This is a genomic window from Lysinibacillus sp. Bpr_S20 (assembly GCF_023337835.1).
GTDB lineage: Bacteria > Bacillota > Bacilli > Bacillales_A > Planococcaceae > Lysinibacillus.
On sequence record NZ_JALNLQ010000006.1, the window covers coordinates 172,251 to 229,921 of the forward strand.

Genomic DNA, 57,671 nt, shown 5'->3' on the forward strand with positions numbered 1-57,671 from the left:
AGATAATTGAGAGGTGGACTGTCAATGCAGCACGTTTTTTACAAAGGAACAGATGAAACAAAACCAACTTTTTTACTGTTACATGGTACGGGTGGAAATGAACAAAGCTTAATTGGTCTTGCGAAGGAAATTGATGAGACAGCAAGCATTTTAAGTGTCCGTGGAAATGTACTCGAAAATGGTATGCCACGCTTTTTCCGTCGTTTAGCGGAAGGTGTTTTTGATATAGAGGATTTAATTTTCCGCACGAAGGAATTAAATGACTTTTTATTAGAGGCAGCACAGCAGTATGGCTTTGACCGTAATCGAGTGGTTGCTATCGGCTATTCTAATGGCGCGAATATTGCTGCTAGCCTATTATTCCATTATGAGGATGCTTTAGCAGGTGCAATACTGCATCATCCGATGGTACCTAGACGTGATATTAAATTGCCTACACTTTCTTCAATCCCTGTCTTTATCGGTGCTGGAACGAATGATCCAATGTGTACTGCTCAGGAATCTGAAGAATTAGAGGGGCTTTTAACGTCAGCTGGGGCCGATGTGACAACTGCATGGTTTAATTACGGTCATCAGCTAACAATGCCTGAGGTAGAAGCTGCAAAAGAATGGTACGAACGTATTTATTCAAAATAAGGGAAAATCCGCAACCTTTGAGTGAAGAGCTCACGGGAGGTTGCGGATTTTTTTATTTTTGCTTCTTCGCGAAGGGAAGCCACCAATTCCAGTCCCCAAAGAGCTTCATAAGACTTGGAACGAGCATGAGACGAATAATCGTTGCGTCAAGGGCGACTGCAATAGCGATACCAACCCCAATTTGCTTCACAGGCATCACATCTGTAAAAGCGAACGCCCCTGTTATTACAATCATAATAAGCGCTGCTGACGTAATGATACGACTTGTAGAGGTTAGACCATCAATCGTAGCACGTGTATTATCCGCGCCTTTTTGATATTCCTCTTGAATGCGTGATATTAAAAAGACTTCATAATCCATACTTAAGCCGAATACAAGACAAAATACAATTACCGGGATAATAAGGACAATGGTACCGGCTTCAATCCCAAAATGTCCGTATTGGAAAATATAGACGAGAATACCGAAAGCAGATGAAAGTCCAATGATATTCATAATAATCGCTTTCAGTGGAATTAAAATAGAGCGGAAAGCGAGCATTAAAATTAAGAAAGTAGAAATGATAATAACGGATACGGCCAAGACAATTTTATTGGCAATTTCATCGAAAATTTCTTGATTGAATTTCGCATGACCTCCGAGAGCAAAGTTGACACCTAAATCCTTATCTTTCCATGTTCGAGCGAATTGTTGAGCAGTACTTGATGAACCAGCTGCATCCAATGTAATTGGGATAAAGAGTTGTTTATCTTTAGAAAATGTATTTAGTATTGGTTTTAATTGTTCTGCCGCTTGAGGGATTTTCAAAGAAGCCGTCAGTTCCTCAGGGGACTTAATGTTAGCCGTCGTATAAATGGTTGATACATGACTCACTAAAGGGTCATCAAGTAATTGTTCTTGAATATTAAAAATAAGCTCTCTTGCCTTACGATCTTCCCAGCCTTCCTTACGTTCTGCTAATAAATATAAAGTTGAGGTATCACCAAGTCCAAACGTTTCGTCTAACTGATCATAAGCAGCACGAGCATCATATTTTGTCGGTAATGAATCCACTTGAGGAATGGTAAGTTTAATATCCTTCAATGGAATCATACCAATACCTAGTAAAAGTAATGCCACAATGACGATGGCAACTGGATGTTTCATGACAAAACCAGCAAAGCCACGCCAACGATTTGCTCCAGCAGGTTTTACACGTAAAACTCGCCATTTATCTAGGCGATCTCCTAATAGCATCATTGTAGCAGGTAGCAATGTTAAACCAGAAAGCACTGCAAGGAATACAACAATTGCGCCTCCTAGAGCGATATTGTGGAAAATTTCGACGTCAATGACAATCATGGCGCCTAAGCCGATCATGACACAAGCAGCAGAAAAGATGATAGAACGGCCAGCTGTCTGTATCGCCGTTTGAATTGCTTGTACAATGGATGTGTGGGCACGTTCTTCGCGATACCGGTTTATAAACAACAAGGCAAAATCAATGCTTAATGCAAGTCCAAGCATGGGCACGATATTTAACACAAAAATTGATAAATTTATATTACCGCTAAATAAAGTCAAAATTCCAAACGCAGTACCAACAGTAACAATGCCGATAATGATAGGTAAGATGGAGGCTACGACAGTACCGAAAGCAAGTAATAGCACTATGATAGCGATTGGTAAGCCTATTGCTTCCGCTGATGCTAAATCCTTTTGACTGGCTGTATTGATGTCTGCTGAAATAACAGGCCCGCCTGTAATGTTCACACCGTCATCCTCTATTAATGAGCGGATGTCTTTCACAACATCAGGTAGACCATCAACATTATTTTTAATATGAACCATTGCATAAGCTATACCATTCTTTTGTAAAGAAGCGTCATTAAGTGGTGACTGGACTGAATGAATCTCCTTAACTTTTTCTAATTTTTTTAATGTATCTTGAATTTTCTTATCGTCAGCTGGATTGAAGACGACCAAAATTGTATCGGAAGGCAAATCAAATGTTTTTGCAAGCTCATTTGTTACATAGGTGTGATCGCCTTTAACAAAAAAACCATCTCCGTGAAGCTTACTTGGGAGTTGTATGGCAAACATAGCCATGGTAATAAAAATGACGAACCATAAGGTTACGATAGCTTTTGCGTGGGTTGTAATAAAAGATGAAAAATTTTTCATAGTAGGTACTATCCTCCTTTTAAAGATAGTGTAAAGGATGTGGCACATTTTGTCGTGTGACAATGCAAAAACTCCTGTCCCAAATAAGGAACAGGAGTCTTAGTATGCGAAGTTAAAAGAATAACGATAATAAAAAGTAAATAATAGCTGCCATAACTGCAGATATTGGCATTGTAATAACCCAAGTAGTGACAATTTTACGGGCCATACCCCAGTTTACACCACGTACACGTTGTGCAGAGCCAACACCCATGATAGAGGAAGAAATAACGTGTGTTGTGGATACTGGTAGGTGAATTAATGTAGCACCGAAGATTACGGATGCAGATGCTAAATCTGCTGCAACTCCGTTTACAGGGCGAATTTTCATGATTTTACCGCCGACTGTTTTAATAATTTTATAGCCTCCGATAGAAGTACCAAGCCCCATTGCAGTTGCTGCTGCAGCTCGTACCCAGAATGGAATTTCATCTCCTGAATGCAAACCACCTGCGATTAACGCCATCGTCATAATTCCCATTGCTTTTTGGGCATCATTAGTACCGTGTGTAAAAGATTGAATGGCGGCAGTGAAAATTTGCATCGTCCGGAAACCTTTATTCGTACGATATAAATTTAAGTTTTTAAACCATAATTTAAACAGTGTCATCATAATAAAGCCAGCGCAAATCGCAAGGATTGGTGAAAGCACTAAGGCCATAATGATTTTAGTGAAACCGCCATAGTTTAGCACTCCGAAGCCAGCAGATGCAATTGCTGCACCAGCGATGGACCCAATCAGAGTGTGGGAAGAACTCGATGGAATACCAAAATACCATGTTAGTAAGTTCCAAATAATAGCGGAGATTAATGCTGCTAAAATAACGACTGAGCCTGTCGTGTCTCCTTCAAAGGCATTTAAAGAGAATGGATCGACAATGTCTTTTGTTAGAGCCTTTGCAACTCCAACGAAGGTAATCGCTCCGATAAAGTTCATCGTTGCAGCCATCATGATAGCTACACGGGGTTTCAATGCTCTAGTGGAAACTGAAGTTGCAATAGCATTTGCTGTATCATGGAAGCCATTGATAAAGTCAAATGTTAGGGCAAAGATAACGACCAGTACGGTTAATATAATGATTGTGTTCATTGTAAGTGCCCATCTCCTAATTACGCGTTACGCATGATAATTGTTTCCATAGTATTTGCAACGTTTTGACAATGATCAGCGATATCTTCAAGTTGTTCATATATATCTTTATATTTAATAAGTCGAATTGGATCTTTTTCATTTAAAAACAGTTGTTTAATGGACGAACGTTGAACTTCATCACATTCACGCTCGTAATCTTTAATAAGAATTGAGTGTGGGCGCATGCCAATTAGATTCTTTTTCTTTAACTCTTCTGTTGCTTTTACAATTTCATCAGCACTTTTTGAAATATAGCCTAAGAAAGTACGCATGGATTCATCAACCTCAGTTAGAGAGAACATTTCAAAATGAGCGATACAATGCTCCGTACCATCTAATACGTCGTCCATACGAATGGCAAATTCTAAAATGTCTTCGCGTTCGATAGGTGTCATAAATGATTTGTTTAGCATCACGATTAGTTCATGAATGAGCTTATCACCAGCTGTTTCGTAATTTTTCATCGTAATGCTAATCTCTTTTAGGTCAGCTACACTGTTAATACGAAAATCATTTGCGTAATGTACGGCCTCTCTCATATTTTCAGCAATTTTATGTAAAGCTATAAAGAAAGGGTCTTGTTTTTTTGAGTTAAGCATGTAAATCGAATCCTCCTGGATATAAATAAATTGGCCTCTAAACTTTACTATCATAACAAAATCTTTAATTTATCTACACAAAATTCTTCAATTCTACAGAAAACTTTACAATCCTGTAATATACAATTTGCTCACAAAATAATAATGGAACCTCTGTGTTTGTTTTTATTAATACAGAAAAATGCTTTAAATATAGGTTTTATAGAGATTTCTACTTTCTGTTTACTACAAAAGAATACTATGGAGACATAAAATTTTGAATAACTTATATGTCAGAATTGTAAAGGGAATGTAAAGGAATCATTTTGCGCATAGTTTTCCCTTTTCTTAAGAATATCTTCATTTTTATCCTTCAACTTTATTAAGAATTCTTTACTACAATGGAGAAAGAATGGCTCATCATCATAAGTTTAGGATGATATTTGTTAAAAACATATCCATATATGGAAGTTGATTGGAGTGGAGACTGGGCGACTCCTTGGGGATTAGCGTCACAGATGAGACCCTGGAGCGAGCAGCGCGAGTGAAGCGGCTCATCGGACGCCCCCAGTCGGAACGGAAATCAACCCACGTTATGGTGATGAATCTAGAGAATGTGAAAGGGGCGTTTATTTAACAATGATTCAAGTCGAAAATTTACAACATACATTTTTAATCGGAAAGAAAGGCAAGGAAAAGCATGTTCCAGTATTAAAAGGTGTCAACTTTGAGGTGAAAAAAGGAGAGATTGTCGCGATTGTAGGTAAAAGTGGCTCCGGTAAATCAACCTTATTACAAATATTAGCTGGATTTATGAAATCTGAACAAGGATCTATTAAGGTAAACGGAATGGAAACAGCGCATCTCACTGAAGCAGAAAGTGCAGCTTTTCGTTTACAACAGTTCGGATTTATCTTTCAAAACTTCCAACTGATGCCAGGCTTAACGGCGTTTGAAAACATTGAACTACCATTGAAGTTACAGGGTATCAGGAAAGCTATGCGTACTGAAAAAGTGAAAAAATTAATGGACAAGGTTGGTTTAACAGATGTAGCAGACCATTACCCAAATGAATTATCGGGTGGTCAGCAACAGCGTGTTAGTATTGCAAGAGCTCTAATTACAAATCCACCTATCTTGTTGGCAGATGAGCCGACAGGAAGTCTTGACTCGGAAACGGAGCAAGATATATTGCTGCTCATTCAAAGCCTAAACCGTGAGCTTGGTTTAACATTTGTCATTATCACGCACGACGAGGAAGTAGCAACAATAGCACATCGACGTTTTCGCATGTACGATGGGGAACTTGTAAAGGAGGAAGCATAGTATGTTATTTAAAGATCAACTAGATTTTGTTACACAGCATATAAAGAAAAATAAATTACGTGTGTTTATGACGGTGCTGGCCGCAACTATGGGCTGTGCATTTTTGATTGTCCTCGCATCAGTTGGGTTTGGGCTTCAGGATTCCATACGCAATGAAATATTATCGGATGAAAAAGTTACGAAAATTCAAGTGCATGGTAATGATCAATTTACAGAGGAACAAATCAATGAAATAAAAAATATAGAACATGTGGAAACAATACTTGAAACGATTACTGTTAATGCATCAGCCCATTCATTTTTTGAGGATCGTGATACAGACTCTGAATTATACGTTGCGAATATGCATAATTTTGAGCAAGTAAACGGCAAGCTTGAGAAAGGGAAGTATCCAACAAAGCCAAACGAAATTATTGTAGGTTATCATTTTGCTCAATCATTAGTAAATGATGCTGAGCGCAAAATTATTGAAGAAAAAAATAAAAAAGCTGAAGCGGAAGGCACTTTTTATAATGGTAGTGAGGAAGGTTATAAGGACTCATTAATTGGTAAAGAGATCGAGTTAGCATTAATGCCACGTATTGATGGGGCAAAAGAAACAAAGAAAACGAAATATACGATTGTCGGTGTGATGAAGAAGCCATCTTATGATTGGATGATTAATAATTCTATTTATATGGACACAGAGCAAAAGCCAATGCTAGCTACAACTTTAGCAGCAACAGATGTTAAAGAGGATGACATGTTTTATTCAGAGTTTAATATTTTTGCTGATAGCATGGAAAATGTAAAACCGATATTAGACAAACTAAAAGACAAAGGCTATAGTGTTTTTTCTGTAACGGAGCAATTGGATCAAATGAATGTATTTTTCCTAGTTTTAAAAATCGGTTTAATATTTGTAGGGACAATTGCTGTCTTGATCGCGTCGATTGGCATTTTCAATACTATGACGATGGCTGTTACAGAGCGTACTCGTGAAATTGGTGTTTTAAAGGCGATTGGAGCGAGTCCGAAACTTATTCAACGCTTGTTCTTAATGGAAAGTACGTTCATTGGTATTATTGGGACTTTGATAGCCGTGGCTATTTCTTATGTTATTAGCTTTGTAGCAAATGCTACATTGCCTTTAATTTTAGAAGCAGCAACAGGTGAAGATGCGTTTAGTAAAAATGACATTATATTTTCACTTATTCCTTGGCAGCTTGTTCTTATTGCATCAGCGATTAGTATTGGTGTAGCGATGATTTCAGGCTATCGTCCAGCACGAAAAGCCACAAAAATCGATGTTATTCAAGCATTACGACAAGAACTGTAATAGAAAGGGTGGTCCAGAAGTATTGGACCACCTTTTTAATTTGATTAAGCAAATTCAGAAATACCCGCGAAAGGAGGGTGAATACCCGCGCTATGCGATGAAATACCCGCGGAAGGAGAGCGAATACCCGCGCAACGCAATGAAATACCCGCGGAAGGAGGGCGAATACCCGCGCAACGCTCACAAATATCGCGGCATTTTATAGGTAAGCTTGTAACTCATTCGCTAAAAATGGCTTGGCATTTAGTAACTTTAAAAACGCATCATAGTTAGAGCGCTGTTCAGAGTTTGGTTTTTTTCCTGTTCGATAGGCTCGTATTAAAATGTTTTTTGGTGTGTTTTCCATATCTATAAACTCTAGCAATTGTGCCTCATAGCCAACAAGTGATAAAATTTCTGCTCTGATGGCATCTGTTGCGAGCGCTGCAAAACGTTCGCGTACGAGACCGTGTTGAAGCATGATATCAAGTGCTGGTGTGTTAAGCTGGCGATTTAGCTCATGCTGGCAACAAGGGACACTTAAAATAACACTTGCTCCCCATTTCACAGCGCGCGCTAATGCCATATCAGTGGCAACATCACAGGCGTGGAGAGTTACCACCATGTCCACGGCAGACTCATCATTATAATCATTAATATCTCCTACTAGAAATTCGAGTTGATCATAGCCTAAATCCTGTGCGATTTGTGAGCATTCCTCAATGACTTCCTTCTTTAAATCCAAACCAGTGACACGAATGTCTAAGCCTTTTTCGATTTTTAAATAATGGTACAAGGCGAATGTTAAATAGGATTTGCCTGAACCGAAATCTAAAATACGAACCTGACGATCCTTTGGTAAGTGGGTTAAAGCATCGTCAATAAATTCAATGAAACGGTTGATTTGCTTAAACTTATCGTATTTTTGTTTTTTTATTTTTCCTTCTTCTGTTTGTACCCCAAGACGAATTAAAAATGGGTAGGGCTTATCCTCAGCCAGTAAATAGTTCTTCTTGCGATTATGAGCTAAATTGACTTGCTTTGGCGTTGAGGATTTATCGGATTTCCACAGTACTTTGTTCTTTTTTGATAGCTGCACTTGTACTTTTTCATCAATGAAATCAACATGAGCTTGACGGTAATCGTTAAAAATTGCTTCTAGCTTCTCAGGGAAACTTTCTAATAGAACATTTTCGTGTTTTAAAATACGTTCAAATTGATATTCAACTTGTATATGGTAAGCATCCTTAAGTAATAAAGGTTTTAGCTTTATACGTTTTACTTCGTTTGATTTCATACGTGGTTGACTGATTGTAGCAGTAACGAGTTGTTGTTGTAAAATCCGCTCCATAAGCTGAGCTTTCATTTCTTCAAATGTCATACATTTCGCCTTCTTTATCGTGTTATAGATGGCACTAGTTTAACACACTTTATGAAGTCCGATGCTATTATAAATTTTAGACATCACTCTTTGAATAATTATAGGTTATCATGTATATTTGTGGTATTTTAATTATAGTGAATTTTTAATAAAAAGACTAAAGGGGAAATAAGGGGGAAAAATATGTCTGCAAACATGTATCAATTACTTGCGATTATTATTTACATGATCGCCATGCTAGGAATCGGTTGGTATGCTTTTGTGAAAACATCAAATTTAACGGATTACATGCTCGGTGGGCGTTCGCTAGGTCCTGCTGTTACAGCACTGAGCGCAGGGGCAGCAGATATGTCTGGTTGGCTGTTAATGGGTTTACCGGGTGCGATTTATTTAGCTGGACTTTCCAAGGCTTGGATCGCCATTGGTTTAACAATTGGTGCCTATTTGAATTGGCTATTAGTAGCACCGAGACTACGTGTCTATACACAAGTTTCTAATGACTCTATTACTATACCGAGTTATTTAGATAATCGTTTACGTGACAGCACAAAGCTAATTAGGATTGCTTCAGGTATTATTATTTTAATCTTCTTTACATTTTATGTTTCTTCAGGAATGGTTGCAGGAGGCAAATTTTTTGATAGTTCCTTTGGCTATGAATACCATACCGGCTTATTAATTGTATCTGCTGTTGTTGTGGCATATACATTGTTTGGGGGATTCTTAGCAGTTAGTTATACAGACTTTTTACAAGGTCTCATTATGTTTATAGCACTTATTGCTGTACCGTTATTTGGATTGTCTTTAACAGGTGGAATTGGAGATACGATAGCATCCATTAAAGCTGTAAATCCTGACCATCTGAACTTATTGTCTTCAAATGCAACTGCTGCAGTCATTATTTCATCACTTGCATGGGGGCTAGGTTATTTTGGACAACCGCATATAATCGTGCGCTTTATGGCTATTAGCTCAGTAAAAGAAACAAAGCAAGCTCGTCGCATCGGTATTGGCTGGATGATGTTGAGTTTATTCGGAGCGATTGGGACAGCTTTAGTAGGTGTGGCTTATTATGAGCAACATGCAGGTGAGCTAAAAGACGCTGAGACAGTATTTATTGTACTTGGTCAAATTTTATTCCACCCATTCATTGCAGGAATAATGCTAGCTGCCATTCTAGCCGCAGTAATGAGTACAATATCATCGCAATTAATTGTTACTTCGTCAGCACTTGTGGAAGATATTTATAAAGCTTTATTTAATAAAACAGCAGATGATAAGCATTATGTCTTTGTAGGCCGTGTCTCTGTTTTAGTTGTAGCTATTATCGCAGGGATTTTAGCATGGAATCCAGATAGTTCTATTCTAGACTTAGTGGGCTTTGCTTGGGCTGGCTTCGGTGCAGCGTTTGGTCCTGTCATATTGCTGTCCCTATATTGGAGAAAATTAACGAATTACGGAGCACTCAGTGGAATGGTAGCTGGTGCTGCAACTGCCTTTGCTTGGGGGAAAATAAAATTCTTAGCTGATACATTATACGAGATTGTTCCAGGCTTCATAGTATGCTTAATCGTTGCGGTTATTGTCAGTATTTTGACATATAAACCGAATAAAGATATTGAAGACGAGTTCAATCGTACTGAAGTATTGCTGAAAGAAGAACGTAGTAAATGAATGAAGTGCGCCTTTTACATAGAAGGCGCATTTTTTACGATATCTATGTTAAACGACACGAATTAGGACATTATATGGTAAGATGAAGAAAATTTGTCGTAGTAGCACCAAAGTGTCGGTGGGAGGTTTGTGGATGGATAGAATTAAAGAAGTAGATATATTGTTGGAAAAAGCTATTTTAGTTGGCGTAAATCTACGGAATGATCAGCATTTTGATTATTCAATGGAGGAGTTAAAGAATTTAGCTGAAGCTTTAAATGTAGAAGTCGTTGGCGTTGTCACACAAAATTTAGAGCGCATTACGCCATCTCATTATGTTGGTACTGGTAAAATTGAAGAAATAAAAAACTTTTATGACGAAGCACAAGCAAATTTAGTGATTTTTAATGATGAATTATCACCTTCGCAAATCCGTAATTTAGAGCGTGATTTAGAGACAAAGGTTATTGATAGAACGATGTTGATTTTAGATATTTTTGGACGTCGTGCTAAAACAAGTGAAGCACAGATGCAAGTTGAGTTAGCGCAATTGCAATATATGCTACCTCGTTTGGTTGGCTTGCATGCTTCTCTTAGTCGTCAAGGTGGCGGTACTGGTGGTGGCTTTAAAAACCGTGGTGCCGGTGAGACAAAGCTTGAGCTAGACCGTCGGAAAATTGAGGATCAAATTGCGAAAATAAAGAAGGACCTAGAGCATGTAAAGGAACAACGAGAGACGCAGCGTAAACAACGACGTAAAAATGCCGTCCCTGTCGTTTCCATTGTTGGCTATACGAACGCTGGTAAGTCAACGATTATGAATCAGCTACTTACGAAAATAGGGCAGGAAGATCATAAACAAGTGTTTGAGAAGGATATGCTTTTTGCCACACTTGAAACATCTGTCCGTCAAATAGAGTTACCTGATAAAAAGACATTTTTATTAACAGATACAGTTGGTTTTGTTAGCAAATTACCGCATCATCTAGTGAAGGCATTCCGCTCAACATTGGAAGAGGCTCGTGATGCCGACTTATTGCTTCATGTTGTAGATGTTTCCAATTCTGAGCACGGCTTTATGATGGACGTAACAAATGAAACGCTTAAAGCAGTTGGTGTTGAAGGGATTCCGACAATTTATGTGTATAATAAAGCGGATATAGCAAACGTTTCATATCCTGTTATTAGCGGTGATAATATTTGGATTTCAGCAAAGGAAGGGACTGGATTAGAGGAATTGTTGCAAATGATACGTCAGCATATTTTCTCTGATTATGTAACTTGTAAAATGCTTATTCCGTACGAACAAGGGAATATCGTCTCTTATTTAAATGAAAATGCCTCTGTCTATGAAACAGCGTATGAAGAACATGGTACGCTTTTAACAATAGAGGTAAAAGATTCGGATTACGCAAAATTCCAACAATATGTAATAAAATAATCAATCACATCATTGTTCTAAAAGCATGCTAGAAGCATTCCTTATTTCTAGCGTGCTTTTTTGTAATGGAAAAAGCGAATTTATATCGTTGTGAATGAAATTATAGATAAAGCTAGCTTATTTGTTAATAAAATAAATAATCTGACTATAAAATATTTTAGAATAATTTTATGGTGGTTTGTAATTTAGTTGATATCAAATAGTGAGAAAAGTTAGGAATATCAACAGGTTTGCTATAATTCTATAAAAATCATTCTGAATTTAAAGAAAAGGTGTAAAATTCCAACATTTTTTAAAACTCTTGAAAAAGTTTTTAAAACACTTTAGTATGATGAAATAAAGTTTTTATCTGTACTATTGGGTAATAATATTATTATTGAATAATGAAATCGGGAGAGGATATTTTTATGTCTACTAAAGATGAAATTGTAAAATCCGTCCCTCAAAATGGCTTTGTTGGACACCCTAAAGGGCTCTTTACATTATTTTTCACAGAATTTTGGGAACGATTCTCATACTACGGTATGCGAGCAATTCTGATTTTCTTTATGTACTATGAATTGCATGAAGGCGGCTTAGGCCTGGATCGTGGAACAGCGAACTCCATTATGGCTATCTACGGATCATTGGTTTACATGTCAGGGATTATCGGTGGTTGGATTGCTGACCGATTATTGGGCACACGTAGAACCATTTTTTATGGTGGCGTGTTCATAATGTTTGGGCATTTCCTGCTAGCGTTACCTGGTGGCGTAGGCATGTTGTTTGCTTCAATGTTCTTCATTGTCATTGGGACAGGTTTATTAAAACCGAACGTTTCAAGTATTGTCGGAGATATGTATGCTGATACAGATAGCCGTCGTGATGCAGGTTTTTCGATTTTCTATATGAGTATTAATATGGGATCATTCCTTGCACCATTAATTGTCGGAACAATTGGACAAAAGTATAATTTCCACCTAGGCTTCGGTATAGCAGGGTTAGGGATGTTTATTGGTTTAATTATTTTTAAATTAACAGGAAAAAAATATTTAGGCTTAGCAGGGTTACAGGTAAACAACCCGTTACTACCTGAAGAACGAAAAAAAGTCTTTACACGATTTGGAATTATAGCGCTACTTATTATTATTGCTGGGGCTATTGGTATCAAAACTGGCGTACTAACAATGAATGTTTTTGGTTTCATTATTACGACGCTAGGTATTGTAATTCCAACGGTGTTCTTTATTTATATGTATCGCAGTGAGAAAACAACAAAGGATGAGAAGTCTCGCGTACTCGCTTACATTCCATTGTTTTTATCGGCAGTAATGTTTTGGGCAATCCAAGAACAAGGGGCAACTATTTTAGCAACGTATGCAGATAGTCGTACACGATTGGATATTGGTAGTTTTCATATTCAATCTTCTTGGTTCCAATCGTTAAACCCTTTATTCGTCGTTACGATGGCTCCATTATTTGCTATGTTATGGATGAAATGGGGAGATAAGCAACCATCTACACCGCGTAAATTCGCTTATGCATTATTCTTTGCGGGATTATCATTCTTAGTGATGATGCTACCAGCGTATTTATCTGGTGGTACAGATTTAGTAAGTCCATGGTGGTTAGTAATATCATTCTTTTTAGTTGTAGTTGGGGAGTTATTATTATCGCCAGTAGGATTGTCAGTTACTACAAAATTGGCTCCGAAGGCTTTTGCTGCGCAAACGATGTCACTTTGGTTTTTAACAAGTGCAGCAGCGCAAGCAATCAACGCACAACTTGTAAAAGTCTATGAAGTTGTAAGCGAATTCACGTACTTCGGTTTCTTAGGCTCATTATCCATTGTTTTCGGGATAATAATATTAGTACTTTCGCCAATTATTTCAAAAGCTATGCGAGGTATTAATTAATCATCAAAAGATGCAAGAACAGTTATTCAACTAACTGTACTTGCATCTTTTTTTGTATGAAGAGATATTTTGTTGGTAGTCTGCTCATCATGTAACATGTGTTTAATTTGCTGAATACGGGACGTTTCTGTGTAGAAAAGTTTTTATTTTCCTTTATAATAATCTTAATAGTATGAAAATTAAAGGGGTTGGATGCTATGAAAGAAACTTTGAGTCGTTTGAGGCCAAGGTTAATGGAGATTTTCACGTATTTGCACACGCATCCAGAAATAAGCTGGCATGAGGTAGAAACAACGAATTATATTGTTGATTTACTTACACGTGAAGGTTTTTCACCAATACGCTTTAAAAACAGTACAGGACTTTATGTTGACGTAGGAAATGGTCATCCTAAAGTTGGCTTGCGTACGGACATTGATGCGCTATGGCAAGAAGTAGATGGTGAATTTCGTGCGAATCATTCCTGTGGTCATGACGGACATATGACGATGGCAATCGGTGCTCTATTACTTTTGAAAGAGCTTGCTCCATCATTTAACGGTACAATTCGTGTGATTTTTCAACCTGCTGAAGAAAAAGGAACAGGTGCTTTATCTGTTTTAAAAGAGGGAATCATTGATGATTTGGACTTTTTATTTGGTGTTCATGTAAGACCTGTCCATGAGCTTGAAGACGGTACATATTGTGCCGCGTTGCACCATGGGGCCTCTCGATTACTTGAGGGGGAAATTATTGGAGAAGATGCCCATGCAGCAAGACCACATCTCGGCGTGAACGCCATTGAAGTAGGAGCAACTATTATCGAAGATTTAAGAACGCTTCATACAGATCCAATGGTTCCTGTATCAATTAAGATGACAAAATTCCATGCAGGAGGAGAATCCGGCAATATTATTCCTGGAAGTGCATCGTTCACCATTGATATACGAGCGCAACGAAACGATGTAATGGATACACTTGCGCAAGGAGTAAAAAGGGTTATTGATTCTTCCAAGGTCTTGCATAAAGTGCAGATTGAATTACGTACTGTTGCCAATGTAGTAGCTGCTGAGGTAGACTCAACTGCTCAATATATTATGGAGCAGGCTATCGTGCAAGCTGCCGGATTGTCGAATTTAAGAAAGCCAGTTCATACACCTGGAGGTGAAGATTTCCATCACTATGCTGTTCAACGTCCACATTTAAAATCTACGATGCTAGGTCTCGGTTGTGGGGTAACACCAGGACTACATCATCCAAAGATGAGATTTAAACAGGCGAGGCTTGTAACAGGGGTTGAAATCCTGACAAGAGCGGTATTGTTAGCATTAGAGTCGGGGAATACAAAGGAGGGATCAGCATAATGTTAGAGAGAGTACGTATTCAAAAAATAATGGCACCTACAGAGATTGCAGAAGTACAAATTTTGAACGAACGTATTTGGGGAAGTCAGGCTATTCCCTCGCATCAATTGTTAGCAGCTGTACAAAATGGTGGTTTAGTTCTTGGGGCATATTTAGACGAAAAGCTGATTGGCTTTAATTACTGCTTTGTTGGGTATCGACATGGAAAAATGTATTTACTCTCGCACATGATTGGAGTGGAGAAAACATATCGTGAACAAGGTGTAGGTGAATTATTAAAGCATGCTCAACAGGAATATGCAAAAGAACATGGGTTTCAGCTTGTGATTTGGTTATTTGATCCGCTAGAAGCGTGTATGGCTAATTTATCATTTTTGAAGCTTAATGCCTTTAGTTTTCAGTATGAAAATAATTATTATGGTCCGCTTAAAGATGATTTTAACGATGGGCTACCTTCAGATCGAATTGTTGCAGAATGGTGGATTGAACAAGATAGAGTAGAAGATTCCTTAGATGAACTGGAAGAAGAAGCTGAAGAAATTGTACCGTGGTCTTTAACGGTAGATGGCTTACCCGTACTTGATATTGACGGTGAATTTCAGCGTGAACAAATATATTATAAGGACGCTTATTTATTGCCTATTCCTCAATATTTACAAAAGATGAAAATAGAGAGTCCTAAGCTTGCGGAGGACTGGCGTTATAAAATTCGTACTATTTTAGCGACATTGTTTGAACAAAATTATGCTATTGTTCGAATGCAAAAGAATAAGGAATATGTGCATAGCTATCTATTAGTCAGACGCTCCTTATTAGCTTTATAATAAGGCTAAGGAGTGAAATCTTGTGAAACTAGAACAGATTACAGTTAGACATATAAAAATGCCTATGAAAGCACCGTTTACAACGAGTTTTGGCACAATTGATGAAAAAGAACTTCTATTAATAGAAGCGATAGATCAATCGGGAACGAAAGGATGGGGAGAAGCTGTTGCCTTTGTAGCGCCTTGGTATACAGAGGAGACATTAAAAACAACATGGCATATGCTTGAAGACTTCTTAATCCCCATCTTGTTACATAAAGAGGTTGAGCATCCAGATGAGATCAGTGTTTTGTTTTCTTCAATTCGTCGTAATTGCATGGCGAAATCCTCTATTGAAGGAGCCGTATGGGATATTTATGCACAACAAACGAAACAATCACTTGCGAAAGCCTTAGGCGGAAATAAGGAGAAAATAGAGGTAGGTGTTAGCGTAGGTATTCAATCTTCTACAGAAGCATTAATTGATTTATTAAAAGGTCATGTAAAAAAAGGCTATAAACGAGTAAAAGTGAAAATTAAGCCTGGCCATGATGTAGAAGTTATTCGAGCTATTCGAGCTGAAATGCCGGACCTGCCATTGATGGTAGATGCTAATTCGGCATATTCATTGAACGATATGGATGTACTGCAGCAACTGGATGCATTTAATCTATTAATGATTGAGCAGCCATTAGCTGTAGATGATATTGTCGATCATGCTAAGCTGCAGCGAAAGTTAAAGACGCCTATTTGCTTAGATGAAAGTATTACCTCCTTTGAAGATGCTCGAAAAGCGATAGAACTTGGAAGTTGTGGTGTTATGAACATAAAAATAGGGCGTGTGGGCGGTTTAACAGAAGCTAGAAGAATTCATGATTTATGCAAGGAAAATAATATTCCTGTTTGGTGTGGTGGTATGTTAGAGGCAGGAATCGGACGAGCGCATAATATTGCATTAACGTCGCTCTCTAATTTTGTGTTGCCTGGGGATACTGCCGGCTCAAGTCATTATTGGTATGAGGACATCATTACACCTGAAGTAATTGTAGAAGATGGTTATATTCATGTGCCACAAAAGGCTGGAATTGGATATACACTTAATATGAAGGTAATTGATAAGTTAACAATCAGCACAAAGGTCTATCAATAATAGGTTCATCAACAATAGTTGAGGATGACTTTTGAGAAAATGTCTACGATGTAAATAAGTTGAATAATAGAATAAATAGGGAGAGAACTGATTGAAAAAAAGTTTGCAAATCGGTGGTGCCTATGTAGGAATTATCGTCGGTGCGGGATTTGCATCAGGACAGGAAATTGTACTATATTTTACGAGCTATGGCTTTCATGGAATTTACGGTGCACTTATTGCTACAGTTGGATTTGCTCTAGTAGGAATGTGCATTGCTCAAATTAGCTCAAGATTGCGTACGACATCGCACAAGGATTTAATTTATCAAATTTCTGGTAATACGGTTGTAGGCTTTGTCATGGATATTTTACTGTCGCTCTTCTTATTCGGTGTTGCAGTAATTATGTTTGCGGGAGCAGGTGCTACGCTTCATCAAATGTTTGGACTACCAGTTTGGCTTGGGAGCATTTGTATGATAGTACTTACTATAGCGACTGTGATGATGGATGTGAAGAGTATCATAAACGTTATTGCTATAGCTACACCCTATCTGCTAGCCATTGTCTCGATAATAGCGATCTATTCATTAGCAACGATGGATTTAACCTTTGTCGAACAAGCTGTTATTGCGCAGCAAGCACAAGTAAGTTCTAAAAGCTGGTGGGTTACTGCGTTACTGTATTTGTCTTTTAATATTGGGGTGTGTTTTTCACTTTTAACGGTTATGTGTGGAGCTATTCGCAATGAAAAAGTGGCAGGAATGGGAGGTATTATCGGTGGGATTTTGCTTGGAGCTTTAATTCTACTTATTAACCTGTCTCTTCTGGCAAAAATGAATGTCATCGTCGGCATAGATATACCCATGCTCGCTTTAGCAAATGAAATTCATCCTTTAATTGGTCTGCTGATGTCTTTTTCCTTATTAGGGATGATTTATAATACAGCGGTGGGGATGTTCTATTCATTTATGGTGAGATTTTTAAAACCTAATAAGGCTAGTTTTAAAGTAACTGCCGTATTTATCGGTGGTCTAGGCTTTTTAGCAAGTCTTGCTGGTTTTACGATGCTTGTAGCCAAGCTATATGCAGTGATGGGCTATGTCGGTTTTATATTAATCGTTTTAATTATTTTCACATGGCTTAAAGGCTTTCGTATAACGTAACTAAAGTAGTGATAGCCTCTAATGAATGTCGCGGCACAATTGATGTAATAAGGTGATTGAGAAAAAATTAGGTTTTTATTCTCAATTACCTTTTTATTTGTGTGAAAAATGGAGAGACATTGAACTTCGGAAGTAACTCTAAACATAGATATTTCGTTGATAATGCTCATTTTTAAGGATTTTCAAATAAAACGAGAATAATTCTCAATTGAAGGTTGACTGAGAATGAAAACGAGCTTATAATGAGAATCGTGAGTAATGATAATCATTTTCAATGAATGTTACGAGCAAAAAATGAATCTACCGGGGATTACAATGAAAAAAAGATATCTTTTAACAGCAACTGTTGTACTGTCTATAGTTTCACTATTTATCGGAGTAGTTGATATCAAACCGAGTGATCTATTAGACTTCGAATCAGAAAAAACTAGACTATTTTTTATTAGTCGTATACCGAGACTTGTAGCAATCTTGTTAGCAGGTGCAGGTATGAGTATTGCTGGTTTAATTATGCAAAGCTTAAGTAGGAATAAGTTCGTATCACCAACGACAGCAGGTACGTTAGATGCTACAAAATTGGGGATACTGATTTCGATGATGTTTTTCACGAATGTCACGTACTTTCAAAAAATTTCTTTCGCTTTCATATTTGCTTTAGCCGGCACATTATTATTTATGCAAATATTAAATCGAATAAAGTTTAAAGATGCGATCTTTATACCGCTTATTGGCTTAATGTTTGGGAATATCCTTTCATCCATTACAACGTTCTTTGCGTATAAGGCGGATATTATCCAAAACATTTCTGCATGGTTACAGGGAGATTTCTCATTAATGATGAAAGGTCGTTATGAGCTTTTATACATAAGTGTACCCGTGCTGATTTTAGCTTACATTTATGCGAATCGCTTCACAGTGGCAGGAATGGGTGAGGATTTTGCGAAAAATCTGGGTCTTTCCTATAAATTCATTGTGAATTTAGGTTTAGTGTTAGTAGCACTTATTTCGACGACAGTGGTGCTAACAGTTGGTGTGATACCGTTCCTTGGTTTAATCATTCCAAATATCATTTCGCTATTCAAAGGGGATAACCTTGCTAAGACATTGCCTCATACAGCATTACTAGGTATGTCGTTCTTATTATTCTGCGACATTATAGGGCGTGTCCTTATTTTCCCTTATGAAATTCCGATTAGTATGACTGTCGGTGTCATCGGAAGTGCGATCTTCCTAATTATGTTGTTTAGGGGGAAGGCATATGCGTAACCGTACAAAAATGTTGATTTTACTAGGTTTGGCAGTAGCATCTATTTTACTGTATGTATTTTATGAACTTAATGGTAACTACCATTATTCGTTCCCACGTCGCCTTACTAAAGTGGTAGCGATGTCGTTAACGGGGATTGCGATTGCTTATTCAACTGTAGTTTTCCAAACGATTACACATAACCGTATTTTAACGCCAAGTGTAATGGGACTTGATGCATTATATATGATGGTTCAAACATTTATTTTTTACTTCTTTGGCTCAATGTCGATATTCGTTATTAATGCGAAATACAATTTCTTGTTAGCTGTTGTAGCTATGATTCTCTTTGCATTAATTTTTTATCGTGTATTGTTCAAAGAAGGGAAACGTCCGATTTATTTCTTACTGCTTGTCGGTATGATTGTCGGAACGTTTTTAGGAAGTGTAACAACATTCTTCCAAGTATTGATAGACCCGAATGAATTTTTAAGCTTACAAAGTAAAATGTTTGCAAGCTTCAACAATGTCAATTCGGATTTAGTATGGCTTGCAGCTGTTGTCATCATCATTACCTTTATTTATGGTTGGCGTCATATAAACCAATTAGACGTAATGTCTCTTGGACGTGATACAGCAATTAACCTAGGGGTACCATATGATAAGCTTGTACAGCGCATGCTCATTGTTTCTTCGGTATTAATTGCCGTGTCTACGGCTCTTGTTGGGCCTATTACGTTCTTTGGCTTAATCGTGGCAAATTTATCGTATCAATTTTTCAAGACGTACAAGCACTCTGTGATCATCGCAGGTTCTTGTGTAATGAGTATTGTAGCTTTAGTCGGTGGACAGTGGATGGTCGAACGTATTTTTAATTTCGATACAACACTTAGCGTTATTATAAACTTCGTAGGTGGCGTGTACTTCATCTACTTATTATTGAAGGAAAGTAGGTCAGCAGGATGATCCAAGTAAAAGAAATCTCCAAGTTTTTTGGGAAAAAACCGGTCATTCAAGATGTCAGTGTCGACGTGGCACCAGGGAAAATTACGTCTTTTATCGGACCGAATGGTGCAGGTAAATCAACATTGCTTTCAATGGTAAGTCGTTTACTTAATGCAGATACTGGAGAAGTATTACTCGATAAGTCAGATGTGAAACGTTGGAAATCAGACGATTTTGCAAAGCGTGTATCAATTTTAAAACAGTCAAACTATATGAATGTACGCCTAACAATTCGTGAGCTTGTTTCATTTGGGCGCTTTCCTTATTCGAAAGGGAATTTAAAGCCTGAGGATGAGCTAAAGGTAGACGAAGCAATTCAATATATGAATTTAGAGGATATTCAGCACAGTTATTTGGATGAACTATCTGGTGGTCAACGTCAACGTGCATTTATCGCAATGGTTATTGCACAGGACACAGACTATATTTTACTAGATGAGCCGCTCAACAATTTGGATATGAAGCACTCTGTGCAGATTATGAAAATTTTGCGTAAGCTCGTTGATGAGCTAGGGAAAACTGTGGTCATCGTGTTGCATGATATTAACTTTGCATCAGTATACTCGGATCATATTGTCGCATTAAAAAATGGACGTGTGGTCAAAGATGGCCCAACAAATGACATCATCAACCCTGATGCGCTTAAGGAAATCTATGATATGGATATTCCTGTTCAAGAACAGAATGGTTGTCGCATTTGTGTGTATTTCAACTCGTGAAAATAACAATAGATGGTACTGCCGTCTAGACTATAAAAATAAATTTTAAAGGAGCAATTTTGCAATGAAAAATTGGAAACTACTTACTGTATTAATGGCGATGATGCTATTAGTATTAGCTGCTTGCGGTTCTAAGGACGAAGCGAAAAAAGAAGAGAAGGATTCTTCAACTGATAACAAGCCTGCTGAGGAGCAAAAAGAAGAAGCTACAGCTTATCCACTTACAATTCCTGCTATCAAAAACGGGGAAAATACATTTAAAGAAGTAACGCTTGATAAAGTTCCTGAAAATATTGTTGTATTTGACTATGGTTTCCTTGATACTTTAGATGCTCTAGGTGTTAAAGTTGCAGGTGTTCCACAAAAATCTGTTCCAAAATATTTAAGCAAATATACTGATTCATCTTACAAAAATGTTGGTGCTTTAAAAGAGCCTGATTTTGATGTAATCTCTAATATGAATCCAGATATTATTTTCATCTCTGGTCGTCAAGCATCAGCTTACGATGAGTTATCTAAAATTGCACCAACTGTATTTGTAGGTGTAGATGATAAAAACTTTATGGAATCATTCAAAGAAAAAACTGAATTAGCTGGTAAGATTTTTGGTAAAGAAAAGGAAGCAGCTGATGCATTTGCTGCATACGAAACAAAAGTAGAGGAAGTTAAAGCTAAAACAGCTTCAGCTAAAGAAAAAGCATTAATCGTTCTAGCTAATGAAGGTTCATTATCTGCATATGGTCCTGGTTCACGTTTCGGTGTGATCCATGATGTGTATGGTGTAAAAGCTGCTGATGAAAAAATTAAAGTTGATACACATGGCGACAATGTAAGCTTTGAATATGTACGTGACACAAACCCAGATGTTTTATTCGTAGTTGACCGTGATGCTGCTGTAAATCCAGAAGGTGAGTCTGGCACAAAAGCTGCAATTGAAAACGAAATCGTTGGGGCTACTAACGCTGCGAAAAACGGAAAAATCGTTTATTTAGATCCACAAGTTTGGTATTTATCTGGTGGCGGTTTAACTTCTGAAACTCAAAAAGTTGACGATGTTTTAAAGGTGTTTAAATAATATGTTTGTACAAATTAAACGTATTGTCGTTACGGAAGGTAATTCCGATAAAGTAGTAGAGCGTTTTGGCGCCAAGATAGATGGTCCAACATTGCTTGAAAAACAACCGGGCTTTATTGATAAACAGGTACTTGTCAAAAAAGTACGACGTGGTGATGAGGAAGTGCTAATTGTGGTTCGTTGGGAATCAGAAGAGGCATGGAAAAATTGGGAGAAGAGTCCTGAACATATCGCTGGTCATAAAGCAAATGCTGGTAAGCCGAAGCCTGACCACATTATCGAAAGCGGACAAGAAGTTTATTATGTAAAAGGTTAATCATTGAAGGTGTCTCAAAGATCATTTGAGACACCTTTTTTCTTATGAGTGGAAGATGAAGGATTCACATTATTCCTTAAAAGGAAGAAGGGAGAGGCACAAATCTATCATAGTGCCATACCCAATCGGTTTTTGTTTTTAGTGTTTAATGGTTGCTTTATTCCAAGCATTAAATGCCGTAGTAATATTGAGGGAAATACCATTTTCGTTAATGGAAACCCCGGAAAAAGTGGTAGTCGATCGTTTGAGTAAGTAATTTATGTCTTTTACAGCATTTCCGATAGATGAAGTGCTAGAGCAATTGCCTCTTGCATTTATAATGCTAAAGTTTGGTGACGTATAGATTATAGGTGAAGAGGTACTTGGACTTACTAAAGGCAATAAAGACTGACTTTCTTCAGAGACTCTTATAATTCCATATGGTTCAATAAAATTGTCTAGCTTTTGCTGAAAAGTTTCCTCAAATCCAGGGATATTGCAAATAAAATTTGAAAATGTTGATTTGCTTTTATACTCAGCTAAAGTTTCTTTATAAGCCTGTTGCTCGGCATCGATAATTAGTTGCTCAATATGTAGCTGTTCTTTCGAAGGTTTTTTTATGGTGATTTCTCCTTTAGACATAGAAATTGTACAGGAGAAATTAGCTGTAAGTATTAAAATGTTTTCTGCATTTACTTCATGTTTCATTTCAATCACTCCCAGTATGTCGAGAATTTCCTTGTAATAGATTTAATTACTTCCTATATAATTTGGCGCATCACGTAACGTAGGGGAATTTATGTCCAAGAAGTCGCGCAACCTTCTTTTCACTAAATGATATACGGTCACGTTTCTATTTCTTATTTTCAGCTATGAACTTTTCGACTTGAATTTATCTTAGCTTATTTAAGCGTATCATCAGTAAGGACGCCATTTCAATGGTGAATTTACGCCAAAAAAATGGCGTGCTTACTATAAATACCGCCATTTTTTGGCGGTATTATCGTTAAATAATTTAATGTAAAATATTCCCTTTCGATTTTGGTGTCTAGTATTATTTCCCATTAATCTGTATACTATTTAATAACATGTTTAGGGGGAGGAGAGGACTATTGCAGGAAATTGACCAACAAATTAATGAATCATTGGACATTCTAATTGAGAACGAGACATTAATAAGCCATGAATTACGGTCCATGCTTAAAGCTTTTAAGGAAGAAAAAAAGGCAGTTGGCTATTCGTTTGGCAAGCTATGTTATTGTCATTATGAAGCATTTGCAGATTGTTGGAATGAGGACATCTATAAAGTTGCCGCTGCTATTGAACTTTTAATTTTATCCTTTGATATTATCGATGACGTGCAGGATAAGGATTCAGATTACAGTTGGTGTAAAACACCTGAATTATCATTAAATGTTGCTTTAGCTATGCTAGTTATGGCTTCCAGAATTATACGTGAGACTTCCTTTGAACACAAAAGTATGGCTATTCAAATACTAGAAGATTATGCAATGCGCAGTATAAACGGTCAGCAACTAGATTTACTCAATACTTGTAGAGATGAGCAATCATATTTACAAATGATTGAACAAAAGTCGGGTTCTTTAACAGCGATGGGTTGCTTAATAGGTGAAGTACTTGCAAAGGGAGAGATATCTTCTGAGGTAGAGGAGTATGGGAAATATATAGGAATTATCCAACAAATTAAAAACGATATTCAAAGTTTAAAAACTTGGGGACCTAAAAATGATTTGCTAAATAAAAGATATTCATTGCCTATTATTTATCTTTTATCACAGAAAAATGATGTTTCAAAATCTGTTATCAACTATTATAATGATGATATAGTTGCATTTTTGGATAATAATGCTACTGAAAACGAGTTGACAAATGGTGGTGCAATACGTTATGCCATTACAATTAAAAATGTTTTCAAGTTAAAAGCATTCAATACTCTTGAAAATGTAGCTATAAATGAAGCAGGTAAAGATTACTTAAAAAAACTAATGAAATGAGGAAGATATGTATGATGAATGTAATTCAATATCTAGAAAAAAACCCAGACTTAGTTGCTCTATTAAAAGCAAAAAAAGCATCATTGATTGGAATTTCATCTTTAGAACAAAAAGCAATTTTAGATGCGTTTAGTAGTGAAGTAGAGTTGGAAAGTACAGCTTGGTTATAAAACCATTGGGTAGTAAGTTATTTTGGCCTGCTATAATGCTCTATTTAGTGATTGGTATGTATCTGAATTATGCGAATTATAGTAGGCCATTATTGGAAATTGAGGTGGAAGAAGAGAATGGTAAGTGGGGAGTAACGCAACCTTACTATAAAGAGTGGAAAGAGTGGGGAAGTATTTCACCATCTGATGTTATTTTAAGCGTAGATGATGTGTCAATGGATCATTTAAATCAATTGAAATATAAATCTACAATAGTAGCTGGTAATAAAATAACGATAATGAAGCCAAATGGAGAAATAGAAGATATACATATTAAGCATTTAGATATCCCTCACCAACTTTACTATATATTACTATTTCCAGCTTGTTATTATTTTTTAACTCTTTTCATTACTATATATCTACATTTTAATCAAAAAAGCACAAAGGCTGCTAACTTACTTATTTTTTTTATGTTAACTGTTTCATTGGCTTATGTAAGCAGTGGAGTATCTAGTAGAGTAAATGGAATAGGGATAATAGTAAATCGTAGTAGTATGGTATTGTGTTTAGTCCTATTATTACATTTTTTAAGAGAGTATTATTCGTTTGTAAAAATCAATTGGCTGTTTACAAACAATATCAAATTCTTCTATATATGCCCTGTAATCGCTTTTTCACTGGGCTGTATTATTACTTTCTATCCCGCTTCTTATTATTGTCTATCTGAAGCAGTGTTAGTCCTTTTCTTCATTCTCCTTATTATTATTCTTGGTATTTTATTACTAAGCTATTTCAAATATAAATCACCTCAGTTGAAAATATTGTTAAGTAGTATATTGATACCGTTTCTGCCATTTCTTTTTTTATATTCACTCCCTAAAATTTTTTTTGATACGTTTATTCTGTCAGGTGAAATCTGCTCTTTATTTTTATTGCTTATTCCTTTTAGCTTTATCTTTACACAGGTAGCAGAACGATTATTTGATATTGAATATCATATTACTAGATTACGTTATTATGTAATCTTTTCATTGATTTTTACTTTATGGTTTGTAGTTGGATTGTATTGGATTGCAGGAAAGTATTTAACTATATCCGTAATGACAGGTGTTTCTTTCTTTACTTTTACATCGTTAGTTGTTCTTTTTTACATAAAAGAGAAAGTCGATTATCGAAAACGAAAAATCTTATTTTCGACAAAAGGGGATTATATACATCAGCTATACACTGCTGTAGATAGGATTGGTAAAACGATTAAAATAGATGAGCTTTTAGAGAAGTTTGCTCAAGAGGTTTCTCTACATCTTGAGCTAGAGCATGTATTTGTATTAACCTATAACTATGACACAAATCAATTTACTTCAACGGTTGAGGGAAGACTTTCAATTAATCCAGCGTTAATAGAGGATTTAAAATTAGGAGAAATACGGAGAATTGACAAAGTCTACTTAGCCTTCCTCCATCAAGATGCTCATTATAAAAGAGCCTTAGTATTGGGACATAAAAATTCGATTCATTTAAAAGATGAAGAGCTTCTATGGCTTGAATTGCTCTTATTGTATGTAAACAATTTTATTGAAAATACAAAGATGGTAGAAGAGCTGTTAGAGGAACTAAAACATATGAGGCAAGCAGATGATAGTCAACTACCTTGGTTAAGCAAATTATTATGGTTAAGATTTGAAGAGGAAAAATATCAATTAGCTCAAGAATTACATGATACCAATTTGCAGGAGCAACTCCATATTGCCCGAGAGGTAGATGTTCTAGTCAATGCGAAAGATACAACTGATATTCAGCAAAAACTTGAGAAAATTCATCAGCAGATGATTATGTCTTTACATGATTTAAGAGCTTATTGTGAAAATTTAAAGCCCCCATTATTAGATACATTAGGGCTAAATGCTGCGTTAGAAAAATTAATTCGTAAAGTAATAGAAAGAGCTGGTTTTACATTAATTTATACGATAGATCGTCTTTATTTAGAGGATGAACGTATGAATTTAATGATTTATCGACTATTTCAAGAATTACTCAACAATGCTTTAAAACATTCCTATGCAACAACTGTTGAAATTCGTTTACAGGAAACGGACTATGGTTTTGAAATCATCTACAAGGATGATGGTGTAGGCTGTAAAATTGATGATATTATTGTCGGAGAATCGATGGGAATTCAAGGTATGCAAGAGCGTGTAAAAGCCTTTAACGGGCAGTTTTACATCGATTCACAGGTTAATGCAGGAATGTCTATTAGAATTACAGTAAAAGAAGGAAGTGATACACTTGATTACGATGCTCATAGTGGATGATCACCCTATTGTGTTAGAGGGGACGAAAAATTTATTTCAAGAAAATGAAGATATTATAGTTGATACAGAAAGTAACGCGACGCATGTCATCCAGAGAATTAAAAATAAACCATATGATATCTACTTAATTGATATAAATATGCCGTTAGAAAACGGTATTAATTTAGCACGTAACATTAAAGCTATCCAGTCAAATGCTTCAATTATTCTTTATACTGGTGATGATATTACTGATTATTATCCACTTATTTTAGAACGGAAAATAGAAGGGATTTTAGCTAAAACAGCATCTAAGGAACAAATTTTACGAACTGTTCGAGCCATTGCACATGGTGAAATTGTGTTACCTCAAAATTTCTTGGATTTTCTCGATAATAAATTTAAATTGCAGGATGCAAAACTCGATATTCACTTAAATGAAAAAGAAAAGAAAATTTTAAGACTCATTGCGGAAGGACATACGAATAAAGCGATTGCTATAGAATTAAATATTCCTCAACGAACAACCGAAAGATATTTAACTCAGCTATTTTCTTTGTTGAATGTAGATTCGCGAACAGAGGCTGTAAATCTTGCAGAAAGAATGAATTTACTATAGATTATCTATATGTTATACTTATTTCCGTTGGTATATTTTTCAATAAAAAGGGAGAGTTTAGGTGGTTTTGTGATTCCATATTTTGACTTAGTTAATTATAACTAAATTATAAATCTAAATACCTATCTTTTCGTTGTAACACCGCCAAAAAATGGCGGTGTTTTTTTATGTCCGCCAAATCACGCCAAAAATTAAGTCTAAGACCGCCAAAAAATTGGCGTAAATCCAACATTGAAATGTCGGTGTAAGTACTGGTACGCTTAAGATAATCGTGGTTAAGTAGATTTGCTATAGTAAGTAATACTATATAAGAGATTTCGTTTAAGATAAGAGCCTGACTATCTATGAATAAAGTAGAGATTGTAGATTTTTTTAAAGTTACTAGCTAGTCAACATACTTCACCATAAAACTTTATATAAAGGTAGGCGTGTATTTTGAAAGTAGAACTTGAAAATTTATTTTCTATAGATGAATCTAGTCGAGATCAAGTCATTAATGTGTATAATCGCCATGGTATTTTTATCGGTGCGCCTGAAATAAGAAAGAGAAAATTAAAGGCTTCGTTTAATCCTATTTTTACATTAAATGAAGATGTTACATATGAACATGTAGCAGCACTTTATAAATCATTGGAAAATGAATTAGGAATTGTTTCTATCGGAGAACGTTTTTATTTCGACTTTTCAGATAGTGAATATGAACAAGCCCAGTTGTTCACATTAAACTCAACAGGTAATTCACCTGATATGTTTATAGAGGATCGAGGAACTTTATTTTCTATCAGCACCCATTGCCAGCACTGCGGACTAATGGCAAAAGAGCAACTTTCACCATTAGTGATAGATACAACAGAAATGAAAGATCGACATCTAGTTCATGTGAGCGGATATTGGGTAGCTTCACAGGAATTAGTAACATTAATGAAGCAAGAGAATATTAAAGGCTATGAACTTTTAGAGGTTATTCATCAAGGACCAGAAGACGGGAAGCAAAAAGCTTTTCAAATTATACCGACACAAGTATTGCCAAAGAGTAGTACTGAAAGAGTTAAATTGTATTTTGCAACAGAACAGCCTCCATGCTGTTGTGGCTTAAGCGGGGTAATCAATGGTCCTGATATTTATAATCGCGAAGATTTAACCAATATAAAAAGTGACGTTTTTTTATCTGCAGAATGGAGCCATGATGGAAGTTACTTATATCGAAAGACTTTGTTCAGCAGAAAATTTAGAGAATTAATTATTAAAAATAATATATCTCGTGAGGTACGAGGAGAGAAGGATAAAAACTTCGGTCCGAAAGATTGGTTATTCGACCCAGTGTTATTAAAATAATTCTAATTGAAGATGAGGAAGTGTATATTTTGTTTAGAAAAATAATACCTATCATTGCCATCTTATTTATCGTTGCATTAGCTCTTTCAAATTATTTTAATAAACCAGAAGAGAAATCATTTGTTATACCCCAAGAAAGAGGGGGCATATTGGGTTAGATAAAGTTTTACCAATCGGGATTTACCTAACTTCTTTACTTGCATAAATTATGCGTCGATAAAAAGCAAATTCACCTCTAGCTGACTTAAATATGATATGATGTGAAACATAAAACGGCGTATAGTTTTGGGGTGAAGTAGTATATGAAAAAATGGGCTTATCCCTTAGCAATATTAACGGTCATTATCTTTTTTGTGTTACGAGTCACTTTTCAAAGTGAATTAATCAGTACTTTTGATACGAAAATGGCAGATTTATTGTTCGGGAATCGTTTAATAGAATTTTTCCACTATATAGGAGAACCGGCATTTGTAGTGTCTGTAGCTATCGTTTTAATAGTATATTTAGCGTGGAAGGTAAAAAATAACCGAGGAATATTATTTGTTTTGTTAACCATTGCAGGTGGGAATGTACTTAATCAATTATTGAAAAAATGGGTGCATCGAACAAGACCTGAGATCGAAGAACAATTAACATCGTTTAGCTTTCCTTCTGGACATGCTATGACCGGCATCTTGTATTTATTTACAATAGCCTATATTTTTTCAGAGAACAATAGCAAGGGTCGTAAGACATTGCTTTGGCTTGGGGCAATTGTTTTAACTGTACTTATTGGTTTGTCTCGAGTTGCTGGGGCCCGCCATTTCGCGTCAGATGTACTGGCTGGATGGAGCATGGGTTATTCGTGGTTTATCATTTGTGTTATTTGGTATGAACGTCGAAAGAGACTTTTTAAAGCGCTAAATAAATCATGAACTTGGAGGGGGCCATCTAATTGAAGATGGTTCCTTTTCTTATGTAGAAATAAGGGCGTCACTATGTGAACATAGCCCTTATTTCTGGCTCATCACACACGGTATGGTGATGAGCTTTATGTCTTTAATTGGTTCAATTATATTGAAACAACAGCCTTGTCTGCTTCCATAAGGTTTTTTATAATTTCTAAGCAATCATAGAAAGTTTCAAAGGGTTCATAAGGGAGATGAAGGTCTTGACAGCAATTTATAAGATGATCTCTCGCAAGTACTAAATCTGCCTGTTTTGCTGCTTCAAAATCAGAAAGTGAATCTCCAATCACAATTTTAAAATGATGGCTCTGTGAAACCTTTCGCATAACGCTTGGCTTGCAGCAACCACAACCCTGTGTCTCAAATTTTGTACATTCTTCATCACAGCCATTTGGAAAGACGAGCTTTATTTGCTGTCCGGAAAAATCAGCACTGTTACAATATATATCAGAAAATGGCCCGTATTTCTTTAAGATGGGCTCAATGAAAAAGTCGACACCCCCACTAACAATATAAAACGGAATATGGTGCTCTTGTGCGAAACGAACGAAATCACCAAAGCCTTCCCGTATAATGGCTGTATCCAATAAATATTGAATAACAGCATCTTTTTGTTTAGTCGATAATAGGCCAAACATTGCTGAAACGCCATCTTTAAAGGTCATAGTTTGTTCCATCATTGCCTTAGCAATTTTTTCAGATTCCTCTGGAACGAATTCAGTCATTAGTGAGACGATATTATCTGTTTCTGTTATAGTACCATCAAAATCACAGAAAATAATTGGTTTCAAGCTACTTCCCCCTTCAAGAAAAAACGTCTACTTTTGTAGTAGACGTCCAAATTTTACCTGTACACCGTATTCATCGGCTTTTGTTAAGATAATGTCGTGCTCTGGAAATTGATTTTTCATGGCATTTACGAAATCTTGCGCAATAGCAGTAGGGATGATAGAAATCAGTGTTGGTCCCGCCCCACTTAAAGCTGTTCCAAATGCCCCATTGGCCTTTGCTGCTGCATGAATTTCTGTATATTGTGGTATTAAATTAGCACGGAAAGGTTCATGGAATAAATCAGCTTCCATATAACGACCTGCCCGTTTAAAATCTTGAACCATTAATGATGCTGCTAGCATATTTGCGTTTGCAGAGGCCCTTACTGCATATGTACGGTCAAATTGTTCTGGTAAAACAGAACGGGATTCACTCGTTTTTAGTTCGACATCAGGCACAAACACAACAAAGGAAGCATCTAGATCATTGACATGACATGTATCAACTACTCCATTTTCATCCATCGAAGAAATTGTTAATCCCCCTAATACTGAGGCTGTTGCATTATCTGGATGTCCTTCGATTTGGGAGGACAAATTGAGTTTATCCTGTACAGTTAAACCTAGGTTACAGACTTGATTTGCTAGTTCAATTCCTGCAACGATGACCGCTGCACTGCTCCCCAAACCACGGGCTAATGGAAGCTCACTTGCCATTTCAACACGGCAGGCAGGTAGTTGCTTGCCATATTGATCCGCAATTTTTTTAGCAATTACGTATAGTAAGTGCTCTTCCAGCTCAAACTCTTTAGGACCATTATCATCGAGGTGGATAATTTCCCAACTATCCTGTAAAGACACGGTTAGCTTTAAGTAAAGGGCTAAGCCAAGCCCTATTGAATCAAAGCCAGGGCCAAGATTGGCTGTGCTCCCGGGAACCGTGATTTCCCACATATTACTCATAGTACGCCCTCGATATATGTTCGAATTTCTTCCTCATCGTTTTTAAGTGAGACAACATCTACAGTTGAGACATTCATGGCAGTATCAGGATCTTTCAATCCATTACCTGTGAAAATTGTTACAACTTTAGAGCCCTTTGCAATCTTGCCGTTTTCAACTGATTTAATAACGCCTGCTAATGAGGCAGCTGAGCCTGGTTCAACGAAAATTCCTTCAGTACCAGCAATTAATTTGTAAGCAGCCAAAATTTCTTCGTCTGTAACCGAATCAATGATTCCACCAGATTCATCGCGAGCTGCTTCTGCAAATTTCCAACTTGCAGGATTACCGATACGAATAGCTGTCGCCACTGTTTCAGGATTAGCAATAGGTTCACCTGTTACAATTGCTGCTGCACCTTCAGCCTCGAAGCCAAACATTTTTGGTAAACCAGAGCCTTTTGCTGCATCGTATTCTTTAAAGCCTTTCCAGTACGCAGTAATGTTACCTGCGTTACCAACTGGAATGCAAAGATAGTCTGGAGCTTTTCCTAAAGCATCTACAATTTCAAATGATGCTGTTTTTTGTCCCTCAATACGGAATGGATTCACGGAGTTTACAAGTGCTACTGGAGTTGTTTCGCTAACTTGACGAACAATATTTAATGCATCATCAAAATTACCGTCGATTTCGATAATCTTTGCACCGTACATTGTCGCTTGGGCTAGCTTTCCTAGGGCCACTTTTCCTTTAGGGATAACAACTATGGACTGGATTCCAGCACGTGTTGCATAAGCCGCGGCTGCAGCTGATGTGTTACCAGTTGAAGCGCAAATAACGCATTTGCTGCCATCTTCAATCGCTTTTGCAACGGCAAACACCATACCACGATCTTTAAATGAACCGGTTGGATTTGCGCCTTCAATTTTCCCATAGAGCTCAATGCCAAGTTTTTTAGATAGATTAACTAAATGTATAAGAGGCGTATTGCCTTCGTTTAAAGTTAGAGCGGGTGTATTTTCTGTTACGGGTAAAAATTGTTTATATTCTTCAATTAGGCCTTTCCACATAACGTTACAATCTCCTTTTGTTCTTATAGAAAGAACAGTTGTTTTTGTATAAAAGACATTTTAACGCAAATGACCCCATATTTTCAATAGCATTTCAGAAATTGTCGAAACAATTCGGTAATTTAAATTTCGCTTGTCACTTTCTTGAAACAACTGTATAGTAAATATGTAATGTAAAGTCAAGTGTAAAGACAGGTGATTAAGGTGACAATAAATACAGTAACAACAAATAAGTTTCAACAATCTATTTCTCGTAATAAGCTTTTGGGGGTAGCAGGAGTAGGCTGGCTTTTCGATGCAATGGACGTAGGGATATTATCTTTCGTAATTGCAGCATTAGCAGTCGATTGGGGATTAACGCCAAGTCAATCGGGCTGGATAGGTAGCATAAACTCCATTGGGATGGCTGTAGGAGCTCTTGTTTTCGGCGTGCTTGCCGATAAAGTGGGACGTAAGCAAATTTTTATGTGGACGCTTGTATTATTTTCGATTGCAAGTGGCTTGTCTGCATTTACCACTACATTAGCCGCTTTTATGACACTACGCTTTTTAGTAGGCATGGGACTAGGTGGAGAATTACCTGTCGCATCGACGTTAGTTTCTGAGAGTGTAGAAGCTAAAGAGCGTGGGCGAGTTGTTGTATTACTGGAAAGCTTCTGGGCGGCAGGTTGGTTAATCGCAGCATTGATTTCGTATTTTGTTATTCCATCATGGGGATGGCGTAGTGCATTGTTGTTAACCGCAATTCCAGCAATTTATGCAATTTATCTTCGCTGGCACTTACCAGATTCACCACAATTTGCAGTAAAGGCTGAGTCTAAGAAACGAAGTGTTAGGCAAAATATTAGAGAAGTATGGTCAAAAAAATATGCACGCTCGACACTTATGTTATGGGTGTTATGGTTTACAGTTGTTTTCTCATATTACGGTATGTTTTTATGGCTACCAAGTGTCATGGTTGGTAAGGGCTTTGATATGATTACGAGCTTTAAATATGTTCTCATTATGACGCTTGCGCAGCTACCGGGCTATTTTACCGCTGCATGGTTTATTGAAAAATTCGGGCGAAAATTTGTACTTGTTTCTTATTTAATTGGTACAGCTGTAAGTGCTTTCATTTTTGGTAATGCGGAAACAATAGTAGTACTATTAATATCTGGGATGTTTTTATCGTTCTTTAACTTAGGGGCATGGGGTGCACTTTATGCTTATACACCAGAGCAGTATCCAGCCATTATTCGTGGAACGGGTGCTGGAATGGCAGCAGCTGTTGGGCGCATCGGGGGTATTTTTGGACCTTTGTTAGTCGGCACTTTATTGACAGCGGGTTATGATATCGGCTTTATCTTTGCTATTTTCTGTGGAGCGATTATTATCGGTGTTGTTGGGGTAATATTCCTAGGTAAAGAAACGAAACAAATGGAATTAGATTAACAAAAATTAAAAATGTCTTGGATGAATGATAATCCAAGGCATTTTTCTAATTAATATACATAAAAATTAGAAATTATTAATTTTTATACAAATATTTTTAAAAATCTGTTAAAATCATTAATCAATAAGGTTCGTTGCTGTACATCATGTGGAAAAGTTGAGGAGCGTAGTTTAAGGACTCATTGGGAAATACAATGCTACTACGAGATTCTAGAGCGAGCCTCATCGAAAGCGTTAGTCGCAACGGAAATCAACCATCGAAATTAAAAATGGAACGATGTTATGTTTTTTATTTTGAACTATCGCATTAGCAAGTTAAAGCATTGAAGATTTTTCAGAAAAGTCATTGTATTCAGATTGTAATCGTGATACTGTATTTTTAACTTCTTTTAGCAGGTGTCCAAATACCCGCCTGAAATAGAGGAACTCGGTCTAACATAGCCGATTCCGGACGTAATTATGCCAAGGCATAATTGATCCGAATTAGAGTCAGTAGGAAACAATCGCCATTCGTGATAATTTCATTGAAAGAAAGGTTGTTAGAAATGAATATAAATGAAGAAATAGAAAGAAGATTTGTTAGGCTTTCGAAGGGGCAGCGTAAAGTTGCACAATTTGTTATGAATAACCCTACAGTTATAATTGGTAACGGAGCTGCAGAAGTTGGTAGACAGGCTAATGTTAGTGAATCAACAGTTATCCGTTTTTGTTATGCGCTGGATTTATCGGGCTATGTAGAGCTTCAAGACAAGGTTAGAAGTTATTTAATGACTCAAAATAATGGTGTGAGTATTCAACCTACATACTTTTCAAGTAAGCGGAATATCTCAAGTTTCGGTAAGGTGATGGAGCGTGATATTCAAAATATTCAAGCTACGATTGATTTGATTAACGATAATATGCTTCAAAAAAGCTCAAAATGGATGCATGAAGCGGAAAACGTTTATATTTTAGGTACCCGCCAAGCATCGTCCATTGCAAATTGGTTATCGTCTACAATGAAAACTTTACGTCCAAATGTAAAACAACTTCGCCCAGAATCCGACGATATTGTACAACAAATTAACAGTATGGGGGAGCAAACGACTTTAATAGTTTTTTCATGGGACAAGCATTCAAACGACATTCAAACGATTGTAGAAATTGCCAAGAAGAAAAAGGCTAAAATTATTGCTATCACTGGTTCGGCGTTGTCGTCTATTCGGGAATATGCAAGTGCGTTATTTACACTTGGTCTGAAAAAGCAATCTTCATTGGACGTTATTCCAGTATTGTTTTCGTTTTTACATGCGCTAATTGAGGAAATGGTCAGCCAGGATAAAGTACAATATGAAAAATATCAGCAATCATATGAGCAAGTAGAAAATAACTTGTTATTTTTAGACTCAGCAAGAGAAAAGCAAGTTTTCTAAAATTTGCATCGGGCAGAACACGTAAGATATTGATCTATAACATTAACATAAAAAGATGTCCAAATAAGTTTTAGACATCCTTGAAAAAGAAACTTATAAAATTTTACTTAAGCTATATTCGTTAATAAAGGTATCATTTAATTTAATGGCATTTTGTCGGATACCTTCCTGCTGAAAACCTAGTTTTTTAAACAAATTTAAAGCACTTTCATTATGCTCCATAACAGATGCTTCTAAGCGCGAAATATCCCGCTGTTTAGACCAGCGTTCAGCCGCCTTCAACAACTCTGAACCGATACCTTGTCGTTGATGCTCATCCTTAACAGCTATGCGGACTGATGCAACATGCTTAGTTTTAGAGTGTTTATATCCATGAATAACGGCATAACCAGCAAAAATGCCATTTAATATACAAAGTAAAATCGTACGGTTTTTTAATTGTTTCCAATAGCCTAAATCTTTACGAAGCTGTTGAACTGTAAGGTCTAATTCGTTTTTCATGTTGTACATGAAGTCCGTCTGTTGGAAAATTTCTTCTTGCAAATGAATAAATGATCTAGCATCTGATGCTTCAATTGCTCGAATTATGTATGCAGGTGGGTTTTCATCATTTTTAGAAATATTATTACTTGTAGTCTTAATTTGTGTGCGCGAGAAAGTTACTTTGGTACCAAGTTTAACATCAATGACATAGTAGCCTGCATTTGTCCATGACAAAAAGTGAGAGAGAGGGGGCTTTGTCTTTTTCCACCAGCTCCTATTCAAATAAGCTGCATTTGGTAAGGCTTGTCCCATGATATTTTCGAGTTCGCTAAAAGATAAAGTAATTTCTTGTTGTGTAGCTATATCAAAATAATTTGCTAAAGGAATATACTTTTTTTCCATCTTCTTTGTCATCGTAATCCCCATTTCCTGTATATCCTAGTATATATATAGACTACCTGATGATAGCATAAAATTATGGTTTCTTAAATATAAAAACACAACTATATATCTATTTATGGTAAATATTTTTAGCAAACTATACATTGTTATTATTAAATGTTAAAAATAGGGCGATTCAAGTAGATAAATATATTAAAAAACTTTGGGTTATTATCATAATGTTTGGTTGATTTCCATTTCGACTGGGCGTTTTCCTGGCGTTATGACCTCCAAGAAATCTTCACTCCATTCAACACTCATAATTTTCCAAGTTTTGTGATCTGCAAAAATTAGCTTCTTTAGTATAGGTAAAGGAGTACTATAAGAAGATACAGTTATTTTAGAATAGTAGATTTTAGTTATGAATTCGCATAGATCCTTTATAGATAAACTTTCAATTTATATATGTTTGATCATAAGGTATGATAAAATAAAATATAAATGTTATTGCTATTTAGGAGGAATAAATTCAATGAGTAAAGTTTTAGTTTTTGGTCATAAAAACCCAGATACAGACACAATTACATCTGCAATTGTATATGCATATTTAAAACAACAAATTGGCGTTGATGCTGAGGCGGTGCGCCTTGGAGAGGTAAATAACGAAACACAATTTGCTTTAGATAAATTTGGCTTCGAGGCACCTCGATTAATTTCATCAGTAGTTGGAGAAGCAGAAAAAGTAATTCTTGTAGACCACAATGAATTCCAGCAATCTGCTGATGGCATTGAAGAAGTACAAATTGCAGAAGTGATTGATCATCACCGTATTGCAAACTTCCAAACGGCTGATCCACTATACTACCGTGCAGAACCTGTAGGCTGTACGGCAACAATTTTAAACAAAATCTTTAAAGAACATGGCGTAGCAATTCCTGCAAACATTGCTGGATTAATGCTTTCTGCTATCGTTTCTGATACATTATTATTTAAATCTCCAACTTGCACAGAGCAAGATGTAAAAGCTGGGGAGGAACTAGCGAAAATTGCAGGTGTTGATGCTGCAGAATACGGATTAGCAATGCTTAAAGCAGGTGCTGACCTTTCAGATAAATCATTGGAAGATCTTTTATCATTAGATGCAAAAGAATTCCAGTTCGGTGAATATAAATCTGTAGTAGCTCAAGTAAACGCTGTTGATATTAACGACGTGCTTGGCCGCCAAGAGGAATTAGAAATTTTATTAAATAAAAATGTAGCGGAAAACGGCTTAGATTTATTCTTCTTTGTTGTAACAGATATTTTAAACAATGATTCAACAGCTGTTGCAATTGGACAAGTAGCGGAGGCTGCAGCAAAAGGATTTGGCGCAGAGCTAGTGAATAATCGCGTTCTTTTACCAGGTGTTGTATCTCGTAAAAAACAAATCGTTCCAGTTTTAACTGATGCATTAAAATAATGAAAAAGAGGTTGTCCTGAAAAAGGCAACCTCTTTTTTTAATCTAGTTTTAAAGGGTGGACAGCAGGACCTTCAAGAACTTCACCTTTGGCATTAAAGCGAGAGCCATGACAAGGGCAATCCCAAGTTTCATCGGCTTTATTCCATTTTGTTTTGCAGCCTAAATGCGTGCAAGTTGGTGTATTTGCATGTTTCACATAACCTGTCACGAACTCTTTGGCTACAAAGCCACCTACCTTTAGCATCTGCATAAACTGAGCTCCGAATTTTGTACGTGTTGGAGAATACAGAGGAATTGCACCATCCTCATTCCCTGCTCCTGTTATGAGGGATGATAGTATATCTCCCGCTACAAAAGAATTGGAAATCCCCCATTTTCGATAGCCTGTTGCAATGAAAACATTAGGCAAGGACGGTGTAATCCTGCCAACATACGGGACCATATCAGGTGTTTCAATGTCCTGCGCTGACCAGCGATAGATGGGCTCCTGATCGAAATGCGCCTTCATTTCATTTTGAATGGCCTCATAATAGGGCTCCGTATTAGTTGTTTCCCCTGCAATATGATTAGCTCCACCTAACACTAAATAATGCTCGTCATTAATGGTAGCAGTCCGAATTGAGCGAGTAGGATTATCTACGCATAGATATTGACCTTGTAGTGTATCAGTAATTTTGCTAGCAACCATATAGGAGCGACTGTTAGAAAGTTTAAAAAGATGTAGACCTCTAAAGGCTTCGATTGGATAATGTGTGCACAAAATAAGCTTGTTGTATTGAACCGACATATCATTTGCGGTATGTAAGCTATTCTGAGGTATGTTTAATTGTTGAACACGGGTATTCGTATAGAGTTTTGCGCCCATTGCTAATGCTTCTTTTACAAGGAAATTACAAACTTCTACAGGATGTATTTGTGCTTGCTGGGACATGTTAAGCGCTTTTGTAATCGGAAAGGGAAGCTCTGTGTCAGATGTTAAATTAGCCTTAATATTTAATACTTTATAGGCATTCCATTCTTTTAATAATTGGGCATAGCCTTCTTTTGTTTGGCAATAAAGCAATGAATCTACTTGCTGAATGCTTTTTTTAGGGAGTATCTGTAATGCTTTTTCAACAGCAATTTGGTTGAGCCGATAATAGAGGCGTGCCTCGTCTACAGTAAGTTTTTCAATAAGGTTGGCATAAACTAAGCTGTGTTGAGCGGTTAATTTTCCGGTTGAATTACCGGTCGTACCATGACCGATATGGGAATTTGCTTCAAGCAAGACTACATCTACACCTGATTTTGCTAAAATATAGGCTGTATATAGTCCTGTCAAGCCGCCACCAATAATACATACATCACAAGTTGTTGATGCAGGAAGAGATGGTAACGAGACAGGATCAATTGTTCCGAGCCAAAGAGATTGTGTCATACATAACCCTCACATTGTTTTTACGTTCAGTATGTAGATTGATTTGAAAATTTATGCAATGAAGCTAAAAAATTGCCTTCCAGTAATTATTATCGCTACAATGTAGCAAAAGGAGCGTGACTACTTATGAAAATTGAAATCTGGTCAGATTATGTATGTCCATTTTGTTATATTGGTAAAAAGCAACTAGAGCAGGCGATTCAGGATACAGGTTTTGCTGGGCAGGTGGAGCTCGTTTATAAAAGCTATCAACTTGACCCAACAACACCTGTGGATACAAATGTGTCCACGTATGAAGCATTGGCGAAAAAGTATGGAATGTCGCTAGAAAAAGCGAAGGAAATGACACAAGGTGTTGCTGCCCGCGCAAAAGAAGTTGGTCTAGAATATAACTTTGATCATTTAATGGAGGAAAATACATTAAAAGCGCATCGTCTAGTGAAATGGGCAGAACAACAAGGGGATGTTTCAAAGCTTGTTGAAGCGCTATTATATAATTATTTTATAGAAGCAAAGCGTATTGGCCAGGATGATGTATTAATCGATATTGCTGAGCAAGTAGGTCTGAATCGCGAAGAAGTTGCAAAGGTTCTTTCTAACGACGATTTTAAAGTAGATGTAGAGACTGACATACAAGAAGGGCTACAGCTTGGCGTAAGAGGGGTACCATTCTTTGTGTTAAATCGTAAGTATGGTATTTCTGGGGCACAACCTCAAGAAGTATTTGAAGAAACTTTACGTAAAGTTGCAGAGGAAGAGGGCTTACAACCAGGATTAAAGATGGCAGGCTCTGAAGATGGTGGGGTTTGTACCGACGATAGTTGTAAGTTTTAATTTTGTTGGAGAAAAGTTAAGAATATTGGACCTGATCTCTTTTGAAGCAAAGGTGATCAGATTGCTGATGGACCCGATCAGTATAACAACACTAACAAACTAACACATATGCTTTATTAGCTCATTACCAAAAGTAAGGGATGAGCTTTGTTAAAACGTATGCAAGTATGTAAGTTGGTTGGAGTGGAGACTGGGCGACTCCTTGGGGATTAGCGATAGGGGAACGAAGGCTAAGGGCATCACATCCTGTGATAACGCCTTCGTGACCAACATCCTGCTGTTGCTGCCGCTCCGCTTTCGCACAAACATAACCCTCTGCTGCCGCTCCGTTAACACTACGCTTTCGCGCAAAAAAACATCTGTTGGCCCAAGCGACTCAGCGGACGCCCCCAGGAAGCTCTGCGCGAAAGCGAAGCGCCAGCTACAAAGCGCCCAGTCGGAACGGAAATCATTTCTAAGTTATGATGTGATATATTTTAATGGAATCACCTGCATTTCAGTCAAAAGTCTGAGTATACGAACGTTGACTTTTCATACAAAGTTTTTTAATATACTTATATATCTTGAATTCGAGATAATAAACTTTGATTTTAAGGGAGAATTTATATAATGAATGTATTAGTAGTAAAAGCTAACAACCGTCCAGATGGTATTTCAACAAAAATGTATGACACATTTATGGAAAATGTACAAGGCGTAGATGTAACAACGTTTGACGTATTCGCAGAAGATATGCCTTATTTCGGTCAAGATCTTTTCAATGCTTTTGGTAAAGTTCAAAACGGTGAAGCGTTAACTGACGTTGAATCACGTCTTTTAGCAGCAAAACAAAAAGCTATGGATGCTTTAACTGCAGCTAATGTTGTTGTATTTGCTTTCCCACTTTGGAACTTAACAATCCCAGCGAAATTACAAACTTTCATCGACTATGTATTCCAAGCTGGTTATACATTTAAATATAATGAAAACGGTCAATTAGAAGGCTTAATGGGTGACAAAAAAGTAGTTATTTTAAATGCTCGCGGTGGTTACTACTCTACACCAGAAGCACAATCAATAGAAATGTCAGTTAATTATATCAAAAATGTTGTTGGTATGTTTGGTATGGAAATTATTGAAGAAGTGATCATTGAAGGTCATAACGCGTCTCAAGATAAAGCACAAGAAATTATTGCAAATGGCCTAGAAGCAGTTAAGAAAGTAGCTCAGTCTTTACAAACTGTAAATGCATAATAAAGTAGTATTTATTAAAAGTTCTCTCTAATTTGAGGGAACTTTTTTATTTTTTTCTATAGAGGTATGTAATGATCAGAGATCTGAAATATTGATATTATGCGCATATTTCCGATTTACATTTAATAACATCCCGTTATGTGAAATAGTTATGAAATAATATTCTATCATTTTACGGTAAAGTATTTTGTTATTCATTTAAAAATACATACAATTAGGACTATTCGTTCAGTTAATAAAAGATTTAGTATAATATAATAGAAAACGTAGGAAAATATTAGAATTATAAGGAGGGTGTTTCATGAATAAGAAATTAGTTACTAAATTCTTAGCGTTGTTACTAGTTCTATTCACAGTGTTACCATTTGGACTATCCGCAAATGCTGCATCAAGCGGTGTGACACGTGGGGATTACGTGAAAGAATTAGTAGAAAGCTTAAATGTAGAGCTAGGTGATGGCTCCAAAATTGCCTTCACAGACGTCTCTAAGGATTTAGCCCCGTATGTAGAAAAGGCAGTAGAATTGAAGCTTATTAAAGGTAAAACTGCCACATTGTTTGATCCAAATGATAAATTGACACGTCAACAAGCATTTGTCATTTCTGCTCGTGGATTAGTCAGTGAAAACGCTCCACTTTCTGTATTAGACAAGTTTAAAGATGCAAATCAAGTTGCAACAACACATAAGCAAGATTTAGCAAATGCTGTTGCTGCAAATATATTACAAGGTTTTGAGGATAACACAATTCGTCCTCGTGACTATGTAACAACTGAACAAATGCAAAGTATTATTAAACGCTTTGTAGCTGAATATAAATTACCAACATCTACAACTAATGTAGATCTTCAAATTTTAGGAACAACAGATATTCATACAAACCTTGCAAATTATAATTATTTCTTAGATAAAGAATCTGCTGACCTAGGTTTAGCAAACACTGCAACATTAATTGAACAAGCACGTACTGAGAACCCGAACACACTACTTTTTGATAATGGTGATTTAATTCAAGGAACGCCATTAGGCTCTTATAAAGCATCAGAAAATATTTTAAAGCCAGGAGAAGTTCATCCAGCTATTGCAGCACTTAATGCATTGAAATATGATGGTGGAACTTTAGGGAACCACGAGTTCAACTATGGTTTAGAGTTTTTAGGTGAAGTTTTAAATGATGCAAAATACCCTGTCGTAAATGCAAACACATACGACGCTAAAACAAAAAAGCGTATGTACACACCTTATGTAATTCTTGATAAAGAGGTTGTAGACAATACAGGTAAAAAGCACACACTTAAAGTTGGTGTTACAGGTATCGTACCTACTAAAATTGTTGAATGGGATGCTATCCATTTAGCAGGAAAAGTAGAAATGCAGGAACCGGTTGACGCAGTAAAAGAAATTGTACCAGAAATGCAAAAAGCAGGCGCAGATGTAATTGTAGTACTTTCACACTCTGGTATTGGTGAAGATACTTACGAAAAAGGTGCCGAAAATGTTGGATACCAAATCTCTGAGATTGAAGGGGTTGACGCTTTAATTACAGGTCACTCTCATTTAACTTTCCCAGGTGACTATAAAAACCTAAAAAACGTTGATCAAGAAAAAGGGACGATTAACGGTGTACCTACTGTAATGGCAGGAAGCTATGGCAGCTATCTTGGAGTCATTGATTTAAAACTAGAGCAACAAGGCTCTAAATGGGTTGTGGTGAATGGACAAGGTTCTCTTCGCTCTATCAAACAAGAAGGCTTACAACCTTCTAAAACAGTATTAAATGCAATTAAAGAAGCACATGAGGGTACGTTAAAGTATATTCGTCAGCCTGTTGGTGAGACTACTGCACCAATCCATAGTTATTTCTCAATGGTGCAAGATGATCCGTCTATTCAAATTGTGACACAAGCTCAAAAATGGTTTATTGAAAAAGAATTAAAAGGTACTGCTGATGAAAATACACCATTGCTTTCTGCTGGTGCTCCATTCAAAGCAGGCTCTCGTAACAACCCTACAGATTATACAAACATTCCTGTAGGTCCGCTTGCAATTAAAAATATGGCAGATATTTATGTTTACGATAATACGGTTGCAACGATTAAGGTAACAGGTGCACAAGCAATCGAATGGTTAGAAATGGCTGCTGGTATTTTTGCAACAATTGATCCGAATAAAACGGATGAACAAAATATTATTGATCAAGAAGCACGTTCTTACAATTTTGATGTGTTAGATGGCTTAACATATCAAATCGATGTAACATCACCAGCGAAATACGATAGTCGAGGTATTTTAGTAGACGAAAAAGCGAATCGTATTAAAAATGTGCAATACAACGGTAAAGCAATCGATCTAAACCAAGAATTTATCATCATTTCAAACAATTATCGCGTTGGTGGTTCTTATGGTGCCACGTTTAAAAATGCAGATGGCTCTAACATCACTAACTATGCTTATGAAAATCGCCAAGCTGTAATTGATTACGTTATTGAAAACAAAACAATTAATCCTGCTGCGGATAACAATTGGTCATTTGTACCGTTCCCAGCAAATACGAAAATTATTTACAATTCAGCTAAGGATGCACAGAAAGTTATTCCTGCAGGTAGTAATATCGAATATTTAGGAGATACTGAAGGCGGCTTTGGTAAATATTTAATTAAGTAATCATGAAATGTTAAAAAGGAGAGTGCGTTGTTAAACGCTGCTCTCCTTTTTGTGTCGCTCAAATGTATGATAACGTGTTCCTTGAAATGTTAATAAGCCATAGTCACCATCTGCAAGCTGTCCATAATTATGCCCATTCATTTTTAATTCTAGACGATCGCCACTTTGTACTTCGAACGTTACATAGTACGATGTATGGGCACTAGAGTTACCAGAACCTCCACTTGTATTCGAACGTTTTGTTACGACTTTAGCGGGTACTGTTAATAATGGTTCATTGTTGTTTTTCGACCATTGAAAGATACCTTTAATAATAGTAAATGCTATAATACCGAAGACGATAAAAAACATTATTGAAATAAAAGAATTTGCAAAAGAGAATTCATCAAACCCAACCATAAAAGTCCTCCAATCTACGAAATATTGTAATTGAAGTTGTTATATTTCAAAATCCACCATAACATCAATTACAACACTAATTAATACACCATCTGTTTTAGGAGAGTGTTATAAACTAAATTCAATCTGTGTCTTAGCATGAATCCATGTATCTTCTTGCGCCTATGGATTTACACTATTCCCTGCTAATTTCCTAATATATGTAGATGTAAATGAAATTTTTGGATAAATGTCCGCGTCAAAAAAATCAATAGATACAAGTTGCACATCACGATCAATGTTTTCCTAGCAACAGCGATTATGAATGATATTTCTGAAACCTCCATTTGTTCAATATCTGACACGGCTATTTCTGAAGTGTTCGATTCAAATACACCGTATATTTTGGAGGTCATCATATGTCGTACAGAAAAGCCAATAGTTGAATGACTATAATCAAACGTTACTTTGGAAAACCACCCTAAAACAGATCTTACACGAATGATAAAGTAAAAAATTCAGATATTCAATGAGTTTTTAGAAAAAATGGGGGAATATTACATTGGTACAAGTTTATTTTGTGAATCTTTCAATGAAAGTCAGGTTAGCTGAAATAATGTAATAATAGTATGTAATCTTTTCTTCTACAAAGGGTCAACAATAGAAGTTGTCATAATAATAAAATCATGTGCATCTATATAGAAGTAAGTGGCCATTTTCATTAAATATTAAGTTATCATGACTACTCTCTAATCGAGCAGCCGTGGTTAATTTTTTATGCCATCATAAGCTTTTATAAGATGTTGAATCAAAAGAAATACCAGGAATGAAAAAATACGTTAAAATTGTATTTAGTAATCAAATGAATAATCGTAAATAAATTACTTAAAGTAAATAAGTTACTCTAAATTTACTTTTTTTAAAATAATCGTTACAATAGAGTACATAAGAGGTGAAAAAAATGAGTGAGACAAATTTATGTCCTCGTTTAGCTAAAGCAATGGATTTAATCGGAAAACGCTGGACAGGGCTAATTTTATATCAATTATTAGACGGGCCACAGCGCTTTAATGAGATTGAATCTGCATTACCTGTGAGTGGTCGTTTATTATCCGAACGTTTAAAAGAGCTTGAAAAAGAAGGGCTTGTTGAACGAAAAGTATATTCAGAGGTACCAGTGCGTGTTGAGTATTCTTTAACGGAAAAAGGGCGGGCATTAGAGGGAGCAATCCACAATATCGAATCATGGGCAACAAACTGGCTTTAAAAGTATGTGGTCTATTTCGGAATTTTGATAAATGGATCGTCAACGGCCATATGTAATACTAATTTTCGTTAATATATTCATTATCTCTGTATGGGGAGTTTGTTAAGGTGAGATAAAAAATAACCTTCATTTTACTTGTCAAATTAGAGTTCTAAATCCATACTAGTGTATAGTAAGAAGGACGTTAGAAAGGAAATAGCTCTCATGACAAAAGAACAATGGGTGGCGGATTTAGCACAGAGCGTTAATCCAGCCAATATTAAGTTAGATGAATCATTACAGCAATATACTATGACAAAATTAGGCGGTAAAGCGGATGTTTTCGTTCTCGTTGAAACAGAGGAAGAGGCAGCAACAGTTATTCGCTATGCCCATAAGAATAATATACCTTTATTAATGTTAGGTAATGGATCGAATATGGTCGTTCGTGACGGCGGTCATCGAGGGATCGTTGTTACATTTTCATTTTTAGATGAGATTCGCATTAATGGAGACCATGTTTACGCGCAAAGTGGTGCCCTTATTAAGGATGTATCGAAACTGGCAGCGGCAGCATCATTAACAGGTTTCGAATTTGCATGTGGTATCCCTGGCTCAGTTGGTGGAGCTATGGCAATGAATGCAGGTGCATATGGCGGAGAAATTAAGGATATTATTATTTCTTCGAAAGTGTTAACAAAAGAAGGCGAAATGTTAATTTTATCGAAAGAAGATCTTGAACTCGGTTATCGTCAAAGTATCATTGCCAAGAAAGGGTATTATGTATTGTCATCCGAATTTCAATTAGCTAAAGGTGTGCAACAAGAAATAGATGCAAAAATTGCTGATTTAACGTTTCAGCGAGAATCTAAGCAGCCGTTAGAATTCCCATCTGCTGGGAGTGTTTTTAAGCGCCCACCAGGTCACTTTGCAGGCAAGCTTATTCAGGATAGTGGTTTACAAGGAAAAGGCGTAGGTGATGCAGAGGTATCAACGAAGCATGCAGGCTTTATTGTTAATAAAGGTAATGCAACGGCTACTGATTATATTGCAACAATTCAAATGGTACAACGAGTAGTTAAAGAAAAGTATGGCATCGATTTAGAAACAGAAGTAAAAATCGTTGGTGATGACTTATAAAATGCTACGCCCTTCGCTAATGGTGAAGGGCGTTTTTTGAGGAGTGAAACAGAGAATGAAGTTTATATCATGGAATGTTAATGGAATTCGTGCCTGCTTAGGTAAAGGGTTTTTAGATTTCTTTAATCAGGTAGATGCAGATTTTTTCTGTATTCAAGAAACAAAGTGTCAGGCAGAACAAGTGAAGATTTCACTTGAAGGATATGAGCAATATTGGAATTATGCACAGAAGAAAGGCTATTCAGGTACAGCCGTCTTTACAAAACATACCCCGCTTTCAGTACGTTATGGCGTTGGTGAGGATGAATCGCAGGAAGAGGGAAGAATTATTACACTAGAGTATGAAGATTTTTATTTAGTAAATGTTTATACTCCGAATTCACAGCGTGATTTAGCTAGATTACCTCTTCGTTTAGATTGGGAGAATCGATTAGCGCTATATTTAAAAGAGCTAGATTCCAAAAAACCTATAGTTTATTGTGGTGATTTAAACGTCGCACATATGGAAATTGATTTGAAAAATGCAAAATCGAATGTTGGTAATTCAGGTTTTACATATGAAGAACGTGCAAAAATGACAGAGCTATTGGCAAGTGGTTTTGTAGATTCATTCCGCTACAAGCATCCAGATGCAACAGATCACTATACATGGTGGTCTTATATGAATAAAGTACGCGAGCGTAATATTGGATGGCGTATTGACTACTTTATTGTTTCTGAGAGGCTAAAGAACAACATTAATGAAGCAAATATCCACTCACAAATTATGGGCAGTGATCATTGTCCAATCGAATTACAGCTTAATAATTAGTATCTATGAACAATAAAATGGTCAAGGAAACCTTTGCGAATATTATGGCACTTTAAATGAGGTGATTTCCGTTCCAGGCTACTCGCTTTACTGTGGGCGAGCGCCGAGCCGCTTCCTCCGCTTCGCTCCGTGCAGGGTCTCGCCTGTCTCGCTTTCCCACGGGAGTCGAGTAGCCTTCCACTCCAATCAACAATAGCGTAGAACTTTGAATTTTATTTTAAAAGTGAACGATATGGTTACTCATCATAATCAAACCAAACAGAGTGTACATCTGCCATTGCTGTCGCTTTATTAGCGCTATGCTTGGCACAGAGAAAACATTTTGCTAAAGTTTCCGTTTTGTCACTATAATTTAGAGTGATATGGTAAGAAATATATGCTAGTAAAGTGGTTGATTGGAGTGGAGGCTGGGCGACTCCTTGGGGATCAGCGTCACAAATGAGACCCTGGAGCGAGCAACGCGAGTGAAGCGGCTCATCGGACGCCCCTAGGAAAGCGCCCAGCCGCAACGGAAATCAACTACTCACTTTCACTTTGCCGAAGAGCCATATTTTAATTGATACAATAGTTTTTCAACAACGTAAAAGAGTCGTATTTTCTATAAGGAAATACGATTTTTTTATATACTGCAACGCAATTACCATTAAATTTCGAGTATTTAAAAGGATTTGACAAGTGGGTAGAAGAATATATTGCAAAAGAAGGGGGTTGGGATTGTGAGAAAGTTAACGTGGAAAAAATGGCTACTGGCTATAGTAGGATTTTTAGCTGTAGTAGCTCTTGTCGTATTTATCGGATTTACATGGTTTATGAATAAATCGAAACCAGTAATTGATGGAGAGCTTTCGGTGAATGTGCTAGAAAAGGATGTTACTGTCACAAGGGATGACAAAGGTATTCCTCATATTTTTGCTAAGACTGATGCAGACTTGTATCGTGCACAAGGCTATGTTCAAGCGCAAGATCGACTGTTTCAAATGGATTTAGCGCGAAGACAAGCTAGCGGTCGTTTGTCGGAAATAATCGGTGAGGCAACGATTGATACTGATAAATTTTTCCGAACATTTAGCCTGCGTGATGCTGCTGAACAATCATTATCTACTTACGATGCAGAAAGTAGGCAGGTGCTTGAGTGGTTTGCAGATGGCGTCAATGCTTTTATTGAGCAGGCAAAGAATAATAATACATTAAGCTATGAGTTTGCATTACTAGGATACGAACCAGAGGAGTGGTCGGTTGTAGACTCTCTTACTATTGGTAAATATATGGCTTATGACTTAGGGGGTAACTGGAATACGCTTGCGTTCCGTCATTGGGCTTTACAAAACTTTGACGAAGAAAAAGCTAAAGAATTATTTATAAAATATCCTGAAAACGCTTCATCTATAATAGAGGCAAATAAAGAAAACCCAGTAGCCGTGGCAGGGCGTTTTAATGCAGACCTTTTACCAAATGAATTTAACGGTAGTAATAACTGGGTTGTATCGGGGAAGAAAACAAAAAACGGTACGCCGATTTTAGCGGATGATCCGCATTTAGGGTTAAGCACACCATCCATTTGGTATCAAATGCATCTACAATCTCCTGAACAAAATGTTAGTGGTGTAATTTTTGCAGGTGTTCCAGGTATTATTTTAGGCCACAATGATAACGTTGCATGGGGGGTAACGAATGTTGGGCCCGATGTACAGGATCTATATATTGAAATACCAAACCCAGATGATCCCACACAGTTCCGCTATGATGGTAAGTGGGAGCAAGCAAAGGTACGTAATGAACCGATTAAGGTAAAGGATGGCGAAACGGTAGATTTTGAAGTCGTTGTTACACGTCACGGCCCAATCATGACAGATTTAGCTTTTAAAGATACTGAGCCGACAGCACAATTTTCGATGCAGTGGACGGCATTGCAACCAACGACAGAGCTACGTGCACTACTAGGCTTTAATAAAGCAACATCTTGGAATGAATTTGAAAAAGCATTAGAAGATTTTAAGGCACCAGCGCAAAACTTTGTCTTTGCATCAAAGGATGGAACGATTGCTTATAAAGCGAATGGTCAAATTCCCATTCGGAAAAAAGGAAACGGGCAATTACCAGTACCTGGTGATTCTAGTGACTATGGCTGGGAGGGCTTTATCCCGTGGGATAAGCTTCCGACAGTAGTAAACCCAGATGAAGGTTTTATAGCAACAGCAAATAATGAAGTCATTGGGGAAGAATATCCTTATCATATAACAGAATTCTGGGCACAGCCTTATCGTTTTGAACGGATTAAGGAAGTGTTAGAGGCGAATGATTCTTTAACAGTGGAAGACATGATGAATTTACAAATGGATCAGCACAACCTATATGCCCGTGAGTTTTTACCAGACTTATTAACGTCGATAAAAGCACAAGATCGGGATGGGAAATATAAAGATGTTATTAAATTATTAGAGAATTGGGATATGGTAGATGCAAAGGATTCTGGGGCACCATTAGTGTTCCATACATTAATGGTTAAGTTACAAGAAGTGTTATTTAAGGATCAGATGCCAGAAGATATGTATGAATTAATGTATGGTAAATTTAATATTACTGATCAGCTTTTACGTACAGCTTATGCAGGTAAGAAGAGCGTATGGATTGAGGAGCAGGGTGGAGTCGATAAAACAGTTTACAAGGCGTTAGAGCTCACAATCGCACAACTAGAAGACCAGTTCGGAAAAAACGTATCGAAATGGCAATGGGGTGATTTCCATCAACTTACCTTTGACCATACATTAGGTAAAGCTTCGCCAATTCTAGCAGCATATTTTAATGCGAAAAAAGTTCCTATTGGTGGTTCCAAGGTTACTGTTCAAGCTGCTGATAATGATTTAGCTGGAAATGTTAATCACGGAGCCTCATGGCGCTTTGTAGTAGATGCTGGAGATTTAAGCTCAGCCTATCATATCGTTGGCCCAGGTCAAAGTGGGCATGTAAAATCTGCTTGGTATCAAGATCAAGTAATGGATTGGGCTAACGGAGATTATCATCAAACGTTTGTAAGGAAAGAAGATATTAAAGGTAAAACTTTACGATTAAAAGCACGATAGGAAAATTTTATACACGTGAACAACTAAAATTCCTTTCTATTTTCATATAGAAAGGAGTTTTTTGTTTTAATAGATTTAAAACTATTTATTTACACACTTCGTTCTTCTAGTTGAAAGGGGGTAAGGAGATGTCAGATGATGAATTAATTATGGAGATTCAACAACATAATAGCAAAGCAGCTCTCGATACATTAATCAGGCGTTATTATCATGAAATATATTCCTTTATTTATCGTAGATTGCAAAGTCAAGAACTTGCCTATGACTTAACACAAGAAGTTTTTGTAAAGATGATCAAGTCTATCAAACTATACGAATATAGAAATCAATTTAGAAAATGGTTAATTACAATAGCTTTAAATCAGGTTAGAGACTATACACGCTCTAAAATAGCTCAAAATCGCAAGCAGGAAGAACAAATAGAGGAAGGTCGTATCATTGATGAAAAAAAGAATATTATTCAAATTTACGAAATAAAAGAACAATCTCAAGAAATCCAAAATGCATTAAGAATTTTACCGGAACAACAAAGCGAAGCGATTATTTTAAAGTACTATCACGGTTATAAATATGGAGAAATCGCACAAATAACCCAAACAAATGAAAATACTGTCAAATCACGTGTCACGCAAGGATTAAAAAAATTAGCAGGTATGGTAAGGAGGGAGTCTGAGGATGACATCGTTTAATGATGAAAATATGACAAAAGTTAAGAAAGATGTAGAAGTCAATTTAGATACATTCCCAGTTCCGACACCGAATGAGAAAAGAATAGAAGAAACAATTCAGTTTATAGGTACTTTACTTGATAAGGAAGATCAAGTTAAACAACCGTCTTTATTAAAAAAATTGAGAGTAGAGTGGACAGTCACAAATCGTCTTGTTATTTCATTACAATTTCTAATTTTACTGTTCGGTTTATGGATGGGTATACAAGCATCAATTGAGATGACAATTCAGGTGATCTTTTTATTATCACCTTTATCCATAGTTGTTTGTTTAACTGAATGCTTTAAAACGAAAACTTTTGGGATGAACGAGCTTGAATGGACTTTTAAATACGGAACAGGGCAATTATTTATTGTACGGCTGTTAATTGCATTAGGATTACATTTTATTGCTGTTGCACCAATCGTTTTCGTCAGTGGATTTTTATCCATCAAACATTTAGTTACATTGCTTATCGTATGGCTTATTCCAGCAATGCTAGTAGCTATTTTCCTACTAATCATTTCATTATATACACCTATTCATTGGAACAATGTTTATATTATAGGGCCTTTTTGGCTATTGCTTTCAATATTATTAATAGTGCAACAAAATTTATTACGATTATGGATTGAAATGGATATAACTATTCATCTTTGTGTTTTTGTTTTTCTATTAACCATAATGATGAAAGTAATTTGGAAATACAAGGAGGCATCAAGTCTTGAATGAACTATGTTTAAAATCCATCTATAAAAATTATAAAACAAAGCAAGTATTAGATAATATATCTATGATATTTAAACCGGGTGTCTATAGTTTTTTAGGAGCAAACGGCTCTGGTAAAACGACCTTAATGCGTATTATTTTAAATTTAATCAAGCCTACAAAAGGAGCTGTTTATTGGAATGGTCAACCTATTGAGTTATTAGGAGAGAGTTATCGTGATGCAATAGGATATGTACCACAGCATGTTCCATTTTATCCAAATATGAAGGTTTATGATTTTCTGATGTATATTGGCACATTAAAGGGCATCGCTAATCATGCTTTAAAGGAGAAAGTAGAGTACTGGCTAAAGCAAGTTAATTTATATGACGATCGCTATCAAAAGATAAAAAATTTATCTGGAGGAATGAAACAACGTGTAGGGATTGCGCAAGCGATGTTAAATGACCCCCAATTATTGATTTTGGATGAACCAACCGCTGGATTAGACCCTAAAGAAAGAATTAGATTTAGGTCTCTAATTGCTAATTTATCTGTAAATCGCATTATTCTTTATACTACACATATAGCTAGTGACCTAGAAGGCTTAACAGATTATGTGTGTATTTTAAACAATGGTTGTTTGGAGCAGTTAGATGAACCGGAGAATGTTCTTAAGAAATTAGCCAAACAAGTATGGGAAGTTGATATTTTACCCGAAGAGCTAATTTATATTGAAGAACAGTACAAAGTTGGAGCAATTGAAAAGCATGGTGGTCGAATTCGAGTACGCTTATATCACCATAAAAAGCCATTACCTCAAGCAGTTATGAAGGAACCGACATTAGAAGATTTATATTTATATTATTTTAGTGAGGGGCAATCAACGTGAAACAGCTTATTTGGTGGGAATGGAAATTACTTTGGCAGCAAAAACTCATTTATATTATGTTAGTGGCTATCCTATCTTTACTTTGGATTAGTAAAACATATTTTAATATGTCTATTGAAGAACTTAATGCATTTGAAGAAATTCAGAATCCAATAACAGAAAAGGATATCCAAGAAGCACGGGAAATTTTAGCTACTAAAGAATTCGAAATAGGCCCTGAAGTGAATGTCTTTTATAGAATAGATGAAGCACAGACGCTGATGGATAAGCAATCTACAATCATAAATCAATTGAAAGCACGACCTCAGACGTCCGCATTAGAAAAAGAAATTACGATGCGTGAGCAGGTAAATACTATGTATATAGAGAAGACAGAGTATCCAATATTTTTATCTGAATTTCTAGGCGGTGAAGGGTTAATAGCAATTGGAATATTATTAATAGTTGGATTGTATAATCTATTTGCTCGTGACCAACAGACGGGTATGATTCAATATACATTAACATCAAAATTTGGAAGATCCAAATTGGTGCAAGCAAAATTGGTAGTGACACTTCTTTACACAATGGTTATTTATATTGGAACAGTGATTTTTAGTGTGATTTTTAATATATATAGAACGGGTAGTCACGTAAACTATTGGATGTATATAGCAGAAGGTTTTAATTCTCCGATACAGTTTCATTCTAGTTTGTCTATGTCGCCATACACATTGACATTATTCGAGTTTCTGCTAATTCAGCTATTATTTCTACTTTTGGGAAGTATATGTTTTTCGATAATTTGTTTGTCAATCTCCTCTGTTGTAAAAGCTAGCTTTATAAGCTTTTTATTTTCAATGGCTATATTCTTTTTGCCATTTCTAATTGTAAATTTATTAAATTTGCTAGCGGAGAGAGGATGGATTGCTAAACTATTCATTTATACAATCCCATATATCATGCAAACAAAACGTTTATTCGAAGCATTTTATTATCTGCAAATAAGTAACAAAGTGATTCTAGCTCCTTTTATTGCCTTAGGACTGCTTTTAGTAATTATAATTAGCTCTATAGTATTTTTAAAAATATACAATAAGAAATGGCGATATATATGAGTTAGGCAATATCAACCTATTTTATTTAGAATGATTAAGATATTCTTTGTGGTTGCTTTAGATGAGGGTGGCTTCCGTTCAAGTCTACTCCAACCAAGCGTAGAGCTAACACTATTGCTACTCACAGTGATCAAACAGAAAAGACTTATAACAGTGAAGCGATTGCACACCTGTTGCTAATACTTCGCTTTCGCACAGACAAACCCATTTGTTGTTTTAATGACACTATAATCTTAGTTAGCAATAATTTTTCAAACAATATAAAAAATCGTATTTTCTAAAAAGGAAATACGATTTTTTTACTGCATCGCAAATAACAATCAATTATGCTGGGGCATCATTGATATAAAGACATTTTTTTAATTTGTGATATAAATCATTTACATTCAAATATTCGTTTGAATAAGATGGAATATTATGTTATAGTGAAAACAATCAAACGAACATTTGAATGAGGTGAGGAAATGCCAAAAGAAGTATGCGAGATAACACAAGTTCATGAAGAAGCGGTCATTAAGGTTCAACAACAAATGCCTGATCTATCAGGAGTAGCAAAGTTTTTAAAGGCATTATCTGATGAAACAAGACTTAAAATTGCGTATGCCTTAACGGTCGAAGATGAATTATGTGTTTGCGATGTTGCCTCCATTATCGGATCGTCAGTAGCAACAGCATCGCATCATTTACGATATTTAAAAGATAATAACTTAGCGAAGTCATATCGAAAAGGAAAGCAAATGTACTACTCTTTAGCTGATGAACATGTGTATCAAATTGTAACGGTTGCTTACGAACATGTGAAAGAGGGGATTGGAAATGGCAGCGACTCCAACTAAACAAGAATATAGGCTACAAAACTTATCCTGTGCTAGCTGTGCAGCAAAGTTTGAAAAAAACGTGAAAGCTATTCCAGAGGTTCGGGATGCACAAGTGAATTTTGGTGCTTCAAAAATAACAGTCGTGGGCAGCATTGATGTTGATCAACTTGAAGAAGCAGGTGCCTTCGATGGCATAAAGGTATCCCAATCAACTGCAAGAACAATTGAAAAATCAACACCTTTTTATCGGAAAACAGAAAATATTTTAGCGGGAATCTCTTTGTTATTCGTAGTACTCGGGTATGTGTTTGGAGCAATGCGTAGTGAAACGGATCCGCTAACTATTGGGATGTTTATTATCGCGATTTTAGTTGGTGGAATAGGAATTTTTAAAACTGGTTTCCGCAATTTAGCACGCTTTGAATTTGATATGAAGACGCTGATGACCATTGCGGTATTAGGTGCAGCCATTATAGGAGAATGGGAAGAAGCAGCGGTAGTTGTCTTTTTATTCGCAGTAAGTGAAGCACTTGAAGCGTATTCAATGGATAAGGCGCGACAATCCATTCGTCAGCTAATGGATATAGCTCCACCGACAGCCACGATAAAACGAGCACATGGGGAGCATTTCCACGAAATGGAGCTGCCGACTGAGGAGATAGAAATTGGTGACATTCTAATTGTTAAACCTGGTCAGAAGATTGCGATGGACGGAATTGTTATTAGTGGATTGTCGGCAGTGAATCAGGCGGCGATTACAGGTGAATCAATTCCGGTTAGTAAAACAATTGATGACGAAGTATTTGCCGGAACTTTAAATGAAGAAGGTGCCCTAGAGGTTCGTGTGACGAAGCGAGTAGAGGACACAACAATTGCAAAAATCATTCATCTTGTTGAAGAAGCACAGGCAGAAAAAGCACCTTCACAGCAGTTTGTGGATCGATTTGCGAAATATTACACGCCTGCAATTATGATTATTGCTTTACTTGTAGCGGTTATACCACCTTTATTTATAGGTGATTGGCAACATTGGATTTACCAAGGATTAGCTGTCCTTGTTGTAGGGTGTCCATGTGCATTAGTCGTTTCTACACCAGTGGCTATTGTAACAGCAATTGGGAATGCTGCTAGACAAGGCGTTCTTATTAAGGGCGGCATTCATTTAGAGCAACTTGGTCATATTGAAGCAATAGCATTTGATAAGACAGGTACACTTACAAAAGGTCAACCCGCTGTAACGGATGTTATTACAGCGCAGGAGATGTCTGAGGATTATGTTTTACAACTAGTAGCGGCCGTTGAAAAGCAATCACAGCATCCATTAGCTAAAGCTATTTTACAGGCATTACATGATAAAAATTTAACTGATCTAATACCAACAGACTTTCAATCCGTAACAGGCAAGGGTGCTTATGCGACGGTCGACGGTCAAACAATCTATGTGGGAAGCTTAAAATGGATTGCTACATTAACGACTGTTGATGAAATGATAAACAAACAGGTTAAAAAACTTCAACAACAGGGTAAAACAGTTGTAGCAGCTGTTAGTAATGATCAGTTTATTGGGATGATTGGCATTGCTGATCAATTGCGTCCAGAAAGTAACGATGTGTTAAATAAATTAAATGGTTTAAAAGTGAAGCATAAAGTGATGCTAACAGGTGATGCAGAACCAACTGCACAGGCAATTGCGACGTCTTTAAATATGACAGATGTGAGAGCAAGTTTATTACCAGCTGAAAAGCTAATGGCCATTAAAGATTTACGTGCACAGTTTGGTGCAGTGGCGATGGTAGGAGATGGTGTCAATGATGCACCGGCACTTGCCTCAGCCAATGTCGGCATTGCAATGGGAGGTGCTGGTACGGATGCAGCACTGGAAACTGCAGATATTGCATTAATGAGTGATGATTTAACGAAGCTTCCTTATACAATTGGTTTAAGTAGAAAAACATTACGCATCATTAAAGAGAACATTATATTTGCCCTAGCTCTAAAATTAGTTGCCCTATTACTCGTAATCCCAGGATGGCTAACATTGTGGATTGCAATCTTTGCAGATATGGGTGCTACATTACTAGTTGTGTTTAACTCATTACGATTAATCAAAACTAAGAAATGGTGAATAAGATATATTCAGGAGGAAGGGATTTATTCATTCTAAGGAGCTAGAGATAGTAGTTGATATAGGTGCTACTCGATTCTTGAAAAAAAGCTTTGTTAACGTTATTATGGTTTCAGGAATTAATGTAACAATTAAATATAAATGAGGCGAAGGTTTGAATATGTCAGATCCTATTTTAGTAAATGTTACAGAGGAAATTGTGCGTGGTTTAGTAAGTTTTCTACTACGAGGACCGGAATATCAAACATTTTGTAAATGTGAAATCTGTGAACTTGACACAGTGGCACTTACACTAAATGCATTGCCTAGCAAGTATGTTACATCTATGGAAGCCCGAGATGAAGCATTTAAAATGATGAATACTCCTGATAGTATCGAACAAATCAATAAAGAGATTATTCATGCATTACATGTGGTAAATAAGTATCCTCGACATAAGGAAGAGCCAACTTCTATATGAAGTTGGTTCTTCACGTTTTGAAAAACAAAATTGTCAATCAAATTAAGCTTTTTATTAATAAAGTATTTATTATGTCTCGTTTTATCATAATAAAAAAAATGCCAAAAAATACACGCTATGAAATGTGGTTGATTAGAGTTGAGACTGGACGCCCCCAGGAAGCTCTGCTCTGCGCGAAAGCGAAGCGGCAGCAGCAAATGTTTTCTGTAGCGAAAGCGAAGCGTCAGCTACAAATGTTTTATCTGCGCGAAAGCGAAGCGACAGCAGCAAATGTTTTCTGTAGCGAAAGCGAAGCGTCAGCTACAAATGTTTTATCTGCGCGAAAGCGAAGCGACAGCAGCAAATGTTTTCTGTAGCGAAAGCGAAGCGTCAGCTACAAATGTTTTATCTGTGCGAAAGCGAAGCGGCAGCAACAACAAAACGCCCAGT

General features: G+C 36.6%; 52 protein-coding genes and 1 pseudogene (1 of these 53 only partly in view). 40 read left to right on the forward strand and 13 right to left on the reverse strand.

Features of this window, described 5'->3' with window-relative positions:
- Positions 1-6 carry the 3' portion of a hypothetical protein gene (locus MWJ95_RS16170; RefSeq protein ID WP_197143811.1) on the forward strand. It extends 186 nt beyond the left edge of the window, so the window shows 6 of its 192 coding nt (coding positions 187-192); its start codon lies beyond the left edge, outside the window; its stop codon occupies positions 4-6.
- A gap of 18 nt (positions 7-24) precedes the next feature.
- Positions 25-636, forward strand: coding sequence for an alpha/beta hydrolase (locus MWJ95_RS16175; RefSeq protein WP_249106729.1), 612 nt, complete (start codon positions 25-27; stop codon positions 634-636).
- 52 nt (positions 637-688) lie between these two features.
- Here the strand turns inward: MWJ95_RS16175 and MWJ95_RS16180 are convergent, their stop codons facing one another.
- From MWJ95_RS16180 to MWJ95_RS16190, 3 genes are all read right to left on the reverse strand, one after another.
- Entirely contained in the window at positions 689-2,800 is a 2,112-nt protein-coding gene (locus tag MWJ95_RS16180) for an MMPL family transporter (RefSeq protein WP_249074780.1), read from the reverse strand.
- Between the two features lie 112 nt (positions 2,801-2,912).
- Positions 2,913-3,929, reverse strand: a complete 1,017-nt coding sequence (locus MWJ95_RS16185) for an inorganic phosphate transporter (RefSeq protein ID WP_249074779.1) — start codon at positions 3,927-3,929, stop codon at positions 2,913-2,915.
- Positions 3,930-3,949: 20 nt separating this feature from the next.
- Entirely contained in the window at positions 3,950-4,570 is a 621-nt protein-coding gene (locus MWJ95_RS16190) for a DUF47 domain-containing protein (RefSeq protein ID WP_249074778.1), read from the reverse strand.
- Positions 4,571-5,188: 618 nt separating this feature from the next.
- Here MWJ95_RS16190 and MWJ95_RS16195 point away from each other — a divergent pair.
- Together MWJ95_RS16195 and MWJ95_RS16200 are read left to right on the forward strand one after the other, a co-directional pair.
- On the forward strand, positions 5,189-5,875 hold the full coding sequence (locus tag MWJ95_RS16195) for an ABC transporter ATP-binding protein (RefSeq protein ID WP_249074777.1): 687 nt from the start codon (positions 5,189-5,191) through the stop codon (positions 5,873-5,875).
- 1 nt (position 5,876) lies between these two features.
- Complete coding sequence (locus tag MWJ95_RS16200; RefSeq protein ID WP_249074776.1) at positions 5,877-7,193, forward strand: ABC transporter permease; 1,317 nt, start codon at positions 5,877-5,879, stop codon at positions 7,191-7,193.
- A gap of 199 nt (positions 7,194-7,392) precedes the next feature.
- Here MWJ95_RS16200 and MWJ95_RS16205 read toward each other — a convergent pair whose 3' ends face one another.
- Complete coding sequence (locus MWJ95_RS16205; RefSeq protein ID WP_249074775.1) at positions 7,393-8,553, reverse strand: class I SAM-dependent methyltransferase; 1,161 nt, start codon at positions 8,551-8,553, stop codon at positions 7,393-7,395.
- Positions 8,554-8,736: 183 nt separating this feature from the next.
- Between MWJ95_RS16205 and putP the strand changes: the two genes are divergently transcribed.
- From putP to MWJ95_RS16265, 12 genes are all read left to right on the forward strand, one after another.
- Positions 8,737-10,227 carry a sodium/proline symporter PutP gene (gene putP, locus MWJ95_RS16210; protein WP_249106731.1) on the forward strand — a complete coding sequence of 497 codons (1,491 nt, stop codon included), beginning with the start codon at positions 8,737-8,739 and terminating at the stop codon, positions 10,225-10,227.
- A gap of 133 nt (positions 10,228-10,360) precedes the next feature.
- On the forward strand, positions 10,361-11,647 hold the full coding sequence (hflX, locus tag MWJ95_RS16215; RefSeq protein ID WP_249074773.1) for a GTPase HflX: 1,287 nt from the start codon (positions 10,361-10,363) through the stop codon (positions 11,645-11,647).
- Positions 11,648-12,054: 407 nt separating this feature from the next.
- Positions 12,055-13,542, forward strand: a complete 1,488-nt coding sequence (locus MWJ95_RS16220) for a peptide MFS transporter (protein ID WP_249074772.1) — start codon at positions 12,055-12,057, stop codon at positions 13,540-13,542.
- A gap of 197 nt (positions 13,543-13,739) precedes the next feature.
- Positions 13,740-14,885, forward strand: coding sequence for a M20 peptidase aminoacylase family protein (locus tag MWJ95_RS16225; protein ID WP_249074771.1), 1,146 nt, complete (start codon positions 13,740-13,742; stop codon positions 14,883-14,885).
- Positions 14,885-15,709 (forward strand): GNAT family N-acetyltransferase, encoded by an 825-nt coding sequence (locus MWJ95_RS16230; RefSeq protein WP_249074770.1) that lies wholly within the window; start codon positions 14,885-14,887, stop codon positions 15,707-15,709. The genes MWJ95_RS16225 and MWJ95_RS16230 overlap by 1 nt, the downstream gene beginning before the upstream one ends.
- A gap of 22 nt (positions 15,710-15,731) precedes the next feature.
- Entirely contained in the window at positions 15,732-16,838 is a 1,107-nt protein-coding gene (gene menC / locus MWJ95_RS16235; RefSeq protein WP_249074769.1) for an o-succinylbenzoate synthase, read from the forward strand.
- Positions 16,839-16,929: 91 nt separating this feature from the next.
- Positions 16,930-17,982 carry a YkvI family membrane protein gene (locus MWJ95_RS16240; protein WP_249074768.1) on the forward strand — a complete coding sequence of 351 codons (1,053 nt, stop codon included), beginning with the start codon at positions 16,930-16,932 and terminating at the stop codon, positions 17,980-17,982.
- A gap of 315 nt (positions 17,983-18,297) precedes the next feature.
- Positions 18,298-19,248: an ABC transporter permease gene (locus tag MWJ95_RS16245; protein WP_249106733.1), complete on the forward strand. Its 951-nt coding sequence runs from the start codon at positions 18,298-18,300 to the stop codon at positions 19,246-19,248.
- Positions 19,241-20,194: an iron chelate uptake ABC transporter family permease subunit gene (locus tag MWJ95_RS16250; protein ID WP_249074766.1), complete on the forward strand. Its 954-nt coding sequence runs from the start codon at positions 19,241-19,243 to the stop codon at positions 20,192-20,194. The genes MWJ95_RS16245 and MWJ95_RS16250 overlap by 8 nt, the downstream gene beginning before the upstream one ends.
- On the forward strand, positions 20,191-20,952 hold the full coding sequence (locus MWJ95_RS16255; protein ID WP_249074765.1) for an iron ABC transporter ATP-binding protein: 762 nt from the start codon (positions 20,191-20,193) through the stop codon (positions 20,950-20,952). Before MWJ95_RS16250 ends, MWJ95_RS16255 begins: the two co-directional genes overlap by 4 nt.
- 64 nt (positions 20,953-21,016) lie before the next feature.
- A complete protein-coding gene (locus tag MWJ95_RS16260) occupies positions 21,017-22,027 on the forward strand; it encodes a siderophore ABC transporter substrate-binding protein (RefSeq protein ID WP_249074764.1) in 1,011 nt (336 codons plus the stop codon).
- 1 nt (position 22,028) lies between these two features.
- On the forward strand, positions 22,029-22,343 hold the full coding sequence (locus tag MWJ95_RS16265; RefSeq protein WP_249074763.1) for an antibiotic biosynthesis monooxygenase family protein: 315 nt from the start codon (positions 22,029-22,031) through the stop codon (positions 22,341-22,343).
- A 138-nt stretch (positions 22,344-22,481) separates the two neighbouring features.
- On the opposite strand, the gene MWJ95_RS16270 is transcribed toward MWJ95_RS16265, so the two are convergent.
- A complete protein-coding gene (locus tag MWJ95_RS16270) occupies positions 22,482-23,030 on the reverse strand; it encodes a hypothetical protein (protein WP_249074762.1) in 549 nt (182 codons plus the stop codon).
- 404 nt (positions 23,031-23,434) lie between these two features.
- Between MWJ95_RS16270 and MWJ95_RS16275 the strand changes: the two genes are divergently transcribed.
- From MWJ95_RS16275 to MWJ95_RS16300, 6 genes are all read left to right on the forward strand, one after another.
- Positions 23,435-24,337: a polyprenyl synthetase family protein gene (locus MWJ95_RS16275; RefSeq protein ID WP_249074761.1), complete on the forward strand. Its 903-nt coding sequence runs from the start codon at positions 23,435-23,437 to the stop codon at positions 24,335-24,337.
- An 11-nt stretch (positions 24,338-24,348) separates the two neighbouring features.
- Positions 24,349-24,507, forward strand: coding sequence for a competence pheromone ComX (comX, locus tag MWJ95_RS16280; RefSeq protein WP_249106736.1), 159 nt, complete (start codon positions 24,349-24,351; stop codon positions 24,505-24,507).
- 35 nt (positions 24,508-24,542) lie between these two features.
- Positions 24,543-26,801, forward strand: a complete 2,259-nt coding sequence (locus MWJ95_RS16285; protein WP_249106759.1) for a sensor histidine kinase — start codon at positions 24,543-24,545, stop codon at positions 26,799-26,801.
- The gene (locus tag MWJ95_RS16290; RefSeq protein ID WP_249074948.1) at positions 26,785-27,399 is read left to right on the forward strand and encodes a response regulator; all 615 of its coding nucleotides are present in this window, start codon (positions 26,785-26,787) and stop codon (positions 27,397-27,399) included. The genes MWJ95_RS16285 and MWJ95_RS16290 overlap by 17 nt, the downstream gene beginning before the upstream one ends.
- A gap of 435 nt (positions 27,400-27,834) precedes the next feature.
- The gene (locus MWJ95_RS16295; RefSeq protein WP_249074759.1) at positions 27,835-28,734 is read left to right on the forward strand and encodes a hypothetical protein; all 900 of its coding nucleotides are present in this window, start codon (positions 27,835-27,837) and stop codon (positions 28,732-28,734) included.
- Positions 28,735-29,036: 302 nt separating this feature from the next.
- A complete protein-coding gene (locus tag MWJ95_RS16300) occupies positions 29,037-29,648 on the forward strand; it encodes a phosphatase PAP2 family protein (protein ID WP_249074758.1) in 612 nt (203 codons plus the stop codon).
- Positions 29,649-29,785: 137 nt separating this feature from the next.
- On the opposite strand, the gene MWJ95_RS16305 is transcribed toward MWJ95_RS16300, so the two are convergent.
- From MWJ95_RS16305 to thrC, 3 genes are read right to left on the reverse strand one after another with little or no spacing between them, the layout of a single operon-like run.
- A complete protein-coding gene (locus MWJ95_RS16305; RefSeq protein ID WP_249074757.1) occupies positions 29,786-30,472 on the reverse strand; it encodes an MtnX-like HAD-IB family phosphatase in 687 nt (228 codons plus the stop codon).
- Between the two features lie 27 nt (positions 30,473-30,499).
- Positions 30,500-31,414, reverse strand: a complete 915-nt coding sequence (gene thrB / locus MWJ95_RS16310; protein ID WP_249106738.1) for a homoserine kinase — start codon at positions 31,412-31,414, stop codon at positions 30,500-30,502.
- Positions 31,411-32,463 (reverse strand): threonine synthase, encoded by a 1,053-nt coding sequence (gene thrC / locus MWJ95_RS16315; protein ID WP_249074755.1) that lies wholly within the window; start codon positions 32,461-32,463, stop codon positions 31,411-31,413. Before thrC ends, thrB begins: the two co-directional genes overlap by 4 nt.
- Before the next feature lie 204 nt (positions 32,464-32,667).
- Between thrC and MWJ95_RS16320 the strand changes: the two genes are divergently transcribed.
- A complete protein-coding gene (locus tag MWJ95_RS16320; protein ID WP_249074754.1) occupies positions 32,668-33,897 on the forward strand; it encodes an MFS transporter in 1,230 nt (409 codons plus the stop codon).
- 545 nt (positions 33,898-34,442) lie between these two features.
- On the forward strand, positions 34,443-35,309 hold the full coding sequence (locus MWJ95_RS16325; RefSeq protein WP_249106741.1) for a MurR/RpiR family transcriptional regulator: 867 nt from the start codon (positions 34,443-34,445) through the stop codon (positions 35,307-35,309).
- Positions 35,310-35,402: 93 nt separating this feature from the next.
- On the opposite strand, the gene MWJ95_RS16330 is transcribed toward MWJ95_RS16325, so the two are convergent.
- Positions 35,403-36,206: a GNAT family N-acetyltransferase gene (locus tag MWJ95_RS16330; RefSeq protein ID WP_249074752.1), complete on the reverse strand. Its 804-nt coding sequence runs from the start codon at positions 36,204-36,206 to the stop codon at positions 35,403-35,405.
- A 499-nt stretch (positions 36,207-36,705) separates the two neighbouring features.
- Between MWJ95_RS16330 and MWJ95_RS16335 the strand changes: the two genes are divergently transcribed.
- Complete coding sequence (locus MWJ95_RS16335; RefSeq protein ID WP_249074751.1) at positions 36,706-37,632, forward strand: manganese-dependent inorganic pyrophosphatase; 927 nt, start codon at positions 36,706-36,708, stop codon at positions 37,630-37,632.
- 38 nt (positions 37,633-37,670) lie between these two features.
- Here the strand turns inward: MWJ95_RS16335 and MWJ95_RS16340 are convergent, their stop codons facing one another.
- Positions 37,671-39,050, reverse strand: a complete 1,380-nt coding sequence (locus tag MWJ95_RS16340) for an FAD-dependent oxidoreductase (protein ID WP_249074750.1) — start codon at positions 39,048-39,050, stop codon at positions 37,671-37,673.
- Between the two features lie 126 nt (positions 39,051-39,176).
- Here MWJ95_RS16340 and MWJ95_RS16345 point away from each other — a divergent pair, with 126 nt between their 5' ends.
- From MWJ95_RS16345 to MWJ95_RS16355, 3 genes are all read left to right on the forward strand, one after another.
- Complete coding sequence (locus tag MWJ95_RS16345; protein ID WP_249074749.1) at positions 39,177-39,884, forward strand: DsbA family oxidoreductase; 708 nt, start codon at positions 39,177-39,179, stop codon at positions 39,882-39,884.
- A 609-nt stretch (positions 39,885-40,493) separates the two neighbouring features.
- Entirely contained in the window at positions 40,494-41,117 is a 624-nt protein-coding gene (locus MWJ95_RS16350; protein ID WP_249074748.1) for an FMN-dependent NADH-azoreductase, read from the forward strand.
- Between the two features lie 301 nt (positions 41,118-41,418).
- Complete coding sequence (locus MWJ95_RS16355; protein WP_249106743.1) at positions 41,419-43,779, forward strand: bifunctional 2',3'-cyclic-nucleotide 2'-phosphodiesterase/3'-nucleotidase; 2,361 nt, start codon at positions 41,419-41,421, stop codon at positions 43,777-43,779.
- Between the two features lie 30 nt (positions 43,780-43,809).
- Here MWJ95_RS16355 and MWJ95_RS16360 read toward each other — a convergent pair whose 3' ends face one another.
- The 3 genes and pseudogenes from MWJ95_RS16360 to MWJ95_RS24720 all read right to left on the reverse strand — a co-directional run.
- Positions 43,810-44,178, reverse strand: a complete 369-nt coding sequence (locus MWJ95_RS16360; protein WP_249074746.1) for a DUF2500 domain-containing protein — start codon at positions 44,176-44,178, stop codon at positions 43,810-43,812.
- 162 nt (positions 44,179-44,340) lie between these two features.
- Positions 44,341-44,445 (reverse strand): hypothetical protein, encoded by a 105-nt coding sequence (locus MWJ95_RS24715; protein ID WP_374110181.1) that lies wholly within the window; start codon positions 44,443-44,445, stop codon positions 44,341-44,343.
- Between the two features lie 80 nt (positions 44,446-44,525).
- Positions 44,526-44,576, reverse strand: a pseudogene (locus MWJ95_RS24720) (hypothetical protein); the annotation flags it as partial.
- 542 nt (positions 44,577-45,118) lie between these two features.
- Between MWJ95_RS24720 and MWJ95_RS16370 the strand changes: the two are divergent.
- From MWJ95_RS16370 to MWJ95_RS16425, 12 genes are all read left to right on the forward strand, one after another.
- Entirely contained in the window at positions 45,119-45,424 is a 306-nt protein-coding gene (locus MWJ95_RS16370) for a winged helix-turn-helix transcriptional regulator (RefSeq protein WP_249074745.1), read from the forward strand.
- 204 nt (positions 45,425-45,628) lie between these two features.
- Positions 45,629-46,543, forward strand: coding sequence for a UDP-N-acetylmuramate dehydrogenase (gene murB, locus MWJ95_RS16375; protein ID WP_249074744.1), 915 nt, complete (start codon positions 45,629-45,631; stop codon positions 46,541-46,543).
- A 55-nt stretch (positions 46,544-46,598) separates the two neighbouring features.
- The gene (locus tag MWJ95_RS16380; RefSeq protein ID WP_249074743.1) at positions 46,599-47,354 is read left to right on the forward strand and encodes an exodeoxyribonuclease III; all 756 of its coding nucleotides are present in this window, start codon (positions 46,599-46,601) and stop codon (positions 47,352-47,354) included.
- A 716-nt stretch (positions 47,355-48,070) separates the two neighbouring features.
- On the forward strand, positions 48,071-50,434 hold the full coding sequence (locus MWJ95_RS16385) for a penicillin acylase family protein (protein ID WP_249106745.1): 2,364 nt from the start codon (positions 48,071-48,073) through the stop codon (positions 50,432-50,434).
- Positions 50,435-50,562: 128 nt separating this feature from the next.
- A complete protein-coding gene (locus MWJ95_RS16390; protein WP_249074741.1) occupies positions 50,563-51,123 on the forward strand; it encodes an RNA polymerase sigma factor in 561 nt (186 codons plus the stop codon).
- The gene (locus MWJ95_RS16395; RefSeq protein WP_249074740.1) at positions 51,110-51,874 is read left to right on the forward strand and encodes a hypothetical protein; all 765 of its coding nucleotides are present in this window, start codon (positions 51,110-51,112) and stop codon (positions 51,872-51,874) included. The genes MWJ95_RS16390 and MWJ95_RS16395 overlap by 14 nt, the downstream gene beginning before the upstream one ends.
- Complete coding sequence (locus MWJ95_RS16400; RefSeq protein ID WP_249074739.1) at positions 51,867-52,742, forward strand: ATP-binding cassette domain-containing protein; 876 nt, start codon at positions 51,867-51,869, stop codon at positions 52,740-52,742. The genes MWJ95_RS16395 and MWJ95_RS16400 overlap by 8 nt, the downstream gene beginning before the upstream one ends.
- Positions 52,739-53,839 (forward strand): hypothetical protein, encoded by a 1,101-nt coding sequence (locus MWJ95_RS16405; protein ID WP_249106747.1) that lies wholly within the window; start codon positions 52,739-52,741, stop codon positions 53,837-53,839. Before MWJ95_RS16400 ends, MWJ95_RS16405 begins: the two co-directional genes overlap by 4 nt.
- A 464-nt stretch (positions 53,840-54,303) precedes the next feature.
- A complete protein-coding gene (locus MWJ95_RS16410) occupies positions 54,304-54,675 on the forward strand; it encodes an ArsR/SmtB family transcription factor (RefSeq protein WP_249074737.1) in 372 nt (123 codons plus the stop codon).
- Positions 54,656-56,782: a heavy metal translocating P-type ATPase gene (locus tag MWJ95_RS16415; RefSeq protein ID WP_249074736.1), complete on the forward strand. Its 2,127-nt coding sequence runs from the start codon at positions 54,656-54,658 to the stop codon at positions 56,780-56,782. Before MWJ95_RS16410 ends, MWJ95_RS16415 begins: the two co-directional genes overlap by 20 nt.
- A 154-nt stretch (positions 56,783-56,936) precedes the next feature.
- Positions 56,937-57,242, forward strand: a complete 306-nt coding sequence (locus tag MWJ95_RS16420; protein ID WP_249074735.1) for a late competence development ComFB family protein — start codon at positions 56,937-56,939, stop codon at positions 57,240-57,242.
- Between the two features lie 17 nt (positions 57,243-57,259).
- Entirely contained in the window at positions 57,260-57,598 is a 339-nt protein-coding gene (locus tag MWJ95_RS16425; RefSeq protein WP_249106749.1) for a hypothetical protein, read from the forward strand.
- The last annotated feature ends 73 nt before the right edge of the window (positions 57,599-57,671 follow it).

Bases quoted from the DNA above. Each gene is read 5' to 3' on its own strand.
- MWJ95_RS16175 (WP_249106729.1), top strand. From the start codon at position 25: ATGCAGCACGTTTTTTACAAAGGAACAGATGAAACAAAACCAACTTTT.
- MWJ95_RS16180 (WP_249074780.1), bottom strand. From the start codon at position 2,800: ATGAAAAATTTTTCATCTTTTATTACAACCCACGCAAAAGCTATCGTA.
- MWJ95_RS16185 (WP_249074779.1), bottom strand. From the start codon at position 3,929: ATGAACACAATCATTATATTAACCGTACTGGTCGTTATCTTTGCCCTA.
- MWJ95_RS16190 (WP_249074778.1), bottom strand. From the start codon at position 4,570: ATGCTTAACTCAAAAAAACAAGACCCTTTCTTTATAGCTTTACATAAA.
- MWJ95_RS16195 (WP_249074777.1), top strand. From the start codon at position 5,189: ATGATTCAAGTCGAAAATTTACAACATACATTTTTAATCGGAAAGAAA.
- MWJ95_RS16200 (WP_249074776.1), top strand. From the start codon at position 5,877: ATGTTATTTAAAGATCAACTAGATTTTGTTACACAGCATATAAAGAAA.
- MWJ95_RS16205 (WP_249074775.1), bottom strand. From the start codon at position 8,553: ATGACATTTGAAGAAATGAAAGCTCAGCTTATGGAGCGGATTTTACAA.
- putP (WP_249106731.1), top strand. From the start codon at position 8,737: ATGTCTGCAAACATGTATCAATTACTTGCGATTATTATTTACATGATC.
- hflX (WP_249074773.1), top strand. From the start codon at position 10,361: ATGGATAGAATTAAAGAAGTAGATATATTGTTGGAAAAAGCTATTTTA.
- MWJ95_RS16220 (WP_249074772.1), top strand. From the start codon at position 12,055: ATGTCTACTAAAGATGAAATTGTAAAATCCGTCCCTCAAAATGGCTTT.
- MWJ95_RS16225 (WP_249074771.1), top strand. From the start codon at position 13,740: ATGAAAGAAACTTTGAGTCGTTTGAGGCCAAGGTTAATGGAGATTTTC.
- MWJ95_RS16230 (WP_249074770.1), top strand. From the start codon at position 14,885: ATGTTAGAGAGAGTACGTATTCAAAAAATAATGGCACCTACAGAGATT.
- MWJ95_RS16245 (WP_249106733.1), top strand. From the start codon at position 18,298: ATGAAAAAAAGATATCTTTTAACAGCAACTGTTGTACTGTCTATAGTT.
- MWJ95_RS16250 (WP_249074766.1), top strand. From the start codon at position 19,241: ATGCGTAACCGTACAAAAATGTTGATTTTACTAGGTTTGGCAGTAGCA.
- MWJ95_RS16255 (WP_249074765.1), top strand. From the start codon at position 20,191: ATGATCCAAGTAAAAGAAATCTCCAAGTTTTTTGGGAAAAAACCGGTC.
- MWJ95_RS16260 (WP_249074764.1), top strand. From the start codon at position 21,017: ATGAAAAATTGGAAACTACTTACTGTATTAATGGCGATGATGCTATTA.
- MWJ95_RS16265 (WP_249074763.1), top strand. From the start codon at position 22,029: ATGTTTGTACAAATTAAACGTATTGTCGTTACGGAAGGTAATTCCGAT.
- MWJ95_RS16270 (WP_249074762.1), bottom strand. From the start codon at position 23,030: ATGAAACATGAAGTAAATGCAGAAAACATTTTAATACTTACAGCTAAT.
- comX (WP_249106736.1), top strand. From the start codon at position 24,349: ATGATGAATGTAATTCAATATCTAGAAAAAAACCCAGACTTAGTTGCT.
- MWJ95_RS16285 (WP_249106759.1), top strand. From the start codon at position 24,543: ATGCTCTATTTAGTGATTGGTATGTATCTGAATTATGCGAATTATAGT.
- MWJ95_RS16290 (WP_249074948.1), top strand. From the start codon at position 26,785: ATGCTCATAGTGGATGATCACCCTATTGTGTTAGAGGGGACGAAAAAT.
- MWJ95_RS16300 (WP_249074758.1), top strand. From the start codon at position 29,037: ATGAAAAAATGGGCTTATCCCTTAGCAATATTAACGGTCATTATCTTT.
- thrB (WP_249106738.1), bottom strand. From the start codon at position 31,414: ATGAGTAATATGTGGGAAATCACGGTTCCCGGGAGCACAGCCAATCTT.
- thrC (WP_249074755.1), bottom strand. From the start codon at position 32,463: ATGTGGAAAGGCCTAATTGAAGAATATAAACAATTTTTACCCGTAACA.
- MWJ95_RS16325 (WP_249106741.1), top strand. From the start codon at position 34,443: ATGAATATAAATGAAGAAATAGAAAGAAGATTTGTTAGGCTTTCGAAG.
- MWJ95_RS16330 (WP_249074752.1), bottom strand. From the start codon at position 36,206: ATGACAAAGAAGATGGAAAAAAAGTATATTCCTTTAGCAAATTATTTT.
- MWJ95_RS16335 (WP_249074751.1), top strand. From the start codon at position 36,706: ATGAGTAAAGTTTTAGTTTTTGGTCATAAAAACCCAGATACAGACACA.
- MWJ95_RS16340 (WP_249074750.1), bottom strand. From the start codon at position 39,050: ATGACACAATCTCTTTGGCTCGGAACAATTGATCCTGTCTCGTTACCA.
- MWJ95_RS16345 (WP_249074749.1), top strand. From the start codon at position 39,177: ATGAAAATTGAAATCTGGTCAGATTATGTATGTCCATTTTGTTATATT.
- MWJ95_RS16350 (WP_249074748.1), top strand. From the start codon at position 40,494: ATGAATGTATTAGTAGTAAAAGCTAACAACCGTCCAGATGGTATTTCA.
- MWJ95_RS16355 (WP_249106743.1), top strand. From the start codon at position 41,419: ATGAATAAGAAATTAGTTACTAAATTCTTAGCGTTGTTACTAGTTCTA.
- MWJ95_RS16360 (WP_249074746.1), bottom strand. From the start codon at position 44,178: ATGGTTGGGTTTGATGAATTCTCTTTTGCAAATTCTTTTATTTCAATA.
- MWJ95_RS16370 (WP_249074745.1), top strand. From the start codon at position 45,119: ATGAGTGAGACAAATTTATGTCCTCGTTTAGCTAAAGCAATGGATTTA.
- murB (WP_249074744.1), top strand. From the start codon at position 45,629: ATGACAAAAGAACAATGGGTGGCGGATTTAGCACAGAGCGTTAATCCA.
- MWJ95_RS16380 (WP_249074743.1), top strand. From the start codon at position 46,599: ATGAAGTTTATATCATGGAATGTTAATGGAATTCGTGCCTGCTTAGGT.
- MWJ95_RS16390 (WP_249074741.1), top strand. From the start codon at position 50,563: ATGTCAGATGATGAATTAATTATGGAGATTCAACAACATAATAGCAAA.
- MWJ95_RS16395 (WP_249074740.1), top strand. From the start codon at position 51,110: ATGACATCGTTTAATGATGAAAATATGACAAAAGTTAAGAAAGATGTA.
- MWJ95_RS16410 (WP_249074737.1), top strand. From the start codon at position 54,304: ATGCCAAAAGAAGTATGCGAGATAACACAAGTTCATGAAGAAGCGGTC.
- MWJ95_RS16415 (WP_249074736.1), top strand. From the start codon at position 54,656: ATGGCAGCGACTCCAACTAAACAAGAATATAGGCTACAAAACTTATCC.